At 64.3% G+C, this 55,145-nt stretch carries 35 protein-coding genes; 15 read left to right on the top strand and 20 right to left on the bottom strand.

Features of this window, described 5'->3' with window-relative positions; genetic code table 11:
- From V6M87_RS25200 to V6M87_RS25155, 10 genes are all read right to left on the bottom strand, one after another.
- Positions 1-841: flagella basal body P-ring formation protein FlgA (locus V6M87_RS25200; protein ID WP_332879431.1), on the bottom strand; the 841-nt coding region annotated here is incomplete at its 3' end.
- 1 nt (position 842) lies between these two features.
- A complete protein-coding gene (gene flgG, locus V6M87_RS25195) occupies positions 843-1,601 on the bottom strand; it encodes a flagellar basal-body rod protein FlgG (RefSeq protein WP_332879430.1) in 759 nt (252 codons plus the stop codon).
- Positions 1,602-1,615: 14 nt separating this feature from the next.
- Positions 1,616-2,353, bottom strand: coding sequence for a flagellar hook-basal body protein (locus V6M87_RS25190; RefSeq protein WP_332879429.1), 738 nt, complete (start codon positions 2,351-2,353; stop codon positions 1,616-1,618).
- A 24-nt stretch (positions 2,354-2,377) separates the two neighbouring features.
- Positions 2,378-4,423: a flagellar biosynthesis protein FlhA gene (locus tag V6M87_RS25185; RefSeq protein ID WP_332879428.1), complete on the bottom strand. Its 2,046-nt coding sequence runs from the start codon at positions 4,421-4,423 to the stop codon at positions 2,378-2,380.
- On the bottom strand, positions 4,420-5,496 hold the full coding sequence (locus V6M87_RS25180) for an EscU/YscU/HrcU family type III secretion system export apparatus switch protein (RefSeq protein WP_332879427.1): 1,077 nt from the start codon (positions 5,494-5,496) through the stop codon (positions 4,420-4,422). The genes V6M87_RS25185 and V6M87_RS25180 overlap by 4 nt, the downstream gene beginning before the upstream one ends.
- The gene (locus tag V6M87_RS25175; RefSeq protein ID WP_332879426.1) at positions 5,496-6,257 is read right to left on the bottom strand and encodes a flagellar biosynthetic protein FliR; all 762 of its coding nucleotides are present in this window, start codon (positions 6,255-6,257) and stop codon (positions 5,496-5,498) included. The genes V6M87_RS25180 and V6M87_RS25175 overlap by 1 nt, the downstream gene beginning before the upstream one ends.
- Before the next feature lie 4 nt (positions 6,258-6,261).
- Positions 6,262-6,528 carry a flagellar biosynthetic protein FliQ gene (locus V6M87_RS25170; protein WP_332879425.1) on the bottom strand — a complete coding sequence of 89 codons (267 nt, stop codon included), beginning with the start codon at positions 6,526-6,528 and terminating at the stop codon, positions 6,262-6,264.
- 622 nt (positions 6,529-7,150) lie between these two features.
- On the bottom strand, positions 7,151-7,738 hold the full coding sequence (locus tag V6M87_RS25165) for a TadE/TadG family type IV pilus assembly protein (protein ID WP_332879424.1): 588 nt from the start codon (positions 7,736-7,738) through the stop codon (positions 7,151-7,153).
- Between the two features lies 1 nt (position 7,739).
- Complete coding sequence (locus V6M87_RS25160; RefSeq protein WP_332879423.1) at positions 7,740-8,246, bottom strand: TadE/TadG family type IV pilus assembly protein; 507 nt, start codon at positions 8,244-8,246, stop codon at positions 7,740-7,742.
- On the bottom strand, positions 8,243-9,682 hold the full coding sequence (locus tag V6M87_RS25155; RefSeq protein WP_332879422.1) for a pilus assembly protein TadG-related protein: 1,440 nt from the start codon (positions 9,680-9,682) through the stop codon (positions 8,243-8,245). Before V6M87_RS25155 ends, V6M87_RS25160 begins: the two co-directional genes overlap by 4 nt.
- Positions 9,683-10,232: 550 nt before the next feature.
- On the opposite strand from V6M87_RS25155, the gene V6M87_RS25150 reads away from it, so the two are divergent.
- The 7 genes from V6M87_RS25150 (at position 10,233) to V6M87_RS25115 (ending at position 17,039) form a co-directional block, all read left to right on the top strand.
- Positions 10,233-13,355, top strand: a complete 3,123-nt coding sequence (locus V6M87_RS25150) for a DUF2339 domain-containing protein (protein ID WP_332879421.1) — start codon at positions 10,233-10,235, stop codon at positions 13,353-13,355.
- Complete coding sequence (locus V6M87_RS25145; protein WP_332879420.1) at positions 13,352-14,881, top strand: DUF3999 family protein; 1,530 nt, start codon at positions 13,352-13,354, stop codon at positions 14,879-14,881. The genes V6M87_RS25150 and V6M87_RS25145 overlap by 4 nt, the downstream gene beginning before the upstream one ends.
- 53 nt (positions 14,882-14,934) lie before the next feature.
- On the top strand, positions 14,935-15,099 hold the full coding sequence (locus V6M87_RS25140) for a hypothetical protein (RefSeq protein ID WP_332879419.1): 165 nt from the start codon (positions 14,935-14,937) through the stop codon (positions 15,097-15,099).
- Between the two features lie 58 nt (positions 15,100-15,157).
- Positions 15,158-15,397 (top strand): hypothetical protein, encoded by a 240-nt coding sequence (locus V6M87_RS25135; RefSeq protein ID WP_332879418.1) that lies wholly within the window; start codon positions 15,158-15,160, stop codon positions 15,395-15,397.
- A 267-nt stretch (positions 15,398-15,664) separates the two neighbouring features.
- The gene (locus V6M87_RS25130; RefSeq protein WP_332879417.1) at positions 15,665-15,841 is read left to right on the top strand and encodes a hypothetical protein; all 177 of its coding nucleotides are present in this window, start codon (positions 15,665-15,667) and stop codon (positions 15,839-15,841) included.
- Positions 15,842-16,206: 365 nt separating this feature from the next.
- The gene (locus V6M87_RS25120) at positions 16,207-16,908 is read left to right on the top strand and encodes a hypothetical protein (protein ID WP_332879432.1); all 702 of its coding nucleotides are present in this window, start codon (positions 16,207-16,209) and stop codon (positions 16,906-16,908) included.
- Positions 16,794-17,039, top strand: coding sequence for a LuxR C-terminal-related transcriptional regulator (locus tag V6M87_RS25115; protein ID WP_332879416.1), 246 nt, complete (start codon positions 16,794-16,796; stop codon positions 17,037-17,039). The genes V6M87_RS25120 and V6M87_RS25115 overlap by 115 nt, the downstream gene beginning before the upstream one ends.
- 93 nt (positions 17,040-17,132) lie before the next feature.
- Here the strand turns inward: V6M87_RS25115 and V6M87_RS25110 are convergent, their stop codons facing one another.
- The 8 genes from V6M87_RS25110 to V6M87_RS25075 all read right to left on the bottom strand — a co-directional run bounded on the left by V6M87_RS25110 (position 17,133) and on the right by V6M87_RS25075 (position 31,866).
- The gene (locus V6M87_RS25110) at positions 17,133-20,132 is read right to left on the bottom strand and encodes a hypothetical protein (protein ID WP_332879415.1); all 3,000 of its coding nucleotides are present in this window, start codon (positions 20,130-20,132) and stop codon (positions 17,133-17,135) included.
- 247 nt (positions 20,133-20,379) lie between these two features.
- Positions 20,380-20,940, bottom strand: a complete 561-nt coding sequence (locus tag V6M87_RS25105) for a hypothetical protein (protein ID WP_332879414.1) — start codon at positions 20,938-20,940, stop codon at positions 20,380-20,382.
- Positions 20,903-26,293 carry a WD40 repeat domain-containing protein gene (locus V6M87_RS25100; RefSeq protein WP_332879413.1) on the bottom strand — a complete coding sequence of 1,797 codons (5,391 nt, stop codon included), beginning with the start codon at positions 26,291-26,293 and terminating at the stop codon, positions 20,903-20,905. The genes V6M87_RS25105 and V6M87_RS25100 overlap by 38 nt, the downstream gene beginning before the upstream one ends.
- Positions 26,290-27,474: an AAA family ATPase gene (locus V6M87_RS25095; RefSeq protein ID WP_332879412.1), complete on the bottom strand. Its 1,185-nt coding sequence runs from the start codon at positions 27,472-27,474 to the stop codon at positions 26,290-26,292. Before V6M87_RS25095 ends, V6M87_RS25100 begins: the two co-directional genes overlap by 4 nt.
- Before the next feature lie 40 nt (positions 27,475-27,514).
- Positions 27,515-28,066 carry a hypothetical protein gene (locus V6M87_RS25090; RefSeq protein WP_332879411.1) on the bottom strand — a complete coding sequence of 184 codons (552 nt, stop codon included), beginning with the start codon at positions 28,064-28,066 and terminating at the stop codon, positions 27,515-27,517.
- Between the two features lie 2 nt (positions 28,067-28,068).
- Complete coding sequence (locus tag V6M87_RS25085; protein WP_332879410.1) at positions 28,069-28,611, bottom strand: toll/interleukin-1 receptor domain-containing protein; 543 nt, start codon at positions 28,609-28,611, stop codon at positions 28,069-28,071.
- A 16-nt stretch (positions 28,612-28,627) separates the two neighbouring features.
- Entirely contained in the window at positions 28,628-30,589 is a 1,962-nt protein-coding gene (locus V6M87_RS25080) for a tetratricopeptide repeat-containing protein (protein WP_332879409.1), read from the bottom strand.
- 110 nt (positions 30,590-30,699) lie between these two features.
- Positions 30,700-31,866 (bottom strand): patatin-like phospholipase family protein, encoded by a 1,167-nt coding sequence (locus V6M87_RS25075; RefSeq protein WP_332879408.1) that lies wholly within the window; start codon positions 31,864-31,866, stop codon positions 30,700-30,702.
- 218 nt (positions 31,867-32,084) lie between these two features.
- On the opposite strand from V6M87_RS25075, the gene V6M87_RS25070 reads away from it, so the two are divergent.
- Positions 32,085-32,930: a hypothetical protein gene (locus tag V6M87_RS25070; RefSeq protein ID WP_332879406.1), complete on the top strand. Its 846-nt coding sequence runs from the start codon at positions 32,085-32,087 to the stop codon at positions 32,928-32,930.
- An 84-nt stretch (positions 32,931-33,014) separates the two neighbouring features.
- On the opposite strand, the gene V6M87_RS25065 is transcribed toward V6M87_RS25070, so the two are convergent.
- Positions 33,015-33,701, bottom strand: coding sequence for a response regulator (locus V6M87_RS25065; RefSeq protein ID WP_332879405.1), 687 nt, complete (start codon positions 33,699-33,701; stop codon positions 33,015-33,017).
- Entirely contained in the window at positions 33,698-35,089 is a 1,392-nt protein-coding gene (gene baeS / locus V6M87_RS25060; RefSeq protein ID WP_332879404.1) for a sensor histidine kinase efflux regulator BaeS, read from the bottom strand. The genes V6M87_RS25065 and baeS overlap by 4 nt, the downstream gene beginning before the upstream one ends.
- Positions 35,090-35,224: 135 nt before the next feature.
- Between baeS and V6M87_RS25055 the strand changes: the two genes are divergently transcribed.
- The 7 genes from V6M87_RS25055 to V6M87_RS25025 form a co-directional block, all read left to right on the top strand.
- Complete coding sequence (locus V6M87_RS25055; protein ID WP_332879403.1) at positions 35,225-36,733, top strand: efflux transporter outer membrane subunit; 1,509 nt, start codon at positions 35,225-35,227, stop codon at positions 36,731-36,733.
- Between the two features lie 23 nt (positions 36,734-36,756).
- Positions 36,757-37,863, top strand: coding sequence for an efflux RND transporter periplasmic adaptor subunit (locus tag V6M87_RS25050; RefSeq protein ID WP_332879402.1), 1,107 nt, complete (start codon positions 36,757-36,759; stop codon positions 37,861-37,863).
- Positions 37,860-40,973, top strand: coding sequence for an efflux RND transporter permease subunit (locus tag V6M87_RS25045; RefSeq protein WP_332879401.1), 3,114 nt, complete (start codon positions 37,860-37,862; stop codon positions 40,971-40,973). Before V6M87_RS25050 ends, V6M87_RS25045 begins: the two co-directional genes overlap by 4 nt.
- Positions 40,970-41,611: a TIGR02466 family protein gene (locus V6M87_RS25040; protein ID WP_332879400.1), complete on the top strand. Its 642-nt coding sequence runs from the start codon at positions 40,970-40,972 to the stop codon at positions 41,609-41,611. The genes V6M87_RS25045 and V6M87_RS25040 overlap by 4 nt, the downstream gene beginning before the upstream one ends.
- A gap of 310 nt (positions 41,612-41,921) precedes the next feature.
- The gene (locus V6M87_RS25035) at positions 41,922-46,484 is read left to right on the top strand and encodes a CHASE domain-containing protein (RefSeq protein ID WP_332879399.1); all 4,563 of its coding nucleotides are present in this window, start codon (positions 41,922-41,924) and stop codon (positions 46,482-46,484) included.
- Positions 46,485-46,549: 65 nt separating this feature from the next.
- Positions 46,550-47,188: an ANTAR domain-containing response regulator gene (locus V6M87_RS25030; RefSeq protein ID WP_332879398.1), complete on the top strand. Its 639-nt coding sequence runs from the start codon at positions 46,550-46,552 to the stop codon at positions 47,186-47,188.
- Positions 47,189-47,562: 374 nt separating this feature from the next.
- The coding region (locus V6M87_RS25025; protein ID WP_332879397.1) for an Ig-like domain-containing protein at positions 47,563-55,145 on the top strand (7,583 nt) is incomplete at its 3' end.

Raw genomic sequence — 55,145 nt, 5'->3', positions numbered from 1 at the left:
CGGCCAGCGCAGTCGCACGCGACTCAAGCACGATGGCGCCGTCGGAAAAGGCCAGCGTCACCATGTCGCCCTGGGTGACGGCGGCCTGCTGCTTCAGTTGCCCGGCCAGCAGCGCTGCGCCGGCGGCCAGCGCGTGGCCGAGGCGCCCGCGCACGGCGTCGCAATGGTCGAGGGTGGCGCCGGCGAGCTCGGTCAGGTCGAGGTCGCGCACCTGCAGGTCGGCGCAGGCGGGAACGGTGCCGGCGTCGAGCGCCCGCGCCGCCACCAGGACGCCGTGCCAGGCATGCGCCTCAAAACCGACCGGCACCGTGCGCACGAAGGTGCCGTCCACCGTGATATCGACCCAGACAGTCGGACGGCGCTGGCGCAGGCTGTGCGGCGCGGGTGCGCGCACGCGCAGGGAGACGGCGCCGGCCGGCAGCGCCAGTTCCGGCAGCGGCGCGGCCAGTACCAGTTCCAGGCGCGTGCCATCCAGCGCGGCCAATGCTTGCAAGGCCTGTTCGGCCACCTGCGTCACACGGGCCGGATCGAAACCCTGGCTGCGCCGCTCGATTTGCACCGCCGCTGGTCCCTCGGGCGCCAGCACATAGGGCAGGGCACGGGCACGCAGGATGCGCGCGATCTCCGTGCGGGACAGGCGCAGCGTGTAGCCGGGCAGGGGGGCCGCGGCCAGGTCGACTGCGGCCAGGCCCGCCGCGTCGCCTGGTACGCGCACGGTTGCCACATCGGCCAGGCGCACGCGCGCGCCAGGCGCCAGTGCGGTCGGTTGCAGGTCGAGCGTGGCCGGTGCGGCGCTGGCCAGCAGCGGCGCCAACAGCAGGAGCGCGGGCGGCAGGCGCATATTAGCGGCGCAGGTTGTTGGTCAGCGACATCAGCTCGTCCGAGGCCTGGATGATTTTCGAGCTCATCTCGTACGCGCGCTGGGCCACGATCAAGGTCACCATCTCGTCGGTCAGGTTGACGTTCGAGTTTTCCAGCGACCCTTGCACCAGCTTGCCGAAGCCCGTGCTGCCGGCCTTGGCGACCAGCGCCTCACCCGACGCTTCGGTGGGGGTGTACAGGCCGCCGGCCAGCGCAGTCAGTGCAGCCGGATTGGTGAACGACGCCAGCTCCAGCTGGCCGACGTCGACCGGCGTACCCGTGACGCCACGCTGCACGCTGACTTTGCCGTCTGCTGCAATGTGAATGGCCGACACGCCCGCGGGAATATGAATCGACGGTTTCAGCACGTGCCCGTCGGCCGTGGCCAGGTAGGAGTCGGGGCTGACGGTGAGGGTGCCGCCACGCGTATAGGCGCGGCTGCCGTCGGCCAGTGCCACTTCGAGCATCCCGCTGCCGTCGATGGCGACATCCATCTGCGCGCCGGTCTGCGCCAGGGCGCCCGATGTGAAGTCGCGGGTGATGCTGGCCACCGCAATGCCCAGACCGGCGGATGCGGCCTGCGTCGTGGCCGCAGGGTCGGCCTGCATCATCTGCTGGAACGCGACGCGGCCTTTTTTAAAACCGGTGGTGCTGACATTGGCGAGGTTGTTCGCGATCGAGTCGATCGTCAGTTGCTGGGCTTGCATGCCGGTGGCGGCGATATACAGTGCGTCGTTCATGAATTGTCCTGGTGTCAGAATTGACCGAGTTTCTGGATGGCGTTGCCGAGCATCTCGTCATAGCCCTGGTACAGTTTTTGCGCCGCTTCGAAATGGCGCGTCGTCTGCATCAGCGCCACCATTTCGCGCATCGGAGCCACGTTCGACGCTTCCAGGTGGCCGGTGAGCAGCTGGGAGCGGGTGTCCTGCTCGCCGACGGCGCCCGCCAGCGGCTGCAGCGCCCCGGCCGCGCCCGGGTGCAGCGCTTTGGCATCGGCGAAGCGCACGATGCGCAGCTGCGCCACTTCGCGCCCGTCCTGGGTGATGCGGCCATCGCGGCCGACGGTGGCGGCGGGGCCGTCGAGGACGATGTCGCCCTGCACGCCCTGCACCGGAAAACCGGCTGTCGAGACCAGCCGCCCGCGTGCGTCGAGCGCGAAGTCGCCGGCCCGGGTGTAGGCCAGACCGTTGGGCGTGGCAAGCTCGAAATAGCCGTCGCCATCGATCGCCAGGTCCCAGTCACGGCCGGTCGGCTTGACGGCGCCGTGGGTCAGGTCGACGCTGGCCAGGGGCGGCGTTGGCACGGCTGATGACGTCAAGCGCGCTGCGGCACCGGGCTGCGCGGCGGCCAGCGCCTGCGCGAACGCGGGTGCGGCAGGCTGCACGCGCCGGTAGCCGGGCGTGCTGATGTTCACCATGTTCTGGCTCAGCGTTTCCATCAGTCGCATGTCGTTCTGCATGCTGTCGACGGCAGTGATCAGGGCGTTGCTCATGTCCGGTTCTCCAGTTGATACGACTTATAAAGTGAGCGTGGCAAACGCGCGCAATTCGACCGTGCCGGGCACCTCGGCCAGTGACAGCACGCGCAACTGCGGCACCATGCGCTCGGACAGCTGGCGCAGGTGGCGCCGCAGTTCGGGCGCGCACAGCAGCACCGGCACCACGCTGGCCTTGCTCATCTTGTCCGCCTGCAGCGCCAGGCCACTGACGACCTTCTCGGCGAACACCGGTTCGACCGCGATCATGCCGCCGTTTTCTGCGGCGCTGACGCTTTGCAGCAGCGTGTGCTCGATGGTCGGGTCGAGCGTCATCACGTGCAGCGCCTGCGCGCCGCCGGTGATGGCCTGGCAGATCAGTGGACCCAGGCGTTGGCGTACCAGCTCGGTCAGCCATGCCGGGTCCTTGCTGTGTTTGGCGTTATCGACCAGGCTTTCGACGATGGCGTCGAGGTGGCGGATCGACACTTTTTCCTTGAGCAGGTTCTGCAGCACGCGCTGCACGTCACCCACGCCGAGCAGCGTCGGCACGATTTCCTCGACCAGCCCGGGCTGGGTTTCGCGTACGCGCCGCAGCAATCGTTCGGTTTCAGGACGCGTCAGCAAACTGGCGCCGTGCTGGCGCAGTACTTCGCACAGGTGCGTCATCAGGGCCGTCTGCGGTTCGACCAGGGTGTACTTGCGCGCCTGCGCGGCGTCACGCTGGGACGGCTCGATCCAGACTGCCGGCAAATTGAAGGTGGGCTCGCGCGTTTCGATGCCGGGCAGCTTGGGTGCGTCCGGTCCCGGCTGGATGGCCAGCAGGCGGTCGGCGTGCAATTCGCCGCGCCCGGCGGCCGCGCCAAAAATCTGGATTTCGTACGCGCTGGCGGCGAGCCTGGCGCCGGCGCGGAAGCGTACACTCGGGATCACCAGACCGGTCTCCAGCGCAAACTGCTTGCGGAACGCGGCGATGCGCTCCATCAGCATCGGCTGGTCGGCTTCGACCATCGTGAGCAGGGCGGCGCCGAGTTGTACTTCCACCGGTTCGACCGGCGGCGCGGCCCAGTTTTCTTCGTCGCGTTTGGTCACCGCGCCCGGGGCGCCGTCGTCAGGCGGCGCATCCGCCTTGGGTGGGGCGCTGCGCCGCAGCAGCATCGCCACTGCAAACACGGTCGCCAGCACCACGCCGGGCAGGACTGGCATGCCGGGCAAAAACATCAGCCCGCACAGGGCCAGCGCGACCAGGCCCAGCGGCTTGGCGAAGCCGGTCATCTGGCGGAATGCCTCCTGGCCCAGGTTGTCGTCGGCCGCCGAGCGCGTCACGATCAGGCCGGTGCCAACCGAGATGACCAGCGCCGGCACCTGGGTGACGATGCCGTCGCCGATGGTGAGCAGCGTGTAGGTCTGCAACGCCTGGTCCCACGCCATGCCTTGCTGCATGACGCCGATGACAAGACCGCCGATGCTGTTGATCAGCATGATGATGATGCCGGCGATCGCGTCGCCCTTCACGAATTTGCTGGCGCCGTCCATGGCGCCGTAGAAGGCCGCTTCCTTGCTGATGTTGCGGCGTCGGCGCTGCGCTTCTTCCTGGTCGATGAAGCCCATGTTCAGGTCAGCGTCGATGCTCATCTGCTGGCCCGGCATGCTGTCCAGCGTGAAGCGCGCCGCCACTTCCGAGACGCGCTGGGCACCATTGGTCACCACCACGTACTGCACCACCACCAGAATCAGGAACACGATCAGGCCGATGACGAAATTGCCGCCCACCACGTAGGAACCGATGGCGCCGATCACCTGGCCGGCCTCGCCGTCGCGCAAAATGAGGCGCGTGGCCGACACGTTCAGGCCCAGGCGGAACAGCGTGGCCACCAGCAGCATCGACGGGAAGGTCGAAAACTCGACCGGTTTCGCCATATAAAAGGTCAGCAGCAGGATCAGGAGCGCGAAGCTGAAATTGGCCAGGATCAGGAAGTCCAGCATCCCCGACGGAATCGGCGCGAACAGCATGAACAGGATGCCCAGCACCATGAGCGCCATGGCGATGTCGCTCTGGCCTTGCAGGATTTTACGCAGTGCGTTCATGCGGCCTCCTGGCGTGCGCGGCGCATGGCATACACCCACAGCAAAATGCGGGCGATGTGCGGATACAGGTCTTCCGGCACGTACTGGTCGGTCTCGCCGCGCTTGAACAGGGCGCGCGCCAGCGGCCGGTTTTCGACGACGGGAATGGCGTGGGCGCGCGCCGCTTCGCGCATTTTTTGCGCCAGCTTGCCGCTGGCCTTGGCCAGGAGCTTGGGGGCCGGCATGTCGCCATGGCGGTACGAGATGGCAATTGCGATGTGGGTCGGATTGGTGATCAGGACGTCGGCCTCGGGCAGCTTGCGCGCGGCTCTGGCGTTTTTCAGCATCTCGGTGCGCAGCTGGCGCAGGCGGCTGCGGATGCGCGGGTCGCCTTCGCGCTGCTTGTGTTCGTCCGTGATGTCGCGCTGGCTCATGCGCATCTTGCGGCCGAAGTCCCAGCGCGTGTAGACCAGGTCGACCAGGCCAATCAGCAGCACGGCGAGAAACAGCTTGAACAGCAGTGAGCCGACGCCGCCCAGCGCCACCGCCGCATGGCCGTGCGCATCGATATAGGCCAGCCGCACCAGCCCGGGCATCAGCTGGCGCAGCGCCAGCCAGGCCACCAGCGACAACAGCACCAGTTTGACCAGGCTGCGCGCGGCGTCGTACATCGACTTCATGGAAAATAGCCGCGTCATGCCACTGGCGGGGTTGAGACGGTCGAAATCGGGGCTGATCGGGTCGAAGCTGAACACGCCGCCCACCTGGGCGACGTTGGCGACCACCACGGCGCACACCAGCGCCAGTAACAGCGGCGCGAGCGTGCCGAGTCCTTCGGCCAGCACGCCGATGAGCCAGCCGGCCACGTTGTCTCTAGCCCAGTCCAGGCGTGCGCCCTGTTCCATGGCGCGGCGCGCCACGGCCAGCACGCGCAGCGCCATGGCAGGACCGACCGCAAAGCAGACGCCGGCCAGCACGGCGAGGATGGCGGCGTAATTCGCTTCCACGCTCTTGGCGACCTGGCCGCGCTTGCGGGCTTCGCGCAGCTTGTGCGGCGTGGCCGCCTGGCTTTTGTCGCCGCTGTCGTCCGACATCAGAGCACCGCCTGCCAAAAAGTGAAAATCGCGTCGAAAATGCGGCGCGTGGTGTGGCCGAACTGGGGCGCCAGCGTGGCCAGCAGCATCAGGCCGAGGATGATCTTGATGGGCGTGCCCAGCACGAACACATTGAGTTGTTGCAGGTTGCGCGACAGGACCGCCATCGCCAGTTCGACCAGGAACAGGCAGAACATGACCGGGGCGGCGAGCGTCAGGCCGAGCGTGAAGACGATGCCAAACTGGCGGCCCAGCGCGGCGATGTCGGGCCGTGGCGCGGGACCACCGAGCGGAATGCGCTCGAGCGACCATGCAAAGCCGCGAATGACGGTGTGGTGCGCGTCAGCGGAAAAGAACAGCATGACCGCGGTCATGGCGAAAATCGAGGCCAGTAACGGGGACTGGCTGCGCGTGACGGGATCGAAGACGTTGGCGATATTGAAGCCGATCTGCAGGTCCAGTGCATTGCCGGCAAACGCGATGGCGGCAAATGCAGTGAACACGCCGAACGCCATCAGGGCACCCACCAACAATTCGGTCATTGCCGCCTGTATCAATGCGGGCAAGCTGTTCAGCAGTACCGGGGACGTCGCATGGGTGGCGGACACCAGCGTGGCCGAAAACGCGAGGATGATCATCAGGCGCACGCGCACAGGCAGGCCGAGCGGTTGCCAGAAAGGTGCCAGCAGCAGTAGCGCGGACAGGCGCAGCGCGCACAGCAGTACGGCCGTGATCCAGGCATTGGAAAAGTCGACGTGCATAGATTCAGAAGTAACCGGGAATGCCAGCAATCAGGTTGGTTGCGAGCAGCAGCAGTTTTCTCAGCATCCACGAACCGAACAACATCAGTGCCAGTACGGTGGCGACCAGTTTTGGGATGAAGGTGAGCGACATGTCCTGCACTTGCGTGACGACCTGCAGCACGCTCACGGCCACGCCCACGGCCAGAGTGCACGCAAGGACCGGGCCGCAAATGACGACTGCTCCCCACAATAACTGCGCCATCAAATTCAAGGCGATGTCTGAACTCATGTTGGTATCTGTTTCTGTCTGATAGAACGATGCACTCGGTGCCGACCCGCTTGCCGGCGCGTGACGACGTCTCCTGCTGTTGGATGATTGCCATCCGCCTGGCGGACGCAAAAACCTTCGCAAAGCCAAACTAATATTTATACAAAGCAACACATATTAATACATGCCACAGACAATCGGTTAGCAAATTACTGACAATTAGGACTAATTTTTATACGGTCTCGGTTCTGCAACATTCCGGTTCAGGTTGCCGATCGACGGTGTGTCGCAAGTTCGTTTCGGTCCATGATGACCAGTGCGTTCTGGTGGCAAGAATATGTCGACATGGTCAGCATGCGCGAAGCGTCGGCTGGTGCGTGGTATCCGACGTTTGGACGCAGCACACCAATAGGTGGCTGAAAAAGTCCGGCCCAGTGGGGACGTTGGATGCGAGCGTGTCGCAATTTGAGGGAGCAAGATAGCGGTGCGTTTCGTGTTGTCCCAAGAGGATGATCGGACTCCAGCTCAGGTAGGGAATAGCGCACCGGTTTTAGGTTCGATCCAGATGCCGTCGTACCGAAACTGCCCCGTCAAACCGCACAGTGCCGCCTGTCATCAAAAAGGATTGCTTCGTCGACGGCTGTCAGGGACATGGCATGGAACCGGGCTTTGCACCGAGGCTACCCGCTGGAACGATCGTCTCGGCAGACGGCAGCTTCATTCTGGAGAGGTTAAGGAACGGGAAAACCATCTGGTAGGGCATGAGTGAGCAATTGCTGTCGTCATCCACCGATGTGCAAATCCTCGCACGCACGAAGCGGATGCAGTTAGCGCCATGCGGGTCGGTCATGCAGTTTGATTGATTCCCTTCGGGGCATGTCGGAAGATTACTCATGTGTGTCATGTCCCAGGTCGCCTTCGAGACCGACAGGTAGTCAATCTTCACATTGTCCGCCGTAACGGGATCTCCCAGCAGCAGCGGGCCACGCGAAGTCCGGAAGACGGCGTTCGCCCGGACATTCTGCATCGCGACGTCGTCCCTGTAGTCGACGTTTGCCGCGGCAGAGGCGGCACGGCGGGTGACTTCTTCCAGCGTGTTGAGCAGGTACTCCACGCGCGCAAGCTCGAGTGTGCCGAACACAACCGTAAAAAAAAGAATCGCTACCAGCGAGAATTCAATGGCCACGCTGCCTGTCCGTTTTCTTCGTCCTTTCAGTGCAAGCCGTTTCATGTCAGTTCCCCACGTAGCGCGCCGTCACGGTGGTCGTCATATACATGGCGTCGACCTCTCTGCCGGTGACCGGGTTGATAAAAGGTACGCTGACCGTTACGTCGAATTGAAACAATGTGCGGGTATCGAGGTTGAAGATCTGCGGCGTACAAGGAATGTTCTTCAAAGTTGAGGCTACTGTGTAGTAGCATGTAATGGTAGGGTCGGCGGTGGTCACCGCCGGAACGATGCCGGCTAGCTCCTTCATAACGATGCGCTTTGCCAGAGTTAGGGCAGCAAAGTTGCCGTCCGGCCCTGCCATTGTCATTTCCAGTTTTGGCGCTGTTGAAAGGTAAATCGCCGCGTCGTGCGCGGCTTTTTGCACAGCCGTATACTGACGAAAATAAAAGGCGCAGAGAATCGATGGCAGCCCAAGAAATAGCACGAGAATAGGAAGCAGAATCGCCGCCTCGACCGCGATCGATCCGCGTGCATAATGCGGCCCAGTCATTTTGCGTGTTCGTTTCATCGGTAAAGCCTCACATTGCCGCCCAGGGCGCTCTCGGTGTCCATGCCGGCAAATTCCGCATATAAAGCGGACGGACTCGCAGGAATCATCATGAAAAACTTTGCGATCCCGACCACGGCGCCGGTGCCTGCGTTAATCGGGCAGTGCAACAGTGGAACGTGGAGCACCCGGGTATTGCGGCTACGCCTGTAGGTCGCGCTTCCGCCGGCGGCCTGGTATGGTGTACTCATATACGATTGCGGTTGAGGCAATCCCGGGTTGTAAAGCAGGCCCCAATCGGTATCGTTATAGGTGGAATAGCCGATTGGAGGTTCAACGCCGCCATTTGCGACATAGGCTGAATACGGGACTGCCTTCGCATATGTCCACAAAATGCCGTACGACGTCGCAGCCGCGCCGCTTGGCTTTTCCGCTACCGTCAGCAGCGGATCCGGGGCTGCTAAAGCGTTGGCGGAGATATTGTCCGGCTTAAATTTCATCCAGCTTGCGTTAGCAAGATCGAAGTTCTTAACCACGGGATCGGCCGGTGCCGTCGATGACGTGCATGGTGCGACACTGCCGAACCGGGAATTGAGCTGCACGTAAAGCGATTCGATTGGAAAGCCCGGCTCAATTGTGATGTCGCCCCCCTGCAACGTGGGTATCGCCATCTTTCCAGTGCAGACGAACGGTCCAACGACATCCAGCCTGTTCTTCATTGGCGTGCCAACCGTGCCGGGCGGTGCGATCGGATTTACCAGAAAATTTTCGGGCGAGCGCCCACCGGGGTTGAGATGCATCAGGTCGTAACTAACCCCTCGCCGGAAACCGTATTCGACGAGTTCGCCTGATGAGCGCGCGGCCGCAGGGGTAGTCGAGTTCGCGCAGATTGCAAGCGGCAAAGCGTTCAGTGAATCGCGGCCAGCCACCGCCGTGGATGCCACAGTTGTCTGCGCCAAGTCCGGTGACACGACAGGGATGAAGATGTTCTGGATTTTTCCGGGATTGGGGACGAGGGCCGAGGTATCGATCCGGGTAAAAAAGATCTGCGAGGCCTTGGCCTTTGCCGCTGTCGCATCCAGCCAGCTATCCGGGCCACCATCCGCGCTTGTTCCAAACTTCAGCGCAGCCTCGGACCAGGTCACATTTTGGGTGTCATAAGCGAAGGTAGCGTAACCTGCAGCTGACTGCGCCGCCGTGACCGCTCTGTCGATTCCAGCCGGCGTGCCATCCAGCGCAGCGGCCGCCGCCAGGGCTGTGGTATCTGCGGCAATTTGCAGTTCCGCTTTCCTGTTGTAACTGCGGCTGAGGTCAAGCGCCATCCCGAACATGGCAAACATGACGATCAGAATAAAGGGCGTCATGACAGCAATGGCGCCGTCTTCCGATCCCTTGCGGCGAAAGCAAGCACGGCGCCGCGAGGAAGGCAAGACATGCTTTGTTGTTTCGGTAGGCACGGATCCTCCTGCTGGTTCAGGCATGTGTAGAAGCAACTTTGCAGATAGGAATCGTAGATGGTTACGTGGCCCGTAGGTTGAGGCGCCGCAACACGGAGGTGACTGCCTGGTCAGAGCGATTGCGAGAGCTGGGTTGCCAAAATTTGATGAGGGCCAGGGTATTGCTACTCTCAAGTTGCCATGAGGAAATGGGAGCTTTGGCGTCAGCGTCGCGCCAAATCGTCTCGGCGCGGTGGCGACCGGGGGCGCAAGGCGAACCTGGAGCAGGACGCTGCTTGCGCAGAACCGCGACACGGTTCGACCACCGCCAGGCACTGCACATGAAGGATGTCGCAATCGTGGCCGGGCCGGTGCAGGCTGGCGTAGACCGCAGCCTCCGATGGCGATTCCCTTCACGAATGCAGCCAACATGTTCCAGTTAGAAAGGGGCGTGAATCGACATGGGAATCGACATCACGTAGACTTTCAGTTAAATAATGATATGTACTTCGACCACCGCGCGGCCTCGCACGTTGAGCAGGTAGCGCCGATAGCGACCGGGAGAATAGGCATGGAACTGCTGCTGCTCTTTAGTTTGCTTTTATTGCTGGGGTATCCAATCATCGTTGCCAAAATCGTTGGCCGTGGGGCCCGCGTCAAATTGGAGGATGCCGCCGCGCGCGTTTGGGAACAGGACCGGTTAATCGTGCAGATCCAGCAGCGCCTGGCCAAGCTCGAAGAGAACCGGGGGACGGTGCAGGAACGGCCGGTGGCGCCGACAGCCCAAGGCGTCGACAGCGCGGCGCAAGCGCTTCGGCAGCCAGCCGATCCCGGCTTGGCGGACGCGCCCACGCCTGCGTCTGCGTCTGAGCCGATGGTCCCGGTTGCTGCGGCGCTGCCCGCCGTGACAGACCAGATCGCGGCGGCGCAGACGACGGCGGCGCCCGCCGACAACGAGGCCGCGCCGCGCGCTGCCGCCGGCCGCAACGCTGCACCGGCACGGCCTGGCGCCGCAGTACCGGAACGCGCCACGCCAACACCACGCCATCCGGCCATCGCGTGGCTGCTGACCGGCAACCTGGTGACCAAATTCGGCCTGCTGATCCTCATCATCGGGGTGGGGTTTCTGCTCACGTACACGGCGCAACACGTGTTCATTCCGATTGAACTGCGCCTGGCCGGCGTGGTCGTGTTTGCCCTTGCACTGCTGCGTTGGGGCTGGAAAATCCGCTTGCCGCGGCGCGACCTTTCACTCTCGGTGCAGGGCGCCGCAACGGGCATCCTGATGCTGGTGGTCTACGCGGCCTTCGCCCGCTTCGGCCTTATTCCTGCAGCGCTCGCTTTCCCGCTGCTGGTTGTGTTGACCGCCTGCACCTGCCTGCTGGCGGCCGCGCAGGACGCGCTGTGGCTGGCCGTGTTCGGGATCGCCGCGGGATTCGCGGCGCCGATTCTGGTGGCGACCGGCAGCGGCAACCACGTCGCGCTGTTCAGCTACTACGCTTTGCTCGACGCCGGCATCCTCTGGCTGGCGCTGCGGCGCCGCTGGCGCGTCCTGAATCTGATCGGCTTCTGGTCCACATTCCTCATCGGCGGCGCCTGGGGCGTGACGCGTTACGTCGATGAAAACTATGTCTCGGCGCAACCCTTCGTGATCCTGTTTTTTCTGTTCTACGTCGGCATTGCGCTGGCCTGGGCCGGTCACAGCAGCACGCGACTCAAGGACCCGATCGACGCGACGCTGGTATTCGGCACCCCGGCGGCAGTCATTGCGCTCCAGTACGGCATGGTCGGAGGGACGCCCTTTGGGATGGCGTTTTCCGCGCTGGCCATGGCGGCGTTTTACGCCGTGTTGGCCGCAGCGCTGTTGCGGCGGCGTCAACGCAGCGCTGCCGGGCAGGCGGGGTTGATCGACGCGTTCACGGCCATCGCCACGGTATTTGCCACCCTGACCATCCCGTTTGCCGCTAACGACGCGTGGACATCGGCCGCGTGGGCATTCGAAGGCGTCGGACTGATCTGGGCCGGCTTGCGCCAGAACCGGAAACGCACCTGGGCCTTCGGCCTGCTGGTGCAGTACGGCGCCTGGTTCTACTACTTGAACGATGTGAACGACTTCACCGCCAATCCGATCAGGCAACTCGACATCCTCCTGCTGGTCGTCGCCTCAGCCTGGTCGGGCACATCGGTGGGGCAGCTGTCGGCGCGCCAGTGCCGGGCCTGTTCGCTTCAGTTCCTGGCGGCCGCCGCCTTGCTTGTGCCGATACCCGGGTGGACCGTCCTGCGCATGTATGGACCTGCCGACGCGCCCTTGCTGATCGCCCCGATTCTGCTGGCCGCCTGCGCGGGCGCTGCCAGCTGGCTGTTCAGGCAAGACCAGCGTCCCGTGGCCAGCAACGGGATGTTGATCTGGGCCGGGGTCTGGTGGTTCTGGCCGGCCCTGACCATTGGCGCAGGCATCATCAGGGGCACCTACGCGTTCGCGAGGCAGCCGCAGGAAACGTTTTGGGGCGGCGAAACCGACTTCCTGGCCGACCCGGGTTCGATTCAAACGAGCATCTATTTTGCCCTGGTCAGCGTCTGCGCCCTGGCAGCGCTGCCGGCAACGCGCCGGCTTGCGTGGCCGACGCTGCGCTGGTTCAGCGTACCGGCCTGGGTGGCGCTGTCGGTATCGACCGCAGCCATGCTGTTCGTCCTGAACTTGAGCCGCGCAGGGGCAACCTGGCAACAGACGCTCGGCTGGGCCGTGACGTGGCTGTGCGGCGACCTCCTGTTGCGCCGCTGGGACAAGGCGGGCTGGCCGATGCAGAACGCCTGGCGCAAGTACCTGCACCTGGTGCGCGTCGGTGGCCCCTGGCTGATGCTGTGGCCGTATCTGTCGCGCCTGGTCACCGACTGGCTGGAGATCGACCCTTCCCAGCAGGCACTGCTGAACCTGTCGGGCTGGCGTGTCAGCGGCAGCTGGGCGCATTTCATACCGGCATGGGCCATGATCGGGCTCGCATTCTGGCTCGCCGGGCGCAGCCGCGCCGGGGGCTGGCCCACCGCGCCGCTGGCGCGCTGGTACCGCAAGGTGGTGGTGCCGGTCATCACCGGCGCGCTGCTGCTGCTGGTGGCGTACTGGAATCTGCAACAGGACGGCTCGATGGCGCCGTTGCCCTTCATGCCCTTGCTCAATCCGCTCGACATCACGACGCTGTGTGCCCTGCTGCTCGCGATCGCCAGCCTCCACCTGTGGCGCCAGGACGCGAACGGCGCCACCGCCCCCGCGGCGCGCATGCCGCGCTTGATCGCGTTGGCGGCATGGGCCTGGCTCAACGCCTGCCTGCTGCGCACCGCCGCGCACCTGGCCGGCATTCCCTACGAACTACAGGCACTGGCGGCATCAACCTTGATCCAGGCCATGCTGTCGATCGTATGGAGCGTATCGGCGCTGGCCATTATGCGTTACGCGGGAACCGCGGCGCCACGCAGGCGCGGCACCGGCAAGCAGCTGTGGTTGTTCGGCGCGGTGCTGCTCGGCGTCGTGGTGCTCAAGCTGTTCATTTTCGACCTGGACAACAAAGGCACGGTGGAGCGCATCGTCTCGTTCGTCGGGGTCGGGTTGATGATGGTCCTGATCGGCTACGTGGCACCCTACGTCCCGACCGGCGCGCAAGAACCTGCCACCACACCCGGCCCGAGGGGGGAACCATGACCCGTGCAGCGACCCTGATCAGACGAACCGGCCGTGCCATTGCCCTGGCCCTGAGCCTGGCGAGCGGCGCCGCCAGCGCCGCGCCGAACCTTGCCAAGGGCGCACTGCCGGCCGCGCCTCGCGCCCGGGCGGACGGCCCCGCGTTCTACAGCCATACGATGAGCGTCAGCTTTGCCACAACGGGCGTGCTGGTGCAGTTGCAAGTGCCGAAAGACGTCTACCTGCACGCAAGGTCGGCGCAACTGGATGATCTGCGCCTGTACGACAGGCAGGGAAGGCCGGTGGCATTCGCAGTGCGCCCACCCGCCAGCGGCAAGAGCGGCAAACGCCTTGCGACGCCGGTGAAGCTGTTTGCGCTCGCTGGCGGGTCCGACCCTGCGGCGCCGCTGCTGTCGATTCGTACCCGGCCGGACGGCTCTTTGCAATCGGTCGAAACCGGGCCGGGCAAACCGGGCCAGGATTTGATCGGGGGCGTGCTGGTCGACCTTGGGCCGCCCAGGCCAGGCAGCGGCGCGGTCAGTGCGCTGGTGTTCGCGGCACCTGCCGACCAGGCCAATTACAGCGCGCAGCTGGGCATCGAGGCGAGCGACGATCTGCAGGAGTGGACGCAAATCGCGTACGGCCAGGTGGACTGGCTCAGCAACGCCAACAGCGACACCGTGTCCAACAACAGGATCGCGTTCGAGCCAACTGCGTCGCGCTACCTGCGGGTGCGCTGGCGTGGGGGGAATCCGAGTATGTTCGCCGGCGCCGACGCCGAACGCGAAGACATGCAAGCGCCTGCGGCGCCGCCCGAATCGATACTCGTCGACGCGCGCCCCGGCTTGTTTCCGGGCGACCTGGCTTACCCGATCGGCCCGGCCGTACCGCTCGAGGCGGTGGGTTTTAAAATCGCCGAACCGGGCCTGGTCATGCCCAGCGTGGTGGGGCGCTACGAGGAAGTGGCCCAGGTTGCAACCGTGCCAGGCGCGGCCAAACAGCGCCGCTGGCATTTCGTGCCGGTGCTGCGCACGACCTTCTACAGCATCTTGCAGAACGGAAAGGTGCGCGTTCCCCAGGACCTGTCCCTCGCCGGGATGTCGCTGGAACAGATCGTGATCCGCCCGACCACGCCGATCGATGTGCGGCCGCAACTGCGCATAGGCTGGACCCCGGGGACGCTGATTTTTTCGACCCGGCAACCGGGACCGTACGTGCTGGCGGTGGGACGTCAGGAGGTAGCGGGGGCGCAAGCGCCGCTGGCCGACGTCGCCCCGGGCTACGGCAACGCCGACCTGCTAGCGCTTGAAGCGGCCAGCGTGGGACCGGCGTCGCTGCAACGCGTCGCCGACGACGGCCCGTCGGCAGCCCAGCGCGCGGGGATGTCGGCGGGCCAGCGCTCGGCCATCCTGTGGGGCTTCCTGGTGCTGGGCGTGGGCGTGGTCGCGCTGCTGTGCTGGAAAATGGCCGGCCAGCTGCGCAGCGAAAATGCCAGGGCCGCAGGCAGCGACCGTGGCGCCGCGGGGCAGGATGCCAGCCCGGACTAGGCAACGGGCCGGCTGTCGAGATCGCTCCAGCCATTGCAGGCCAGCGGCGTGGCATGCTGGATCAATATGGCATGGCAGCCGTTGCGAATGATAAACCGGCCCTCGTGGCGAAGTTCCCAGAATTCGACGGCAGCATCGGTGTGGTCACCGATTCAACGCAGATCGACACCGACGGCACAGGAAAGATCGTCATCCATCGCATCTGTCCTGCGCGTTAGCACCCTTGCCACCGGCTGAGCCAGCACCGTTCCGATCGTCTACACCAAGGGCGTCGACATGCAGGATTACGCCGTGGATCTGATACTACTGCTGGCCTTATCCGGCACCCAAGCGCTTGCCAGGGACCGTCCGATTCCGCCCGCTGCGGCGGCGGTGGTCAAGCGTGTTCACGATGCGGCATCAGCGAAGAACGACGCCATGCTGAGGTGCACAATGGACGACGAGTCAGATTGGAGCTTCGGCGGCGATGCAGGCATCGACTCGGCCTTTGACACATGGCGCCACGATCCAGGCTAACTGCGAAATCTTTGTCGTATCACTGGCGGGCGTTGCGGCATGCGCCAGGACACGGTGCAGTGTCCGGTCAAGGACGGCTACGGCTATCGAACGGGATTTAGCAAAACAGAAGCGGGTTGGCGGGGGATTTACTTCGTCGCCGGATACTGACCAGGTGCGGAAACGGCGCTAGGACGGCCGGGCGCCGCCGCGCGCTGCGTGCCAGCGATGTGTGCGACCTGCGCGAGCGTTTGCCAGCAAAAAATATAACGAGGTGGCTGAGACCTGATGCGAACACCGAGCGAACGATTAACCGAGCTGCCAGGCGAGATACCGGTCCAGGTCGCGACGAACAACTACGTCGCATTCGTGGGCGACCTGGTGCCGCAGTTCGACCTGATTGGGCCCGAGGGAAATGCATTGTCTCAAACCGTCGAGTTGTTGAACTCGTCGACCAGCACATAAGCATCCCGATGCGAATCGCTCCATCCGCTAAGAATGCAGTCACCGGGTCGTCGTCGACCTTCATTGCAACGGCGGCACCACTAGCCCGCTTCGGCGCGCTCAAGCTCCAACCGCTGCCGCGGTTGTTCAGCTCGTGGCCGCTTGCATCTTGTCGATAATCTGCGCTTTGTTCACCTTGGGTTTTTCCTCGGCCTGCGCGGCCACAGTCGCAGGTGGTTTTATCAAGCATTTTGCAGGGATGCCCAGTCCTTCATGTCGGCGCCAGATTATTGCAAGTGTCAGCGGACGGGTACCGATCAAAATCTCGTACACCCAGGTTTGTATGTTGGTAAAGCAACGGCACTTGGGAGCGCGTGCGGAAGGTTATGCAAGAAGCCGCAGAGGCATCTGGCCGCATCGATTTGGATGATGCTGCGCTCGATGCAACGCATGTGAAGGCGCAGCGAAGTGCCACCGGTGCACGAAAATCGCTCCCTGCAGCGGAAAAGGGGGCAATAACGAATGAGTGGCTGGAATACTCACGCATTGAGCAGTCGTTCCGGGTCAATGTCGGACAATGCAGTGATGTAACCAATAGCAAGCGCCCCCGTTGTTCGTTCCCTTGGCGGGGCGGCGTGGCCATGCACGCATCGCCTCATCCCAGGCGGGTCGACCTGCACATGCCGGGGACTCGAAACGCTGCATTTGCCGCTGCAGGACAGTCCGGACAGCGCCGTGGTGATGCGGACGACGCTCTAGACCTGCCGGTCGCGCTGATCGCTGGCGCCGCCGGCTACTTGCCCAAGAATATCGACACCGATTACCTGACCCGTGCAATACGCCGCGCCGCCGCCGACGCAACGGTCGTGGCCGAGACGATGACCGCCAAGCTCGTGGCGCCACTGCTCGGTGGCACGCCGGCCGCCGCGTCGGAACTGGAAAAATTGGCGCCGCGCGAGCGCCAGATCACTGCTTGCCCGGCTCGCGGAGAGAGCAACAATGCCATCGCCCGCCCGCCCGCGCGCTCGACCTGGCCGAAAGCACGGTCAAGATTCATGTCCGGAATGTGCTCAAAAAACGCAAGCTGACAAGTCGCGTGCAGGCGGCCGTGTTCGCGGTGGAACACTGCATGCTGGGTCGGCACGCGTGCAAAGTCATCTCTTCGGTGCTCCGTTCCTTATGTGCACTATCCGAATGGGTGCGCAGCCTTTCCAAATGACCCTCATGATCATCATTCTCGCGAAAGCACGCCAGGCAGATGCCTTAACTTGAAACGCCCCGAACCCCGCGGCAGTTGACGTCGTGTGCGCCGCTAACCAGGGCCAGCCTCGAGCAGGCCGGGCAGTCGGTCGAGTTCGCGACCCGATATGACGTGCGCAAACCCGCGCTCAAATAACAATGTACGGGCATGTATGATCTCTTCCGCCGATGTTTTCTGGCTGTCGTCAAGCACGATGACCGTGCGCGGCTGCGCGCCCAGTCGCATCAGGGCAGACAGCTCCTCGCTGGCCCCTTGCGCCATTGTTTCCAGATCGGCTGGCAGGGCGAAAACAATTTTGTTCGCATGAGCACTGAGCGAAAATGCCAGTTTTTTCCATTCGGCGTTGTCAACGTAAAATCTGGCAACCTCGTCTGATGCGAACCAGTCGAACATGTTTGAAATGGCGACCACGTCGCCCCTGCCTGCAAGATGTTCCTCAATCGAACGTATCAAATTCTCGGGATGGATTTCGAGCATGCGCCAGCCGATGCGCGTGTCGGCGCCAATCGCCTCCTTGGTGGCAGGATCGGCCAGCGGGTTGCCCGGCAGCCTGGTCACCCTCACCTCGATGTCAAATGCGCGCAACAGCAAGATGAAATGACCGTTTCCGGACAGCGCAGCTTGCACGAGTCGCTTGGCTGCTTGCGTGGTGCCCGTGTCCCGCTCAGCGGCGACGATGGACTGCATGCTGTCTTCTGCCATTGCGCGCAGGGTGTCCTTGTACTGCTGCGCGCCTTCTTTCCCCAGCATGGCCTCGTGTTCTTTTGTCCACGCTCTCCAGTCCTTGATGTCGAAGTCCATTTTGATCATCTCGTAAATTGCTTCCAGCCGGTCATGGCTGAAATCAGGCGCGGATGCGATAAAGGCCCGCAGATACGCCGCGCATTGCGCCGTGTCTGCGGCGACCGAGAACGCCTCCTCGAACGATTCCTGCTGCTCCGTCGAGCGCGCTGCATGCGCTTCCCACGGCGCCATAGCGGCGTCGATACCTTTTTGTTGTAGTGTCGAAAAGAAGGCATGCAACACCGTTGCCAGCGATGCGGGGGCCGCCGGACCGGTACCGGCCAGGGCAATGGTCGCAATGATGTCTTTCATGAGTGCGTTGACGTCATCGGGCGCCAGCGTAAGGAATGCGCTGGCCGCATCCGGATGCGCGGCCAACACTGCCCGGACGGCCGTGACATTGCCTGTCAGGAGGCAACTGGCAACCTGCATCATTGCGGCTTGCACTTTGAGGTCGAGGATGGCGTTCATCGTCATCGATCCCATTACAAGAATGGCTTCCGCAGGCACGGTATGCTCGATCGCGTGCACATTGGCGCCGGTGAACGCAGCGTGCAGGACCGCAGCAAGCATGAGTTGTAATTTTGCACTATCGGTTTTTTGCTCAATCCAGGCGGACGGATAAATCACGACCGGATGGGACGAGAAACTTGCCGCTTGCGCCGAGTATGCAAACTGCACTTGGTTGCGTGACCCGCAATGCGCGCAAGGCAGTCCGTCTTCCTCCATGCGTCGAATCGTTGCCAATGAAACCGGGTCGTCGTCAGAATTGACGACCAGCGGCATCGTCAATGCAGCGGCAACCCCGCACCGCGCGCAGGGAACACTGAAGCGCACCTCCACTGTCGTGCCGTGCCGCGCCACCGCCATCACCCCTTCTCTGTCCTGCCCGTCAAGGCCCAGCAGCAGCGTGCGTATATTGCAGCTTGCACCCCCGGCCACGGTCGCTTCATGCACCTGTTCCGTTTTGAAATAGAGTACCTCAGGCGCCCCGAACCGGGCATCGAGATGCCCGTCGGGGTGAATCACACCGGACAGCATGTCACGCATGCTGTCCGGTGTGATGAAGCGCTGATAGCCCGCCGCCATTTCCATGCACGCGACCTTTACTTCCTCCTGCCCGAAATCGGCCGCCAATTGTGCCGCCTTTGCAATCGCTGCACGCACCGCGCCATCCGATCCGCCCCATCCCCTGACAAACTGTTGCAGCAGTGCGCTCGCCAGGTTGCATGCTGCAACGGCCCGTTCCGCGCCCTCGAACAGCGACACTGTCCTGTGCAGGGCGTCGAACATGACATCCATGCGCTGCCGTTCGTCGCGGCCGAACACGAGCTGCACGAGAACCGCACTTAGCTTGTGTGCCGCCTTGCCAGCCAGTGTAGCGTTGTGCGCCGCGTCGGCATGGGCTAACGCGTCAGCAAATTGCGCCGTCATGAACGTGAGGGGATCGACCTCGCGAAACCGGGCACCCAGCACGCCGGCGGCGATGAGTTCTGGATGGCTGGACAGGTCGAGCCAGAAATGGCCGATCGTGATTTTCGCCTGCGCGGCGCCAGCGTCGTCATGGTCGGCCCGCGCAGCCTGGTAGGCCTGCTCCGCGCATTGGTAACCGCGTTCCAGCCCGTCCGGCGCTTCCGTTTTCGCCCAGGCCCTGGACATGGCTTCCCAACTGTCGGCCTTGTGTTCGATAGCGCTTCCGGCTGCATCGACCAGGCCAAGGTAAAAGGCAAAGGGTATATCGGACGCCGAATACGGCACTGCTCTCGTTGCGCGCAGAACCTCGAGCGCGACCTCGGCGCACCGTACAACGTCACCGACAAGCTGGTAGGCAGAAATCGCTCGATTAAGGAATTTGACACTCTCCGACAGGTTCGCCGAGCTGGCCGGGCCAGGGCGCAGCATAAGCAGCGCTGAGGCGGTACGGTTCAGTTCAGCGAATGCGGCGCCATGCGCGATGCGGTCGGATTCGGCGAGCGCTTTTGTCATGACGCGCCAGGCCGTGTCATAAGCACGTTGACGCGCGCGCGCGCCGAGCATATCGGTACGCAGATTTTCGATAGTCAGGCGCGCGAAAACGAGCGCGGACCGGGTGGCCTTGTCCATGCAATGCTGGTCTCGGAACGCTTCGTACGCACGCTTTGCGCAAGCGCCGATGACGGCCATCTTCATGCTCGCCAGCAACGACAGCCTGGCCTGCGCATCCGCAGCGACAATCCGTTCGAGGTCCAATTCTGCAGCTTTCAGCCAGGTATCGTTGTCGCGCGCCATGGTCGCCTCCAGCGTATCGTGCACTTGTGCAAACGTAAGGCCAGCGGGACCTGCCAGTCTCGATCGCCCTGATTCCATCGTAGCGGACAATCCACTGGTGATGCGGTTTTTTATGCGTCGGCCGGCTGCTCGATATGCCCGACAGGTAAGCCAAACCAAACCATGTGCGCGCAGCATGAACGCGGCGCCGCCCGGCGCCACGACTGAGACAAGACATTATCGGCCGGCGAGAACGGACTGGACGTGATCACCTTTTCCCAGATGTCCCCGGGCTTGCCGTCCCGGTTGCTGGCGCCGGCGGCATCGCAGGCGCCGGCTCAAGGTCGCCGCGGTGCCAGACGACCAGGTCGTCGGCATGACGGAAACGCTGTTTCCAGGCCTCCACCGGCTCGACCGTGCTCGACAACAGAATCACCAGATCGGCGGCGCCGGCAAAGCGCGCCAGCGCCGGCAGCATGAGGTGAGGTGGTAGATGCAGTTCGCGCACCGGCGATGCCTGCCACCGCCCGGCTGGCGGTAGCAGCATGCCCCAGTCTGCCAGCTCCACCTCGAGGCGGGGAAACATGGCGCGCTCCCGGCCCAGTGACAAGGCGGCATGCAGCTGCTCGCCGCCGATATCGAGTACGGCGTCGACCACCACGGTCATCGGTCCCTGCAGCAAAGTATGCGCCAGCTGGTCGGCCTGGCGCAGGACCGCCTGGACAGCGCCGCGGCCGGCAGCGGCGGGATCGAGGTGGACGATCCACACGCCGCGCGCAGGCACGGCTTGTTCACGCCATAGCAGTTGCGGCACTGCGTAGCCGGTCAAGGCGGCAAGCGTTATCAGTGGAAATAACAACAGTGACGGCGCTGTTTCGCGGCCGGTAGCGTAGCCGATTGCATAGGTTCCCAATATCAGAATCAATGCGTCGGCCCCGAACTGCAGGATCCGCATCGCGGCAAGCGCGTCCACTTGCCCTTCGATGCGCCATGTTGCGGCAAGCCGGGGGACTGCCACCAGCACCAGGATTGCGCACGATCCGGACAGTATGCCCAGCACCGCACCGAGCACCGCCGTGACGCCCTCGGATGGCGTGTCGAACAGCCAGGGGAACAGCGCCTGCTGGGCGCTCCCGGCAACCATGACGCCCAGCGCCACGCCTGCCAGGCAGCCATGGACGCGAAACGCTGCATCGCGCAGAGGTGCCGTCCTGCGCAGGTAGCCTGAGCGCAGGCCCAAGGCACTGCCGGCCGGGTGCACCCAGCGGAAGGTATGGGCAATCCATACCAACAGCCGTTGTTTGGCAGTGGGAGCGAGGTGCAGGGGAAGCCAGCCGGGCAGCACCGCCAGCAACACGACGAGTACCGTCGGCGGTGCCATGCCAGCGTAGAGCGGACCGGTCCAGGCGCGCGACTCCCACTCGGCAAAGCCGGGTGCCAATGTTGCACACGTGGCGCAGATGGTTGCCAGCACGGATGCGAGCAGCGCGCGCGGATGCCATGCTGGCCGTTGCGTCGGTATGGCCGCGGACGCGGCGGCGTTCGTCGCCTCGACGGGTTTCATGTCGCGTCCTGCCCGCGCAGGGCCGCAATCCGGCGGGTCTGGCGCGCTGTGACGTATCCTCCTGACGCGGCAGCGAGCAGCAGCAAGCCAAACGTGATGGCGGTATTGGCGGAAGATGCCGATGCGGCGACTTGGCGCAGGCGATCGACGCTCCCCGGGACCACGCCTGCCTGCGCCGCCGTTTGCGGAGCGCGCACGATATACGCTGCATTGTAAGGCGAAAGCAGTGCCGGATCTGTATTGGGCGACCAGTTCGACGCCGCAACATTGCCAGAAACCGCGCCACGCGGGGCTTGCTTGCTTTGTCGGGAAGTGGCGGGGCCGGCTTTGCGTTGCTGAAGCGACTGTTGCTGGGAGCGGTTATTTCGCAGTATCGGTAATGCGTCACGGACGGCGATGGCCAAACGCCGGCCGTCGCCGCGCCAATCCACGGCGCCGCTTCACCGCTTGCCGCAATGGGTACGCCGAGCAACGCGCTGGTGGCGACGTCCCATACCCGTACGGTGCCGTCCAGCGCAGCAGTGACGACGCGCGAGCCATCCGGACTGAAGCGGGCGACAGTAATTGCGCCGGGACCATGCTGCATGGATGCGCCTGCCTGCTTGCCCGAGCCTGTGTCCCAAAGGCGCGCCACCGCATCTCTCCTGACCGTGACGACGAGCTTGCCATCCGGGCTGAAGCGGGCGTCGTCGAGCGCAACGCCTGTCGCCATCGGGGCACCGGCAGGGCGCCCGGTGGAAGTCAGCCAGACACGGACGCCATCGTTCCATACTTCGAGGGCGCGGGTGCGGTCGGCGCTCACATCATTGATCTTCCCCTGGGACATTTTCATTGGCAGGCCCACCGGTGCGCGGGTCGACAGGTCCCATATGCGCGTCTGACCATCGGCCTCCACGGTGGTGAAGCAGGAGGCGTTCTCCAACAGAAGGGCGTGCGACTGGCCTGAATCGTATTGCTCTGTGTAGGTTTGCAGTGCGGCGTCGGGCTGGATCGGACCTGCGCGCCAGACTCGCAAGCTACCGTTGGAAACTGTCGTCACGCTGGTGGAATCGGCAAGGAAGCGCGCCACCTGGACCGGCTCCTGATAATGCGACATCAGCTCGCTGCGCGGCGCGCCGTTGCTGGCGTCCCAGACACGCGCGGTTCCGTCCGCCGAGGCGGTGACCACAAGCCTGCCATCCGGACTGAACGCCGCCGAGAAAACCTTGTCCTCGTGGAGCATTGGCTGTCCTACGGGAAGGCCACTGGCGGCATCCCAGACGCGCGCTGCGTTGCCAATCGATGCCGTGACGATGCGGGTTCCGTCAGGACTGAACTTGATCGAATAGATCAGCCCGGCGTGTTTCATCGGCCCGGCCAGGAATTTCTTGACCGAGCCATCCCATACGCGTGCCACGCCGTCCCCGGCGGCGGTGATCACGCGCCTGCCGTCGGGACTGAAACTGGCCGACACCACAGCGCTTGCATGCCGCATCGGTTCGCCCAGCGGCGTGCCTGTCCCGGCATCCCAGGCACGCGCCGTCGCGTCGACGGAAGCGGTCACCACGCGCTGTCCGTCCGCACTGAAGCTGGCGGCCGTGACGGCGCCGCTGTGGGCCATCGGTGCACCGATTATCTTGCCGCTGTCCGCATCCCAGACCCGCGCCATGCGGTCGCGCGATGCGGTGACGATGCGCCGGCCATCCTGGCTGAAGCGGGCCGCGAGTACCGCGTCGCCATGCGGCATGACGACGGAGACGTTTTTGCGGCTGAAAACAGCTGTCTGCGCGCGCGCCGTCCTGTCTTCCGACGCCGTGAGCAAAAGGCTGCTGTCAGGGCTGAAGATCGCCGACCAGATTCTGCCCCGGTGGACGAACTGCCCACCCTGGTCGCCGGTATCGGCATACCAGACCGTGGCGGTCATGTCGTCCGATACCGTCACCACCTTCGTGTCATCCGGGCTGAAGCTGGCAGATAACACGGCTGCCGGGAGCCGCATGGTTTGCCCAACGGCCAGGCCAGTCGCGCTATCCCACATCCGGGCCGTCTTGTCCGCAGATGCCGTCACCACGCGCCTGCCATCGGCACTGAAACGGGCGGTGTGCACGACGCCGTCATGGCGCAATGGCGCGTTCACTGGTGCGCCGCTGCGCGCGTCCCAGATGCGGGCGGTGTTGTCGTCCGACGCCGTGACAACGTGGCGGCCGTCGGTGCTGAAGCTTGCTGTACGGACCGCGCCGGCATGCGGCATCGGCGCGCTCACGGGCCGGCCTGTCGCGGCATCCCAGACGCGGGCGGTGTGATCGCGGCTGGCGGTCACGAAACGGCTGCCGTCGGCGCTGTACGCGACCGTGGTCAGCGCGCCCTGGTGCTGCGCCGCCAGCGGCCGCAGCACCTCCGCATACAGCCACGGCTGTAGATCTGCGGGCCATGCTGACGGCCTGGTGCCGGCAATCAGGGCCCAGCCGAGCGCGGAAAGGACCACCGTGCCGATCGCAAACGCCATTGCCAGTCGGCTGGTGCCGCGCCCGCCAATGCCGTCGCGCAGCGTCAGGCGCAGGATGGCGGCGCCGAAACGGCGCCACCATGGCGGGCGTTGGAGCAGGGCGGGAAGCCATTGATTCCACGCGCCTGGAATGCGCAGCAGCAGTTGCTCGGCGGTGAGACCGGCGCGCACGAATCCGACAGACAGGCAATAGCGCTGGTCGCCGTTCGGGGCTGGCGGAAGTGGCGGAAGTTGCGGCGGTTCCTGGTGCGGTAGCGGCAGGCCGGGATGGTCGAACTGGAGCGCGAATCCCGCGCCCTGGCCGGCGCTGGTGCGTGGCGTCAGCGCTCCACGCACCACGTCGCGCAATTCATCCTGGATGGCTTGCGGCAAGCGGGCCAGCAGGGCAAGCCGCAACCACTGCGGCATCTGCGCGGCGTCACGCAGCCACGGCAGCCGCACCAGGCGGCGCCAGTTGCGCGCCATGTAGCGCCGGGTTTCGCGCTCTCCCGTGCCACAGCGCAGGAAGTACTGTTCGCCCAGCAGGAGCGCCAGGCGCTGCTCCAGCAGTGGCGGCACGGCGCACGCGCACAGCCAGTAAAAACCGTTCTCGCCGAGATAAACCTGCAATTCGCTCACCAGCCGCGACGCAAGTTCCCCCGTGACCTGCGGCGGCGTACCCGGCTCGCCGACAAAATGCTTTTGCGCTTGCGGACGGGCATCATCTTTCAGCAGCAGGCGCGGATAGCGTTGCGGTTCGGAGAGCACGATGGGCGGCATGCGGCCTTGCACCAGCCACTCGCTCCAGGCGGCAAGGGCGTTATCGTCCAGCGGCAGCACGAGCATGCCGCAGTCGGCGCCGCCGGTCTGCTCCAGCACTTCCACGTGCGCCATGTTCCAGTCACGCGGATCATCCTGCGTGAACAGGGCGCGCTGCTCCCAGCGCGACAGTTGCGCGGCACGGGCCCAGTCATGCAATTGACGCGTGGCGCCCACCAGTGCGGTGGTCGGTCCCAGGACCAAGAGGCGCTGGCCCGCCTCCGGCCTGGGCAGTACGTGAAAGCCGAAGCGCCGGCCAGTGCCGCCCACTTCGGTGCAGATGGGCACAGCGGCGCCGTCGGGCAAGGGAAAGCGAAACACGTCGACCCGAATGTCGAGGTCGCGCAGCCGCTGCGCCCACAAGATGCCAAATGCATCGTCGCGCTCGGCCGCCACCAGCACCAGGTAGGCGGGTCGCAGGCGCGCGCGGCGATAGCGCAGCGTCGGTATGCCAAGCTTACCGATGGTGGCGGCAACCGTGCGGCGCGGGTCCACTTGCGGCCGGCGCGCATAGGCGTGGCGGTGCTCCACTGCGCCGGGCACATGACGCTGCAGCCTGGCCTCGACGGCTGGTGCAATGGGGGCCACCAGATCGCGCCGATACTTGCTGGCGGGCCAGTCCTGCAGCATCACCTGGCCGCCGCCGCGCGCGCGCGAAATACGCGCTGATGGCAGCGCGGACAGCATGGCCGGACCGCCAGCGAGCAACGGCAGCAGCACCAGCACCCACCACCATGCCGGCCGGATTTCCTCGTTGACACGCACTGCGGGGAAATATCCGTACGTTTTTGCCGGGCCGCTCGATACCGCCGCGGCGCGCGCGGCGGGTGCGGCGGGTGCTGCCCCCGTGGCGCGGGGCGCTGGCGTTGCGGCGGGGACAGACTGCGTGGGCGCGCTGGCGCCGCTGCCACCGCTGTCCTGAGGCGGCCAAAACCTGACAGCGGCAAGGAGCGCCAGCAGCGCCAGCAGCGCCATGATCAACACCGCGCCCACCAGGAGGTAGGGTGGTTTTTTGGTTTCTGCGGGGACTTTTTCCTCGGTAGTGCCTGTGTCGTCGACATGCTTGCCGGGCTTCGCTACACGATTGCACCACCGGTCGAACACATCGTCGTAGGACGCGCAGGCCGTGGTGCTCTTGCAGAGCACGGGCCGCAGATGCGATTTCAGCCGGGAACGTGTCTGTTCGCCCGGCGGCACGCTGCCAGCCAGATAGCGCATGACCAGCGCCGCATCGATTGCTTCGGAAGGTCCGATCTGCAGGCCCGCCTTGCACAGCATCTCGATCAGTTCATCCAGGCCCGCAGGATCAACCTCGGCAGTGCCGGTCGCTGTCACTTTGGTACCGTCATCGGAACAGCGAGCGACTGCAGCTGGCTCGTGATGTACGCGCGATCGTCGGCGTGCTTGATGAGCGCGCCGGCGGAATTGATGAGCGGCTCAACCGTCGATACAACCGCCTCCTTGCCGTCAAGGCCGCGCCGCAGCACCGCAGTGGTGAAGTCGAGTAGTTCGGAGGTCCCGATCGGGTAGCGCAATTCGCCCGTGTCGCGCAGATTGAGGAATACATCGAGCAGGCGTGCATACAGCGCAGGCAAACCGTCCTGCCCGGCGGGTGCGGCGTCCAGGTTGCCGAATACGCGCTTGCGCACGATCGCAGCCAACTGGTCCCGGTCCGGGTCCTGGATGTGCACGAACACGCAGCGCCGCATGAACGGATGCGGCAGGTCGCGCTCCGAATTGCTCGTGACAATGACAATTGGATGGAATGGTGAATCCCTGCCCGCGCCCCGGACCACGCGGGAATTGCATTCGCGCAGGCGAAATTCCATGCGATCGATACCGTTCAACAAGTCGTTGGGAAAGTCCCTGCTGGCTTTGTCGATCTCGTCGATCAGCACCACGCTGCGCCTGGGTGCAGCCAGTTCCGGTGGCGCAGCGCTGGCCTGCGCAGCCATCTCCGCGCTCATGGGACGCAACTTGAGATACCTTGGCGGACGCGTGGGTGGCGCCGCTTCCAGGGCATGGCGCTGCATGGGTGCCGAACGCAGTATCGCGTGGCCGAGCGGCCCCCACTGGACGAAATTCATCACGCCGGCATCTTCCGGCTTCGCCTGGCCGCTCTCGACCAGCTTCGACGCGACCAATTGCGCGATATAGTCGAAGCGATAGAACAGGTCATTCGCCTCGCTCAGCGACTGGGCTTCGAAGCGCAGCACCGCGCCCAGGTCGAACTCGTAGGCAACACGTTCGGCGAGCTCCGTCTTGCCGGTACCGGGCCGGCCGGTGATGATCAAAGGCTTGCGCAGCAGCAGGGCGGTGTTGACCGCATCGATCAGGTCGCTCCCTGCTTCGTAAGCGCCTGGGTGGCCCAGTGGTAGCAGGCCCGATTCGGAGCCGGACGGGAGCGGCGCGAGACAGGGCAGTTCGTCACTCTCGCTGCGCCACCAGGAGCGCCCTGGAATAATGCCACGTCCGATAAATTGCAGATCGGTGGGCGGGTTGGACGATGTCGACATGGCGGCTCCTGGCGGTCGATAGGCAATGCGTGCGAAACAGTCAGACCTGCTTGTCGTGGAGGGCTGCGAGGCATACCCGACAATCTGGCTGATGCTCGCTGATGCAATTGACGCACTTCTCCGTCATCGGCTTGCTGATGTCTTCGGCGTGAATATTGAAGTTGTCCTCGAAACTGGGCAGGAAATGCCAGCGCGACTCCTCTTGCCAAGGCGCAAACTTGTTTTTGCCGACCGTCCATTTTTGCGGCTTTCCCGGGTCCAGCCGTACTGCCCAGAAGCAGATGGGCGAGACACCGTCCCGCAGCGCAGGCAGGCATCTTATAAGTTCGTGATCCTCTTCTTGCATACAGGCAAACGCATAGTCGACGGTAACCAATGAAACAAAGTCGGTATAGTCGGCGTCGCGCTGGGCTGCCTTGTCCATGGCGGCCTGCTCGACATCGATAATCGTCGCAGTGCCGCATTCCAACGTCAGGTATTTAAGGAACCGCATGACCCAATTGCGCAGTTTTTCGTTACGCGGCTCGGGGCGCCACGACAGCAGTATCACCCGCGCCGGATCGTTAATTTGCACGAGGCTTGTGTATCCCATCTTCACAGATCCTTGATCGCGGCAACCAGCTGGGCAAGCTGCTCGTCCAGCTTCGATTCGTCGGTGAGCTGCAGGCTGGTGAGCATGCCGGCCGTATCGTACGGGCCCAGGAAATTGAACTGTCCGATGGCAGTCACCTTGTTGATACCACGCTGGGCCAAGGTGGCGTCGGCCGGCTGGTAATGCCGGGCGGCCCAGTCCGCGTCGAACTTCAGATCGTCTGGCGAGAGCCTGTCGGCGAGCACGAACAGCAATCTCGGCGCGCCTTCGCGCTCGTAGCGCTCGATGGCCATTTTCAGCTCGCGCATGCATTGGGGCGACAGCCAGAAATCGATCGAAATGAGTGCGACGAAATAGTTCGCCGCCGCGATGCAGGCGTCGATCTTTTCTTCCCACACGTCGCCTGCCTCAATCGACTTGCGATCGAAGAACGGCTCGATGCCGTCGCCTGACAGCTGTACCCGAATCCGGTTGTAGAAGCGTACGACGCCAGGCGTTGTGTGCACACCGCGTTTATACGAAATGAACAGGTTCGACGCAGGCATGCCGCTTCCTTTCTGGCTACAAAACAGACCCTGCTGGATCGGTTGATCGGTTCAGCAGTGCCGGTCCATCCAGTTCGACCGGCTTGAACCCATTATCCCTGGCTTCATCGAAGAACTCGGCCGCACCACCAGGCCCCTGGGGCGCATGGGCGCGATTGAGCAGTGCCAGCACCGATCTGGTGGCGGCGCCGGTACTCATCGCGCTATACATCATCCAGTGGTTGGCGCGGGTCCAGATGTAATTTTCCTGTTTGCCGGCCAGCCACGTCGGCGGCACCACAGACGCTTGCAGTACATCGAAAGGGAGGCGCTCCAGCAGGGCGTGAAAGCGCTCGACCCAATTCGCGCCTCCGTGCTGCACCGAGGTCACCTGGAATCGCTCTGGTGGCAGAGCGAGCAACAGCCTGGTCGGGACCCCGAGCTCCGCGCAGACTTCGTGGAACAGGATGTCGCCCCCGCATGCGCCCCCGGCGAAACCCAATACCTGCCCGTTGACCCCGGCCACTTCGTCCGCCACTGCCGAGCGAATCAATTCACGGGCGCGCGCCTGCGCGGGGGCGGTGCGCGGAAAGCGCCACAAGTGCTCCGGTTTATCCGCAGCGTCGATCATATGTCCCGTGAAGAGCAGTACTTTGGCGGGCCTGGGCGGCGGCTGGCCCCCGATTGCCATGGCGCTTTCGATCTCTTCCAGCGCGGCACTGACGCCGGGCTCGAACAAGCCCATATTCTTGTAGATTTCAAGGTTGCGCCGGGTCGCGTCCAGTGCGAACCAGTCGTCACCGGTCACGGCTTGCCGGTAGTACTGTGCCACGCGTTCCGTGCGCCCGGGCGCGGTCAGCAACTGTAAATCGGCTCGGCTGCTGGGCGCCCACGCATCTGGCATGCCCGGGCGCAGGCCAAGGACCGTGTCCAACTGGAGTGCCAGGTGCAGCGTCGCCACCAGCCGCGCGGCCAGCGTGTCGATTGCGGCCAGCGCAGCAGTCGCGCCGGCATCGGTATCATGCGACTGCTGCCAGGCGTCGGGCAGCGAAACGGCGCATGCTTGTTGTATTTTAAGTATCGCCAGCGCATTCATGGCAGAGTAATGCGCGTTCAGGTCCAGGTTGGTGGCAGCCAGATAATGACTGCGCATGCGCATAAAATGGACCGAACGCAGCGTTGCGGCTTGCTGTTCCAGCGGAGCACGGCCAGCGAGTTCGTCGATCCACCGTGATTTTTCGTTGCTGCCCAGCAGGCAGTGCGCTTCCACTAATTCGGCGTTCGCATGGCTGCCGTCGATGACCCGTTGAATGGCGCTTGCCGACTCTGCCATCAGCTCCAGCTTGCGTGCGGGTGCTTCCGTGGCCGCGAGGCGCTGGTAGATCGTCCCCAGCCGAAGGTTTGCCTCGACGTGCTCACCATCTGTTCCACGCAGCAGTTCGAAGGTCGTGCGCGCGCCGGCGTACGCGCGCAGCTTGAATTGCGCATTGCCGATCATGCGCAGTGCTTCCTGGTCCCATTCGTACGCGGCCGCCTCCTGTGCGAACAAGCGCAGCGTGCCGTAGTGCTTCCCGATGCGGGCGCGCTCGAGGTCTTCCTGGAAAGCGCGCGGCGCACTGACGAGCTTGCCCCGCCCGTGCGGCTTCAGTTGCGGCAGGAGCGTGAACACGGGACTGTCGGCCTGAGGCGAGTTGAGGCTGGCGCGCAATGCCTCGGCCAGAGCGGCGACGCTTGCGCCCGGATTGCTTGCTTCGTACGAAAAGTATCGGTCAGTCTGCAGGTCGAACGGATGTTGCTGCTCCGATTTGCAGCGGATCATGAATGTGTGGCGCGGCTTGAGTGCGTGCCGCATTCCCAGCTCGTAAAAGACATTCGCGTTGTGGATGGAGATATCCGCAATGACGAGATCGGCAACGGCAATGAGGCGAAACATATCTTCGCGAATATTGCCTTGTTTAATGATTCGCGCTGTCGTCGAGCCGAATACCTGCAGATCCATGTGACCCAGTTTCGCTAGCGCTGGCTGGATCAAATCGGCTTCCACCTTGTCGAAGTCGATGCCATCCTTGATCGCGAACGGACGAATGATGAATATGCGCATGTTCTTGTTCAGCCACGCATGAAGTGTTCGGGCTGAACGAAGCGGCTTGCCGCACGCTGTCCGATTTCCTCCAGCTGGTTCATGTTGCCTGGGCGGTCCATTTGTGCGAGGCTTTCGATCATCTCGGCGTTGAGCTCCTGACCCAGCTCATTGCTCAGCCAGGTCTGATCGAACTGCACGTTGTAACGGTGATAGCGCAGGCTGGGCCCTGCGCCGGGCCAGGCACCGGAAAGCGTACCCAATTCGCAGTCGATCGGGCGCGCAGTCGGGCTGTCGGACAACCACTGCAGCATTGTCTCCACCAGGTCCTCGCAGTCTTCCAGTACCGATTTGAGCGCCTTCACCGCATGCGTTGCAGCGAGCGCATTGAGACCGCTCGACATGCCGGGGGGCTGGCCATTGCGCCCGCTACCAACCGAGGTGATCGACAGCTTGTCCGCGCCCATCTGCCAGCCAAAACCGTAGCCCGGGACAGTTGCGGCCAGTACCAGTTGCAAGGCCGGGTTGTTCATCGTACTGACGCCGCCGTCGACAAACTCGCCCTCGACAGCGGCATGCCCCGCCGCCGCGTCGGCAGCCTTGACCACGATGTGCTCAGGCGCGAAGTAGGTCGGTGCCGCCGTGCTGGCCCGGATGACCGACCACAGTGGATAATCCTTGTTGGGAACGGTGTTTCCGCGTCCATCTGCATGGAAGTAGCGCGCATTCGCGTTGTTGCTGAGTACCCATTGGCTACCCGTATCAAGCCGTTTGCAGAGGATGACCAGGCCGGTTTTGTAGTCCGTCGACCCTAGCGTGCGTTCAGCGAAAACGCCTTTCAGTGCAGCAGTCACCTTGTTCGCGTCGTATCTTTGCTTAAGGTAACCATCTTTCCAGATGCTCGGTTGGAAAGCCGACTGCCCAAGCCGGAAATAGTGGTCCCGGATTTCCTTGACCGACATGCCAAGTGCCAGGCCGGCGGCGATGATGGCGCCGGTCGAGGTACCACCGATGAGGTCAAAATAATCGCTGAGGCGAAACGTTTCGTCCGCTCCGGCCTGGTCGCGCAAAACGTCTTCGATTTTTTGCAGAATGGCGATCGTCAGAATACCGCGCAGTCCACCGCCGTCGAGAGCGAGGATGCGTTTCGGTGCGAGTGCATGGTCAAGATGCTCGGCGAAGCTGCGTTTGGTCATGGCTGAATCATCCTTTGCTTCGTGGCGACAACGGATGGTGCTGCAGGCGGGCGGACCTTGTAGTGCTGATGCTGGATCACGGCAATTGCGGGTGTCATTACAGTATTGGTGTGCTTGATCAAAATGGCAAGCACTTCGCTGTTGTTTTTTTTGCACGCTTCTGACATGAAATGTTGAGGCGCACGCAGCTTGATTTGCCGCGTCGTGCAAGTCGGCCTATGCTTGCCGACGAGCTTGCAGAAGCGCGAATGGAGGAATTGACGATGGTTGCCCATTTCATGCATTACGTCTGCCGTACCATCAGGATGCGTTTCCCCATGGAGGTTGGGGAAGTGACGGCGTCCACGGGACACTTTGCGCGGCCGGCGTTTCACGTGACGCACGCCGTCAACGGCTGGGTCCGTGATGTGCGCGAGCACGATGTTATCTGGCTGGTGTCTCAGTTGAAAACACCCTGGGGCAGCCTGCCGCCGGGAATTGACGCGCGCATCGAAGTCGCATCGATCGAACATGGCTGCGCCGGCACCCGCTTTACCGCCGGGCCGCGATCCGCATGGATACCGATGCGTGACGCCACCGAACTGCTTGGGACTGCGCGCGGCGTATTGAAGTCGGGTGGCTCGGCGCGCTTGTGGACCAACCCCGAGCGCCACATTGGCCAGTATTTGCAGGGTATGCGCGCGCTGGAGGATGGCGCACTGGTCGACGCCTGGTTCCAGATGGCGCGTGAGGCGAAAATGGAGTTTGTAAGCTATCGGCAACTGGACGGCACGCGCGATGCATTTCATTATGTTGCCAAGCGGGTGTGCCTCGGTAAAACCGTCTTCTGGGACCGCTGGGGGCTGCCACGCGGCATTGCGGAGCGGCGCGAGGCATCACCACGCGCACAACTCGATCCGTACCTGACAAGCGCAATGGACCGTGCGGCCACAGTATGGGGCATCGCCAGCCCACGCTACGGCGAGCCCGGGAGCTACTCGGCCTACGAACAACAGTATGCCGGCGTCCGTTTGGTTCTGGTCCAGTGCCCTGTCGCCGTGCATGCGTGCACCCAAAAAGCGTGAGGCGCACGTCATGCTGGCCTACACATTTTTCATCAATCACCGCCGGCGTAACGCTGCCTTCGTGGTGGCAATCCACGCGTGGCCTCACTTCAGTTCCATGCGATAGCCGGCGCCATAAATGGATTTAATCCATTCTTCATGGCCGCCTGCTTCGACCAATTTTCTGCGCAAGTTCTTGACATGGCTATCGACCGTCCTGTCGGTCACCACGCGTCGATCATCGTAAAGGCGCTCCAGCAGATCGTTGCGCGAATACAGGCGCCCCTGCGCACCATGGAGCAGGCTGAGCAGGCGGAATTCCACCGGCGTCAGATTCAGGGCATGGCCGTTGACGCTGGCGCGGCATGCTACCGGGTCGATCGCCAGCGGGTCGGCGATGGCGGGTTGGGGCACATGGCGATGGCGGCGCAGCACCGCCGCCACCCGCGCCACCACTTCGCGCGGACTGAACGGCTTGCAGATGTAATCGTCGGCGCCGATCTCCATGCCCAGCAGGCGGTCGATTTCCTCGACTTTGGCCGTCACGATAATGACCGGGACCTGGCCATGCCGGCGCAGTTCGTGAAACAGATCGATGCCGTCGCGGCCGGGCAGCATCAGGTCCAGCAATACCAGGTCGGGCTGTTGTGCGAGAAAAGCCGACACCACCGCCGCGCCGTCGGCGACCCAATGGTGGCGGTAGCCCGCATTGGCAAGGTAGTCGCACAGAACCGCCGCGATTCTCGGTTCATCCTCGACGATCAGGACATGATCCTGGTGCGTGCCGGTCATGCTGCCGCCAGCGCCAGCGCCAGTACCACCGAGATGCGCAGGCCACCCAGGGGCGAGGTGCTGGCGCTGATGCGGCCTTCGTGGGCCTCGGCGATGTTGCGGCAGATCGCCAGCCCCAGCCCGCTGCCACCGCTGGCGCGGTTGCGCGACGACTCGACCCGGTAAAATCGCTCAAACAGGCGCGCCAGTTTATCTTCCGGCACGCCGGGCCCGCTGTCCTCGACGAGAATCGTGACCGCATCGGCGCTGCGCAGGCAGGCGACGTGCACCTGCGCGCCGTGGTCGGTATAGCGCAGCGTATTTTCAAACAAATTGGCAAACAGCTGATGCAGGCGCCGTTCGTCGCCCAGGATGATCAATGGAACGGCTGCAATCTGCACGACCAGTTGCAGGTCCTTCGCCTGGCGCCGTTCGTCGATGCCGTCGAGGGCCGAGCGCAGTATCGTCGCCAGGTCGACCGGCACCCTTTGACAGGCCAGCGCACCGATGTCAGTCAGGGCCAGGTCGTGCAAATCGTCGATCAGTTTTCCCAGCCGCGTCATCTCCTGGTGCAGTGCGTGCAAGGACTGCGGGCCGGGTTGTCGAATGCCGTCCTGGACTGCTTCGAGCTCGGCCAGCATCACCGTCAGCGGCGTGCGCAACTCGTGCGAGATGTCGGCCATGAGCGCGCGCCGTGCGCCCTCGTTGCGTTCCAGCGCCCCGGCCATGCGGTTGAAGTCCTGGGCCAGGGTGCCGAGCTCGTCGAGCGGACCGACTTCGATGCGCGAGGCGTAATTGCCGGCCGCGAGGCGGTGCGTGGCGCCGGCCAGCGTGCGCACGCGGCGCAACAATGGACGGGTCAGAAAAAAGGTCAGCAGGGCGATGATGGCAAGCGACGCGACGCCGATGATCGCCCAGACCCGGCGCTGTTTTTCAAGGAAGCGGGCGTCGTTGATCGACATCATTTCCTGGAACGGGAGCATGGCAAGCCAGCCAACGGTGCGGCCATCGACGATCACCGCTTGCCGCATCGAACTGGCGCTGACGCGAAAATTGCCGGCAATGCGCTGCAGGCGCGTGTCGAGCAATCCCGTGCGCATCAGCGCCCCGGTCTGGTCCGCGATCGAGAGATTCCGGGTGATTTCGTCGAAATCGCCTTGCGGGCGCATCAGCTCGACCCACGCCGTGCCATCGCTCTCCAAAAACGCCCAGCTGCCGCGCTGCTGGTAGGCTGCCGCCAGCCGCGGCATCAGCCGGGCCATGCTGGCGCTGCCCTGGTCATTCAGATAATCGAGGAAATCGCGCTGGAAACTGATCCGGAAGGTCAGGGTTTGGACCAGTAAGACAGTGGCGCATGCCGCGAGCACGGACAAAAACAATTTGGCGGTAATGCTGGTTCTGAGGTTCATCGGCGGCGCGATCGGATGTGATTGACGGAAACTATACAGCGCCAGACCGTCGCGATAAAGGCAAACCAGCGATCTTCATAATTCCTGCACATTGCTCACGCACAATGCGCGCATCTGACACTCCGCTGGCTAGCCATGTTCCGCTTGAATGCTTTTCGATCGCCGCAGCGCGCGTCGCCTGCGCTCCCCAGCTTGCGCTGGCCGGCGGCGCTGACCCTGACGGCCGCGGCGCTGGCGCTGACCGGTTGCGCGCTGCAGCAACCCTACCAGGCGCCACCGATGCCGGTGGCGGCGCAGTGGTATGCCCCGACGCCGCACCAGGGCAGCACCCAGGCGCTGGTGGACTGGTGGTCGGGTTTTGACGACCCGGTGCTGGCGCAACTGGTCGCACTGGCCGAGGCCGACAGCCCGACGCTGGCGCGGGCGCTTGCCCAAATCGACACGGCGCGCGCCACCGTTCTGGCCAGCGGCGGGGCGGCCTGGCCCGCCGTCACGGGGAGCGCGTCCGTTACGCGCAGCAACCAGACCGGCGCCGTCGACGTGAACAACGCCAGCAGCAGCGCCATCACGCGCAAGGGTGGACTCGACGCTTCCTGGGAAATCGACCTGTTCGGCAAGGCCCGTTCAAGCCGTGAATCGGCCCAGGCACAGCTGCAGGCGCGCGTTGACGACTGGCACGACGCGCGCGTGTCGCTGGGCGCCGAAGTGGCCGACGATTACGTTCAATATCGCGCCTGCCGCTTGCTGGTGAGCGCCTATCGCCGCGCCGCCGCGTCGCAGGAACAGACCGTGCTGTCGACCCGCGCGGCGGTACGGGCCGGGCTGTCGACCGGCGCCGACGGCTATCTGGCCGAAGCCAGTGTCGCGCGCGCCGCGACGACCGCGGCACAGCAGGAGGCTGCCTGCGATGACCTGGTGAAATCGCTCGTGGCCGTCACTGGCGTGGACGAAACGGCGCTGCGCGCCATGGTCGCGCGGCCGGGGGCGCCGGCGCTACCCGCGCCCGGCGGCTTTCAGGTCAGCAGCCTGCCGGCCGACCTGGTGCGCCAGCGGCCCGACCTGGCGGCCGCCGAACGCACCCTGGCAGCGAACTACGCCGCAATTGGACAGGCCCGCGCGGACCGCTTGCCCAGCCTCACGCTGTCTGGCGCGATCTCCGCGTCCGCAGCGCACACCGGTTCGCCCGGCACGCTCTGGTCGTTCGGCCCCAGTTTGTCGATTCCGCTGTTCGACGCCGGCACCAGGCGCGCCGCCGTGGACAGCGCCGTGGCGGCCTATGCGCTCCAGCTGGCGACCTACCGCAGCGCCGTGCGCAACGCCGTGCGGGATGTCGAGCAGGCCCTCGTTGCGCTCAATGGCGCGGCCTTGCAAAGTGAACAGGCCGCCCGTTCGGCCGACCAGTACCGGCGCTACGCCACGGCCATCGAAACCAGCTGGGGCGCCGGCCTCGACAGCTTGCTGACACTGGAAGACGCGCGCCGCACCGCAATTACCGCCGAGACCACGCTGATCGGCCTGCAACGCGACCGCGTCCGTTACTGGATCGCCTTGTACAAGGCCGTCGGCGGGGGCTGGCGCATCGGAATCAGCAGCGCGCCGCCGGCCAGCGCTACCACCACATCTTTACCAGGAGTGTCGCAGTGAGCCTCGTCCACCATCGAAAACCCATGCGCCTTGTGCTTGGCGCGCTGCTGCTCGGTCTACTGGCGTGGTGGTGCCTGCGCCCCGCCAGCAAGGTCGCCGCTGCCGTGCCGGCCAGCGCGCCGGCGGCGCTGAGCGTCAACTTGACCGAGCCCTTGCGCCAGAGCTGGCCGGACACCATCGAGGTCGATGGCAGTCTGGCGGCCTGGCAGGAAGCGGTGATCGGTGCCGAGACCGGCAGCCTGCGCATCACCGCCTTGTACGCCGACGTCGGCAGCAGCGTGAAACGCGGCCAGTTGCTGGCCCAGCTGGCCGACGCCAGTGCCACGGCCGAGGTGCGCAAGCAGGAAGGCGCCGTGGCCCAGGCCCGCGCCACTGAGGAAAAAGCGCGGGCCGACCTGCAGCGCGCGCGCATGGCGGCCGACAGCGGCGCCTTGTCGGGTCAAAAAATCGATGAATACCGGATTGGCGCGGCCAGCGGCCGGGCGGCGCTCGACTCGGCCCTGGCCGAGCTGCAAGGCAAGCGCATCACGCTGGCGCAGACCCGCATCGTGGCGGTCGACGACGGCGTCGTCTCGGCGCGCGCAGCGCTGCTCGGCAACGTGGTGAGTCCGGGCGCCGAGCTGTTTCGGCTGGTGCGGCAGGGCCGGGTCGAATGGCAGGCCGAACTCGACCCACAGCAACTGGCGCGGGTGCAGGCGGGACAGCAGGCACTGGTCAAGCTGCCCTCGGGTAGCGTGGTGCCCGGCGTGGTGCGCCTGGTGGCGCCCACCTTGTCGACCAGTACCGGCCGCGCGCTGGTGTACGTCAGCCTCGCGGCCGGCCATGGCGCGCGCAGCGGCATGTTCGCCAGCGGCAGGATAGAGCTGGGGCACACCACGGCCTTGTCGCTGCCGGAGTCGGCGCTGGTGGCGCGCGACGGCCGCGTGGACGTGTATGTGCTGGCGCCGGATGGCGCGAAAGTGGCGCGCCGCACGGTGCTGACGGGGCGGCGCAGGGATGGCCGGGTCGAAGTACTCTCCGGCCTCGATGCCACTGCGCGCGTGGTCGCGACTGGCGCCGCTTTCCTGTCCGACGGTGTCGCAGTCAAGGTGATCGCTGTCACGCCGCCGCTGCGCAAGGCCACATCATGAATATCTCGTCCTGGTCGATTCGCAACCCGGTGCCGGCGATCCTGTGTTTCGCGCTGTTGACGGTGTTTGGACTGGTCGGTTTCAGCAGGTTGCAGATCCAGGATTTCCCCGACATGGATTTGCCCATGATTACCATTTCCGCAGCACTGGAAGGGGCCGCGCCGTCGCAGCTGGAAAACGAGGTGGCGCGCAAGATCGAAGACAAGTTGACCTCCCTGACACTGCTCGACCATGTCACGACCACCATCAACGATGGCGGCGTGAATATCAGTGTCAGTTTCAAGCTGGAAAAGAATGCCCAGGCCGCATTGAGCGAAGTGCGCAATGCGGTCGACAGCGCGCGCGCCGACTTGCCGGCGGAAATGGCCGACCCGACGGTGTCGAAGAGCGAAGCGGCGCCGACCGCCTTGCTGACCTACACGGCGGCGTCCAGCGTGCTCGACGAGCAAGACCTGTCCTGGTTCGTCGACAACGACGTCAGCAAGGCGCTGCTGGCCGTGAAAGGCGTGGCCGCGGTCACGCGGGTGGGCGGCGTCAGCCGCGAAGTGCGCATCGAGCTCGACCCGGCCGCGATGGCCGGCCTGGGGCTGAACGCCAAAACCGTCTCGCTGCAAGTGAAGGCGATGCAGCGCGACCGCTCCGGCGGCCGCGCCGACATTGGCGGGCAGCGCCAGTCGGCACGCACGCTGGCAGGTGTCGAGTCGGTACAGGAACTGGCGGCATTGACCATCAACACTGGCGACGGCCGCCGCGTGCGGCTGGACCGTATCGCACGCATCAGCGACGGCGCGGCGGAACGCAGTTCTTACGCTTACCGCGATGGCAAGCCTGTCGTCGGCCTGCAGATCACGCGCGCCAAGGGAAACTCCGACGTGACCGTGCTGCGCGGGGTGCGCAGCGCAATGGGCAAATTCGTCGCGCTGCATCCGCAGGTGGCGCTCGCCGAAGCGAGCAATACGGTCGCCGCGATCGAAGACAATTACCGTGGCTCGATGGAGATGCTGATCGAAGGCGCACTGCTGGCCATTGCCGTGGTGTGGTGGTTCCTGCGCGACTGGCGCGCGACGCTGGTCTCGGCTGCGGCGCTGCCGCTGTCGATCATCCCGACCTTCGGCGTGATTTATCTGGCCGGCTATTCTCTCAACACCATCACATTGCTGTCGCTGTCGCTGGTGGTCGGCGTGCTGGTCGACGACGCCATCGTCGAAATTGAAAACATTGCGCGCCATCTGCGCATGGGCAAGACGCCGTATCAGGCCGCCATGGAAGCGGCCGACGAGATCGGCCTGGCGGTGATTGCCACGACCTTTACGCTGGTCGCCGTGTTCCTGCCGACCGCCTTCATGTCGGGCATTGCGGGCCTGGTGTTCCGCCAGTTCGGCATTACCACGTCGGTGGCGGTATTGATGTCGCTGCTGGTCGCGCGCCTGCTCACGCCGATGATGGCGGCCTACCTGTTGAAGGACATCGTGGGCCAACAGCACGACAGCAAGCTGATGACCCGCTACCTGGGCTGGGTGCGCAGCAGCATCGGTCAGCGCGGCCGGACGGCGTTCGCGGCCGGCGCTTTCCTGGTGCTGTCGGCCCTGATGGTGCTGTCCCTGAAGACGGCATTCTTTCCGGCGCAGGACAAGGCGCAGACGCAGATTGCCATCGAGCTGGCGCCGGGCAGCACGATCACGGAAACGCGCGCAGCCAGTTTGCAGGCGGCCCAACTGGTGCGGACACTGCCTGCGGTAAAAAGTGTGTTTGTCGCGGTGGGCAACGGCAGCAGCGAGAACAGCAATGGCCTGCGCAAGGCCAGCCTGATTGTGGACCTGGTGGCGCGCGGCGAGCGCCAGCAAAAGCAGGCCGGGGTCGAGGAGGACATCCGCCAGTTGCTGCGTCAGGTGCCCGGCGCCCGGGTGGCGGTCGGCGGCGGCAACAGCGGCGAAAAACTGCAGATTACGCTGGCCGGCAGCAACCCGGACGGACTCGAGGCGAGCGCGGCGGCGCTGGAAACCCAGTTGCGCACGCTGCAAGGGATCGGCAATGTCAGTTCCAGCGCCGCGCTCCAGCAACCCGAGATTGTGTTCAAGCCAGATCTCGCCCGCGCCGCCGCCATGGGCGTGACCACCGAAGCGCTGGCCGAAGCGATCCGGATCGGCACCTATGGCGACTATGCCAGTGCGCTGCCAAAACTGAACCTGCCGGAACGCCAGCTCACGGTGCGGGCCCAGATCGATCCCGCGGAGCGCAGGAATCTGGATGATATCGGACGCTTGCGCGTGGCCGGCAGCAAGGGCATGGTCAGTGTCGCGGCGCTGGGGACGCTGGCGATGGGTAGCGGCCCGGCGCAAATCGACCGCATCGATCGCGAGCGCAATATCACCCTGTCGATTGAACTCAATGGCCGCGCGCTGGGGGATGTCGATAGCGAGGTCAAACAATTGTCTGCCATGCAGCAATTGCCCGCGGGCGTACACCAGGTCGACCAGGGGGAGCTGCAAAGCATGGCTGAGCTGTTCCAGAGCTTCGGGCTGGCCATGGCAATCGGCATTCTGTGCGTGTATGCGGTGCTGGTGCTGCTGTTTCACGATTTCCTGCAACCGGCCACGATCCTGTGCGCGCTGCCGCTCTCCCTCGGTGGCGCGCTGTTCGCCTTGCTGATCGCGAAGATGCCTTTTTCGATGCCAGCGATCATCGGCTTGCTGATGTTGATGGGGATCGTCACAAAGAACTCGATTTTGCTGGTGGAGTATGCCGTCATGGCGCGCCGTGACCATGGCGTGGGCCGGCTCGACGCCCTGGTCGATGCCTGCCACAAGCGCGCCCGTCCGATCCTGATGACCACCATCGCGATGGCGGCCGGGATGCTGCCGAATGCGCTCGGCCTGGGCGCCGAGCCGAGCTTTCGCCAGCCGATGGCCATCGTCGTGATCGGCGGCCTGTTGACCTCAACCTTGCTCTGCCTGCTGGTGATACCGGTGGTATTTACCTACGTGGATGACGTGGAACAGTGGCTGCGGCGCTACTTTATCAACCGGGGTAACGGCACCGCGTCTGCGATCAGTACACCAATCTTGCTCGATAAAACTGATCGTGTTCCCATGGAAAATGAATTTTTATGACGACACCAGAAATTACGGTACGCAAACTATTCTGCACGCCTTTATTAATCAGCCATCTCGACGGCGCGGCAGACATGAATCACGCGCTGCTTGCACACTTCCTGGCGCAGCCTGCGCAGGAGCCTGGCCGTCGCCACAGCAATCTCGGCGGCTGGCAGTCGGACGATAACCTGCAGACGCTGGCGTTGCCGGCGGCGCAGAGCCTGTGCCGGATGGTGACCGCCGTGGTCGATGCAGCCACTGCCGTCCACGTGCCCGGCGGCTTGATCGAGGCAGCATTGGCGTGGCGCATGAACGCGTGGGTCAACATCAATTCCAGCGGCGCCAGCAATGCCGTCCATGGTCATGCAGGCGCGTTCTGGTCTGCCATCTATTACGTTGACGATGGCGGTGCGGGGCCGGCCTGTGGCGGAGAGTTGTTTTTCTACGACCCACGCGGCCTGTTGCCGGCCATGCATGACCCACTCTTGCGGTTTCGAATCGAGGGCTGTGTCACTGCCGGATACACAGAGAAAATCACGCCCGAAGCGGGCATGCTGCTGGTTTTCCCGTCATGGTTACTGCATTCGGTTGATCCATTTTTTGGTACGCGCCCGCGCGTATCGGTGGCATTTAACTTTGGGACGCCTGCTGGATAGACATTCCTACCTTTTCTCCGGCGCCATCATTTGCCGGAGAATGGCTTCCTTTTGTTCTAAGTACTCGCCGGGAAATAAATGTGAAATTTTGGCAAACAGAACCGGATGCGATGCAAGGCGGACGACGCGCCGCAATGCGAGCATTGCAAGCGGTGGCCAACGCAGGAGCGCGCCGGTTATGGCAGCCAAAAATCACATTTATTTACTGGCGAGTACTTAAGTGACGCGACATCTATCCTGACCGAGGGGGAGGCGAAATGAATGCTTGTCACCTTGCGCTGCTGTGTATATCGTTTCAGCATAATCGCATGTGAAAACCGAAAAAATTAACGTCCAGGGGAACCCGTTGCTGCATTCGCGTCTACCAGTTGCCTTCATCAAGATTGTTTTACTGGCGACGGTGTACTACTGCGCCGCCCGCGCAGGGCTCTTCATGGCGTTCCCGGGCACCAATGTTTCACCCGTGTGGCCGCCGTCGGGAATTGGACTTGCCGCCTTGTTGCTGATGGGGCGGCGTTTCTGGCCGGGAATTTTTCTGGGCGCCCTGATCGCCAATATCGCCGGTTTTACCGAAGCAGGCGCGATGAGCTTGCGGAGCGCCCTCGCGCCCTCGCTGGCGATCGCGTTCGGCAACACACTGGAAGCCCTGCTCGGTGCCTGGCTCATGCGCCACATGGTGCGCGCGCGCGCCCTGTTCCTCAGGCCTGAACGCGCTTACCAATTTGCCGCTGCTGCTGCTGTTGCTGCCTTGGTCAGCGCGCTGGTCGGTACAACGACGCTGATTTCGGCCGGCATCATCGCGCCGGCGATCTCGTCGACCATCGCCACCACCTGGTGGGTGGGCGACCTGGCCGGGATCCTGGTCGTCACGCCATTCTTGCTGTCGTGGCGCGGCGTACGCCGCCTTCGCACAAACGTACGCCTGCGCGAAGGTGGGCTGGCCCTTGCCGGATTGGTCATTTTGCTGTGGTGGCTGTTCGATGCACCGGCCGATGCGTCACGCCGCATCCTGGTGTTTGCCTTGTTGCCCTGCATTGCCCTGTGCGCTTACCGGTATCGCACGCGTGGCGTCACACTGGCACTGCTGCTTATCGACACGGCCGCAGTGCTGGCTACCGTCGTCGGAAAGGGGCCGTTTGCTGCAGCCGGCAGGCCGGAGGCATTGTTTGCGCTCGAGATATTTATCGGCATCTTCAGCATGGTGGGCCTGGTCCTTGCAGCCGATGCCGAGGGCGCCAGGAAGCGCGCCCGAGGGAGGGCGGCAGACTGGCTGCACTGGACCGTTTTCCTCGGCGCGATGGTTCTCACGATCGTGGCCTGGCAATACGTGACCAGGGCCACTGAGCAGCGCGCCGCCGAACAATTCAACCGCGAAATCGCCGACGTGCAGCGGCTGGTCGGCGATCGTATCGCCGCTTACAGCCAGATTCTGCACAGTGCGCGCTTTGCCTTGCACGGTACGGACGAGATCGATGCCCAGGATTGGCACGACTATGTCGGCGGGATCGGGCTGGCCGACAAGTATCCCGGCATTCAGTCGCTCGGCATCGCCCTGAAGGCCACGAACAAGGACGCTCTGGAACGGCGCATGCGCGCTGACGGCGTTGCCGGCTTCACCGTCTGGCCCGCCGGGCAGCGTGATGTCTACGTCCCGGTGGTGCGATTCGAACCGTCCACCGCGCTTAACGCACTGGCCCTTGGTTTCGACATCATGTCCGAACCGGTCAGGCGCGCTGCCCTACTGCGCGCGATGGACTTCGATACGCTGGCGCTGACCGGCAAGGTTACCCTGGTGCAGGAGCGCGGCGTGGCGCGCCAAAACGGCTTCCTGATGTTCTTGCCGGTGTATCGGCATGGCGCCGCCCACAGTACCACCACCGAGCGCCGGCAGGCACTGGAAGCGTACGTGTTCGGCGCATTTCGCATGGACGATCTGATGGCGGGTATTTTTGGCAGCACGCCGCCGGTGGCGATCGAGATTTTCGACGGTAACAGCAGCGCACCCGCGTCACGCCTTTATGCCAGCGCACTGAGCGCGCAGGATGCAGCGCACGCCGCCTATCGCGGCACCACCAGCATGGCCGTGGGTGACGCTGTCTGGACGCTGCGCCTGGTTTCGCTGCCGGTGTTCGATGCCGGTATCGACCGCGCCAAGGGCCTGATCGTGCTGTTCGCCGGCGCCCTGATCGCTTTGTTGATGTTCAGTATTACCCGAGCGCTGCGCGTCAGCAGCGACGATGCGCTGGCGCTGGCCTCGCAGATGACCGCCGCATTGCGCCGATCGGAGCGGCGCTTCGCCGTGCTGGTCGACTCGGCCGGTGAATTCGCCATCATCGCCACCGGGCTCGATGGCGTCATCGATGTGTTCAGCGTGGGTGCCGAGCGCATGCTGGGCTACCGCGCCGACGAGCTCATTGGCCTGCAGACGCCGGCGTTGCTGCACCTGCCGGCGGAGGTAGCGTTGCGCGCCGCCGAGTTGAGCGCGGCGACCGGCGTGCCAGTCGATGGCTTCGAGGTGTTTGTGAGCCAGGCCCGCACGGGGGCGGCGGAAACCCGGGAATGGACCTACCTGTGCAAGGACGGCAGCAGCGTGCCGGTGCAGCTGACCGTCAGCGCCATCCGCGACGGCGACGGCGCACTCACCGGTTTCCTGGGCATCGCACGCGACATCACCGAGCAAAAGATGGCCGACAAGGCGCTGCGCTGGGCCATGCTGCGCGCTGACCAGGCCAGCCAGGCGAAAAGCGAATTTTTGGCCAACATGAGCCACGAACTGCGCACGCCCCTCAACGCCGTATTGGGCATGGCGCAACTGCTTGACCACAGCGCCCTCGAGCAGACGCAGCAGCGCGATGTTGCCGCTATTCGCAGCGCCGGCGTCGCGCTGCTGGCCATTGTCAACGACATACTGGACTTTTCCAAGATCGAAGCGGGCAAATTGGAGATCGAGCAGGCGCCATTTCGACTCGACGCGCTGGCGGCGACCCTGGCTACCATGATGAGCCTGAACGCGCAGGAACGGCCCTTGATGCTGACGGTGGCGCTCGATCCGGCGCTGCCCGCACTGGTCACCGGTGACAGCTTGCGCCTGCAGCAGGTGCTGATCAACCTGGCCGGCAACGCCATCAAGTTTACCGAGCAAGGCGAAGTGGCCGTGCGCTTTGAAAGCGCTGCGCGCAGCGATGGCGGCCTGACCTTGCGGGTGATGGTCAGCGATACCGGTATCGGCATGAGTGCAGGCACCATCGACAAGCTGTTCGGCGCCTTCGAGCAAGCCGACAGTTCCACCACCCGGCGTTTTGGCGGGACCGGCCTGGGCCTGGCGATTTCGCGCCGGCTCGTGGAATTGATGGGTGGCAGCATCAGTGTGGAAAGCGTGCCCTCGCACGGCAGCGTGTTTACCTTGTTGTTGCCGCTTGGCGTGCCGGCGCAGCAGCCGGCGCCGTCACGGGTGCCACCATTGCGGGTGGTGCTGTGGGGCACGGTCGGGCGCGCGGCCGCAGTCCTGCTCGATGCCCTCGATGCGCTCGGCTGCGAGGCCGCTGTGGCCGATGCCGGCAACATCACCTTGCCCGCGGGCGCTCTCGCCGACGTGGTGCTCATTGGCACAGACGTGGATGGCGCCTTGCTCGACCATGTCCGCCGTGCGCGCCTGGCGCATTCTGGCATTGCGATGGTGAAAATGCTCGATTCCTACGAACGCACCCACAAGCTGAACGACACTGCCAGCTTCGGCGCGGACGCCATCCTCGACAAGCCGGTCACGCCGGTTCCCTTGCAGGCATGCCTGCTGGCGCTGGCCGGGGGCGCTGTGCCGCGCAGAGCGCAGCCGGGCAGGCCTTTGCTGGCATGCCGGGTGTTGCTGGTCGAGGACAACCAGCTCAACCAGATTGTCGCCAGGCGCATGCTCGAAGCGGCCGGTGCGCAGCTTGCCATCGCTGGCGATGGTCAACAAGCCATCGATATCCTGCGCGCAGCGCCGGACGGATTCGACCTGGTGCTGCTCGACATCCAGATGCCGGTCATGGACGGGTTCGAGACGATCGCCGTGATCCGCGGTGCGCTGGGTCTGCGCTTGCCCGTGCTGGCCATGACGGCGGGCGTGATGGAACACGAACGCAGTCGCTGCATTGCTGCCGGCATGGATGGCTTCATCGCCAAGCCCATCGATTTCGACCAACTGATCGAGGCCGTCAGCCAGCACGTGCCGGTGGCGCGCCGGTCCGGACCTGCGCAGGCTGAGCGGCTGGTTCCGGCGGGCGCAGCGGCGCCGGGCGAAGGCGTCTTCGATCTCTCCCAGCTCGATGGCCTGGCCGACGACGACGGCGCCACGGTGGCCGGCCTGCTGGGCATCTTGCTCAGTGCCGGCACGAGCGAGCTCGACCAGTTGGGGCAGGACTGGGGCGAGGCGGCGCGCGTGGCCGCCGCACGCAGCCTTCACACGCTGCGTGGCACGGTGGGCACGTTTGGTGCGCGCCGCTTTGTTGCCGCCGCGCGCGTGCTCGAACAGGCCTTGCAGGGCGCTGCCGGGCCAGCGCTGCTGGACGATCTGCTGGCCGCGGTGCGGGTCGAGCTGGTGGCAACGCTGGCAGCGGCGAGCGCCTGGCGCCAGCGCTGGCAACAAACCTGGCAGCCCGGTATGGCCGCGGTCGACGCGGCGCAGCTGGCACAGTTGCGTCAGCTGCTGCAGGGGAAGAACCTGGCTGCCGGCACCTTGTTCGCAAAAATCGAGGCCGGCTTGCCGCACCTGATCGGGGCGCACACGACACAGCAAGTACGCGCTGCGATCGATCGTCTCGACTATAGCGCCGCCTTGTGGCTGCTCGATCAGAGCGGGCAGGGCGGTGCGTCGGCTGGAGCGGGCAGTGACTGAGGGTTGCGCGCCGATTCGGTACAATAAGGTTTGCCAGCCGGCGCATTTCCCCGGGATTCCCGATCATGACCTTGCCGCCCGCCGCCCGCTCCCGCCGCCTGATCCTGGTGGTCGATGACGATCTGATCATGCTTGGGCTGCTCAGCAAATTCCTGGCAGCCGAGTACGAGGTGCGCATCGCCAGCTCGGCGCCGATGGCGCTGGGCTTGATCGCCGATGGCGGCCGTGAGCCGGACCTGGCCATTTTCGACATCAGCATGCCCGGCATGTCGGGACTGGAACTGGCAGGCCATGTGCGCGCTAATACCACGATACCGTTTCTGTTCCTGACCGCCAGCGAAAGCGGCCACACGGTCGATCTTGCCGCCGCCCACGGCGCGCTTGGCTACCTGCTCAAGCCGCTGGACCTGGCGCAACTGGGCGCCGCCATTGTGGCGGCGCTGGCGCGCGCCGACGAAATCCGCGGCCTGCGCGACAGCGAGACCCGCCTCAGTCAGGCGCTGCGGCAGGGCCGCGACACCGGCATGGCGGTCGGTGTGCTGATGGAACGCTACAAGACCGACCGCGAGTCGGCGTTCAAGGTGATGCGCGACCATGCCCGCGCGCAGCGGCGCAAGCTGGCCGATGTGGCAGCCGAGGTGCTGGCGTCTGCCGAGTCCTTCGACATTCTGGCGACACGTTTTGGCGCCGGACCGCGCAACTGAACACAAGGTTTTTCACCCGCTGTTGTCGTTCGCCTGCGCCTGCGGGCTTTGTGGCCCTTTGGCGTAGGTAAGCATTCCCGCAGCTTACATGTTCATTGCGTCAGCCCGGTCGGGCTTTTTAGTGGGTCGCATTTATGCAACGCACTGACTATTTCCCCGTTTATATAATGTGAGTACAGTCAAATTGGATGATAGTATTTCCGTGCGGGTATTTTAATTTGAAATAAAAATTTGCGCATTCGATTCAATTATTAGAAAAGAATTGAATTAGCCAACAATAATGTTTATTAAATATGAAGCATATTCTGATGGGCCGATACAGCAGCCACTCGTTCCCAATTGCGGGTGAGCGGTTGGCGTTGGAACCACGGATCATGTTTGACGCCGCGCTGGCGCTCGAATTGGCCGGCAGCACGGCAGCAAAGGCAGAGGCGGAAGGTCAGCCGGATGGTGCAGACGACAAGGATGGCAGCGCCGATTTACCCTTGCCGGCATTGGGCGCCGATGCGCCAACACAGACAGCTGACATTGGCAACGTGAAGGAATGGCTGTTTGTCGACAGCAGCTTGCCGCAATTGTCCGAGCTGCTTGCCAACGTTCCGCCTGATTGCCGCATTGTGCTGCTCGATCCATTGCGCGATGGTTTCGCCCAGATCGACGCAGCGCTCGCCGGCCAGACGGACGTGAAGACCGTGCACCTGGTCACGCATGGTGATCAGGGCGCAATTATGCTTGGCAGTTCGCTGCTGGATCTTGCAACCGCTTCGACCGCTTATGCGGACCAATTCGCCGCACTCGGCGCACATCTCGCTTCCGGCGCCGACGTGCTGGTGTATGGTTGTAACGCGGCCGGCACGGCCAACGCCGTCGCCGGCATGGAGCGCCTGGCCTCCTTGCTCGACGCCGACTTTGCCGCTTCGATCGATACGACGGGAACAGGTGAAGCTGGCGCGAACTGGCAGCTTGAACAGCAAACCGGCACCATCGAGTCGATGGTCCTCGACGGTGGTGCCTGGCAGCATACATTACCGCTGCTGTCGGTTGGCATCAGCCTGAACGTCAACACGCCGCTGGGTGTCGCCGAAGATTCCACCTTGGCCTTTACCGGCGGGAATTTGCTGACATTGAGCTTGACCAACATGCTGGCGACCAGCACGAGCGTGCAGTTGTCGGTGCAGCACGGTTCGGTCAGCTTCACCCCGTTGGCCGGTGTCTCCCTCAGTGGCGGTGACGGCAGCCAGGACAGCGCCGTGACACTCACCGGTAGCGCGACCGCCATCAACCAGGCGTTGGCGACAGTCGTCTATAACGGCGATCCTGACTACTACGGCAACGATACACTGCGCCTGGCGGTCAGCCAGACCGTGCTGGGCATTTTGAGCGTTGCAACGCCGATTGACCTGGGCATCGTGATTGCGCCGGTTGCCGACATTGTTGCTGACAGCGCGAGCACCCAGCGTGATCAGGCGGTGTCGATTGCGCTGATGGCAAACGACAATTTTGAGCGAAATACTGCTGCCGTCAGCGGCGTCACCCAACCCGCTCACGGCACTGTCAGCCTGTCGGGGAATCTGGCGACCTATACGCCAGCTGCAGGCTATAGCGGCAGCGACAGTTTCAGTTACACCGTTACCAGTGGTAGCACCACGGAGACCACCACGGTGGCAATCAGCGTGCTGGTGCCGAACGCGCCACCGACGCTCAGCACCCCGGCCACAGTCAGTGGCCTTGAAGACCAGAACGTCGTTTTTTCGGTGGCGAACGGCAACGCGGTCAGCGTGGCCGACGCCGACGGTGGCGTGTTGACCGTGACGCTGGCGGCCACGCATGGTGCCTTGACACTGGCCGGCACCGCGGGACTGAGCTTTAGCAGCGGCGACGGCAACGCCGACCCCGTACTGGTTTTCAGTGGCGACCAGGCCGCCATAAACCAGGGACTCGCGGGTTTGCTGTTCAAACCCGATGCAGACTATAACGGTAGCGCCACCCTCAGCGTGGAAGTGGGTGACGGACAGGCAAGCAGATCGTCGAGCGTGGCCATGTCGTTTGGTGCGGTGAGCGACGCCTTCGGCGATAGTGTCATCACCGACGTGTTCACGCCTGTGCTGTTTTATCCGCTCCAAAATGATCAGTTCGAGGGCGTGGCGGCGATCGTCTCTGCCAGCGCCCCGGCCCATGGCACCGTGCTGGTCGGCGTGGGCGGCGCACTGACCTACACGCCCGATGCGGGATATCGGGGCAGCGACAGCATCATCGTCACTGTCAGTGCAGGCGGCGTGACAGAGACCGAAGTGGTGTCGATTACCGTCGGGATCAATCACGCTCCTGTGCTCACCGGGTCCATCGGTGCGATCAGCACGCAGGACAGTGCGCTCGTCACTGCATCGCTTGCAGCGACATTCCAGGATGCCGATCTTGGCGACGTGTTGCACTATTCGGCCAGTGGCCTGCCAGCCGGCTTATCGATCAATCCGCTTACCGGTGTGCTCAGCGGACAAGTTGGCGGCCACGCCTCGCAAGGCAATGGCGGTGTCTATAGTGTCGCCGTCACCGCTACCGACAGCGCTGGCTTGAGCGCGACTGCGACGTTGACGATCACGGTGGCCAATCCAGGCCCGCTCGTGATGGCCGGGGTCGCGCTCGGGCAGGAGGACAGCAATCTGCGTGTCGAGGCGCTGCTCAACGTCAGCGATCCGGATGGCGACGCGCTCAGCGTCACCGCTGCCACTGCGTTGCACGGCACGGTTGCGATCGGGGCCGACGGCGCGCTCACCTACACCCCTTTCTTGAATTACAACGGATTCGATACCATCAGCTACACCGTGCGTGACGCCGATGGCGCCAGCGCGGCCGGCACCATCGTCGTGACGGTCGCCGCAGTAGCCGATTTGCCCACCTTGAGGTTGCCAAGCATTCCCGTATTCAGCGAAGACACGCCTTTGATTTTTGCCGCGCTGCTCGGCACCCAGATCGAGATCGGCGATGTTGACGGCGAAGTGCTGGAGATCGAATTGTCCGTGCCCGGCGGCCTTCTAACGCTGCAGCAACACGCCGGTGTGAATATCAGCCAGGGCGATGGGATTGACGATAGCATCATTCGCCTGTCAGGTACGGCGATCAATTTGCAGGCGGCACTGGAGCAGTTGCAACTCTTGCCAGGCGCCGACTACAACGGCCCTTTGACGCTCACTGTTTCGCTGGGCTCGATCGGGCAAGTCCTGGGCCTGAGTGTCGCGCTGCCCCTATCGATTGGCGCCGTGGCCGACATTGTCGACGATCAGGTCGCCGCTGTGTCTGGTCAGGCGGTTGCCTTCAATGTGCTTGCAAATGACAGTTTCGAGCACGCGGGCCGCGTCGTGAGCGCGTTCCAGACCCCCGCGCACGGCAGTCTGAACTTGAACGCGCAAGGCCAGGCGATCTACACGCCAGTGGCCGGCTTCACCGGGACCGATGTGTTCACCTATACCGTTACCAGTAACGGTACGGTGGAGACAGCAACGGTAACGGTCAGCGTGACCGCTGCGCCGAATCAAGCACCGTTATCGATTCCGCTGGCTGACGTACAGCGCTTCGATGGCGTGGCGATCCTGCTCGACTTGTCGGCCGCTTTCAGCGACGCCGACGGCGACACCCTCAGCTACAGCGCCAGCGGGCTGCCGGCCGGCGTCAGCATCGATGCGGTCACCGGCGTCATCGCCGGCACACTGACTTCTGGCGCGTCCAGCGCCGTTGCCGGTGGCGTATACACAATCGTCGTGAGCGCAAGCGATGGACGCGGCGGCATCGCCAGCCAGGCCTTTACGCTCACAGCCAGCAATATCGGCCCGGTCGGCGCCACCGATGCGGTCAGCCTGGCCGAAGACGCCAGCGTGTCGGGCAATCTGCTGACGAACGACAGCGATGCCGACGGCGACGCGCTGCGCGTTGACACCACCCCGGTCACGGGACCGGCACACGGCACGCTGGTGCTTGCTGCCGACGGTAGTTTTACCTACACACCCGACGCCAACTATCACGGCGCCGACAGTTTTACTTACCGCGTCATCGACGCCGATGGCGGCGTGTCCACGGCCACGGTCAGCTTGACGATTGCTGCGGTCAACGACGCGCCGGTTGCGGCCCCGTTGGCCGATCACAGCGACACCACCGGAGTGGCGGTATCGTTCAATGCCAGCGCGGCCTTCAGCGACGTCGACGGCGACACACTCAGCTACAGTGCCACCGGCTTGCCACCCGGGCTGACCATCGACGCGGCCAGCGGGATCATCAGCGGTACACTTAGCGTACCGGGCAATTACAGCGTCACCGTCAGCGCAGCCGATGGGCAGGGCGATGTGGCCAGCGCGGGCTTTATGTGGAATGTGCAGGCGTCAGCCAACAACGGTCCAGCGCCGGTGGGCACTTTGAACGCCCTGGCGACCAGTGACGCCGCTGTCCTCAGCATTGCGACAGCTGCCGCTTTCAGCGATGCCGATGGCGATACCCTGACCTACAGCGCCAGTGGCCTGCCGGCCGGGATCAGCATCGATGCCGTCACCGGCGTGATTGCCGGAACGCTGACATCAAGCGCCTCCAGCGCGGTGTTCGGCGGCGTGTACACCATTGTTGTGAGCGCAAGCGATGGACGCGGCGGCATTGCCAGCCAGGCTTTTACGCTCACAGCCAGCAATATCGGCCCGGTCGGCGTGGCCGATGCGGCCAGCCTGGCTGAAGACGCCAGCGTGTCGGGCAATCTGCTGACCAACGACAGCGATGCCGACGGTGACGCCCTGCGCGTTGACACCACCCCGGTCACGGGACCGGCACACGGGACGCTGGTGCTCGCCGCCGACGGCAGTTTTACCTACACACCCGACGCCAACTATCACGGCGCCGACAGTTTTACTTACCGCGTCATCGACGCCGATGGCGGCGTGTCCACGGCCACGGTCAGCTTGACCATTGCTGCGGTCAACGACGCGCCGGTTGCGGCCCCGTTGGCCGATCACAGCGACACCACCGGAGTGGCGGTATCGTTCAATGCCGGCGCGGCCTTCAGCGACGTCGACGGCGACACACTCAGCTACAGTGCCACCGGCCTGCCACCGGGGCTGACCATCGACGCAGCCAGCGGCATCATCAGCGGTACACCTACCGTGCCGGGCAATTACAGCGTCACCGTCAGCGCAGCCGACGGACAGGGAGGCGTGGCCAGCGCCGGCTTCATGTGGGGCGTACAGGCGCCAGCCAACAATGGCCCAGCGCCTGTAGGCAGCCTGAGTGCGATGGCTGTGAACGACGCCGCCGTTCTCAGCATTGCCACAGCCGCCGCTTTCAGCGACGCCGATGGCGACACCCTGAGCTACAGCGCCAGTGGCCTGCCGGACGGCGTCAGCATCGATGCCGTCACCGGCGTCATCGCCGGCACACTGACTGCAAGCGCCTCCAGCACCGTCGCCGGCGGCGTGTACACCATTGTGGTCAGCGCAAGCGACGGGCGCGGCGGTGTTGCCAGCCAGGCCTTTACGCTCACGGCCAGCAATATCGGCCCGGTCGGCGTGGCCGATGCGGCCAGCCTGGCTGAAGACGCCAGCGTGTCGGGCAATCTGCTGACCAACGACAGCGATGCCGACGGTGACGCCCTGCGCGTTGACACCACCCCGGTCACGGGACCTGCACACGGGACCGTGCAGATCGCTGCCGACGGCAGTTTTACCTACACCCCTGACGCCAACTATAACGGCGCCGACAGTTTTACTTACCGCGTCGTCGATGCCGATGGCGGCGTGTCCACAGCCACGGTCAGCTTGACCATTGCTGCCGCCAACGACGCGCCGCAGGCGTCTCCCCTCTCCGATCACAGCGACACCACCGGGGTGGCGGTGTTGTTCAACGCCGGCGCCGCCTTCAGCGACGTCGATGGCGACACACTCAGCTACAGCGCCACTGGCCTGCCACCGGGGCTGACCATCGACGCAGCCAGCGGGGTCATCAGCGGAATACCTAGCGTACCGGGCAACTACAGCGTCACGGTCAGCGCAGCCGATGGACAGGGCGGTGTGGCTAGTGCGGGCTTCATGTGGGGTGTGCAGGCGCCAGCCAATAATGGCCCGGCGCCGGTGGGCACTTTGAACGCCCTGTCGACCAATGACGCCGCCGTCCTCAGCATTGCCACGGCCGCCGCTTTCAGCGACGCCGACGGCGATACCCTGAGCTACAGCGCCAGCGGGCTGCCAGCCGGAGTCAGCATCGATGCCGTCACCGGCGTCATCGCCGGCACACTGACATCAAGCGCCTCGAGTGTCGTCGCTGGTGGCGTGTACACCATCGTGGTCAGCGCAAATGACGGGCGCGGCGGCATCGCCAGCCAGGCCTTTACGCTCACAGCCAGCAATATCGGCCCGGTCGGCGCGGCCGATGCCGCCAGCCTGGCTGAAGACGCCAGCGTATCGGGCAATCTGCTGACCAACGACAGCGATGCCGACGGCGATGCCCTGCGCGTCGACACCACTCCGGTCACGGGACCTGCACACGGGACGTTGGTGCTCGCTGCCGACGGCAGTTTTACCTATACCTCTGACGCCAACTATAACGGCGCCGACAGTTTTACTTACCGCGTCGTCGATGCCGACGGCGGTGTCGCCACGGCCACAGTCAGCTTGACCATTGCTGCTGTCAACGACGCGCCGCAGGCCGCACCGCTGGCTGATCACAGCGACACCACCGGAGTGGCGGTATCGTTCAATGCCGGCGCGGCCTTCAGCGACGTCGACGGCGACACACTCAGCTACAGTGCCACCGGCCTGCCACCGGGGCTGACCATCGACGCGGCGAGCGGGATCATCAGCGGTACACCTGCCGTGCCGGGCAACTACAGCGTCACGGTCAGCGCAGCCGATGGGCAGGGCGGTGTGGCTAGTGCGGGCTTCATGTGGAACGTACAGGCACCAACCAACAATGGCCCAGCGCCTGTAGGCAGCCTGAGTGCGATGGCTGCGAACGACGCCGCCGTCCTCAGCATTGCCACGGCCGCCGCTTTCAGCGACGCCGACGGCGACACCCTGACCTACAGCGCCAGTGGCCTGCCGGCCGGGATCAGCATCGATGCTGTCACCGGCGTGATTGCCGGAACGCTGACTTCTGGCGCCTCCAGCGCTGTTACCGGCGGCGTGTACACCATCGTCGTGAGCGCAAGCGACGGGCGCGGTGGGATTGCCAGCCAGGCTTTTACGCTCACTGCCAGCAATATCGGCCCAGTTGGCGCCGCCGATGCCGCCAACCTGGTTGAAGACGCCAGCGTGTCGGGCAATCTGCTGACCAACGACAGCGATGCCGACGGCGACGCGCTGCTGGTCGACACCACCCCGGTCACTGGACCGGCGCATGGTACGGTGCTGATTGCTGCCGACGGTAGTTTTACCTATACCCCTGACGCCAACTATAACGGCGCCGACAGTTTTACTTACCGCGTCGTCGACGCCGATGGCGGTGTCTCCACGGCCACGGTCAGTTTGACCATTGCTGCTGTCAACGACGTGCCGCTTGCTGCGCCGCTGGCTAATCACAGCGATACCACTGGGGTGGCCGTGTCGTTCAACGCCGGGACGGTCTTTACAGATGCTGACGGCGACACACTCAGCTACAGTGCCACAGGCCTGCCGCCCGGGCTGACCATCGACACGGCCAGCGGGATCATCAGTGGTACACCTAGCGTACCGGGCAATTACAGCGTCACCGTCAGCGCAGCCGATGGACAGGGCGGTGTGGTCAGCGCCGGTTTCATGTGGAGTGTGCAGGCGCCAGTCAACAATGGCCCAGCTCCGGTGGGCAGTTTGAACGCCATGGCCACCAGTGACGCCGCTGTTCTCAGCATTGCGACAGCCGCCGCTTTCGGCGACGCGGACGGCGACACCCTGACCTACAGCGCCAGTGGCCTGCCGGCCGGGATCAGCATCGATGCTGTCACCGGCGTGATTGC

The sequence above is a fragment of the Massilia sp. S19_KUP03_FR1 genome (genome assembly GCF_036688685.1).
Classification (GTDB): domain Bacteria; phylum Pseudomonadota; class Gammaproteobacteria; order Burkholderiales; family Burkholderiaceae_D; genus JALYUM01.
This window is presented reverse-complemented; position numbering and strand designations above follow the sequence as displayed.

Bases quoted from the DNA above. Each gene is read 5' to 3' on its own strand.
- flgG (WP_332879430.1), bottom strand. From the start codon at position 1,601: ATGAACGACGCACTGTATATCGCCGCCACCGGCATGCAAGCCCAGCAA.
- V6M87_RS25190 (WP_332879429.1), bottom strand. From the start codon at position 2,353: ATGAGCAACGCCCTGATCACTGCCGTCGACAGCATGCAGAACGACATG.
- V6M87_RS25185 (WP_332879428.1), bottom strand. From the start codon at position 4,423: ATGAACGCACTGCGTAAAATCCTGCAAGGCCAGAGCGACATCGCCATG.
- V6M87_RS25180 (WP_332879427.1), bottom strand. From the start codon at position 5,496: ATGTCGGACGACAGCGGCGACAAAAGCCAGGCGGCCACGCCGCACAAG.
- V6M87_RS25175 (WP_332879426.1), bottom strand. From the start codon at position 6,257: ATGCACGTCGACTTTTCCAATGCCTGGATCACGGCCGTACTGCTGTGC.
- V6M87_RS25170 (WP_332879425.1), bottom strand. From the start codon at position 6,528: ATGAGTTCAGACATCGCCTTGAATTTGATGGCGCAGTTATTGTGGGGA.
- V6M87_RS25165 (WP_332879424.1), bottom strand. From the start codon at position 7,738: ATGAAACGGCTTGCACTGAAAGGACGAAGAAAACGGACAGGCAGCGTG.
- V6M87_RS25160 (WP_332879423.1), bottom strand. From the start codon at position 8,246: ATGAAACGAACACGCAAAATGACTGGGCCGCATTATGCACGCGGATCG.
- V6M87_RS25150 (WP_332879421.1), top strand. From the start codon at position 10,233: ATGGAACTGCTGCTGCTCTTTAGTTTGCTTTTATTGCTGGGGTATCCA.
- V6M87_RS25145 (WP_332879420.1), top strand. From the start codon at position 13,352: ATGACCCGTGCAGCGACCCTGATCAGACGAACCGGCCGTGCCATTGCC.
- V6M87_RS25140 (WP_332879419.1), top strand. From the start codon at position 14,935: ATGCTGGATCAATATGGCATGGCAGCCGTTGCGAATGATAAACCGGCC.
- V6M87_RS25135 (WP_332879418.1), top strand. From the start codon at position 15,158: ATGCAGGATTACGCCGTGGATCTGATACTACTGCTGGCCTTATCCGGC.
- V6M87_RS25130 (WP_332879417.1), top strand. From the start codon at position 15,665: ATGCGAACACCGAGCGAACGATTAACCGAGCTGCCAGGCGAGATACCG.
- V6M87_RS25120 (WP_332879432.1), top strand. From the start codon at position 16,207: ATGCAAGAAGCCGCAGAGGCATCTGGCCGCATCGATTTGGATGATGCT.
- V6M87_RS25110 (WP_332879415.1), bottom strand. From the start codon at position 20,132: ATGGCGCGCGACAACGATACCTGGCTGAAAGCTGCAGAATTGGACCTC.
- V6M87_RS25095 (WP_332879412.1), bottom strand. From the start codon at position 27,474: ATGTCGACATCGTCCAACCCGCCCACCGATCTGCAATTTATCGGACGT.
- V6M87_RS25090 (WP_332879411.1), bottom strand. From the start codon at position 28,066: ATGGGATACACAAGCCTCGTGCAAATTAACGATCCGGCGCGGGTGATA.
- V6M87_RS25085 (WP_332879410.1), bottom strand. From the start codon at position 28,611: ATGCCTGCGTCGAACCTGTTCATTTCGTATAAACGCGGTGTGCACACA.
- V6M87_RS25080 (WP_332879409.1), bottom strand. From the start codon at position 30,589: ATGGATCTGCAGGTATTCGGCTCGACGACAGCGCGAATCATTAAACAA.
- V6M87_RS25075 (WP_332879408.1), bottom strand. From the start codon at position 31,866: ATGACCAAACGCAGCTTCGCCGAGCATCTTGACCATGCACTCGCACCG.
- V6M87_RS25070 (WP_332879406.1), top strand. From the start codon at position 32,085: ATGCTTGCCGACGAGCTTGCAGAAGCGCGAATGGAGGAATTGACGATG.
- V6M87_RS25065 (WP_332879405.1), bottom strand. From the start codon at position 33,701: ATGACCGGCACGCACCAGGATCATGTCCTGATCGTCGAGGATGAACCG.
- baeS (WP_332879404.1), bottom strand. From the start codon at position 35,089: ATGAACCTCAGAACCAGCATTACCGCCAAATTGTTTTTGTCCGTGCTC.
- V6M87_RS25055 (WP_332879403.1), top strand. From the start codon at position 35,225: ATGTTCCGCTTGAATGCTTTTCGATCGCCGCAGCGCGCGTCGCCTGCG.
- V6M87_RS25050 (WP_332879402.1), top strand. From the start codon at position 36,757: ATGCGCCTTGTGCTTGGCGCGCTGCTGCTCGGTCTACTGGCGTGGTGG.
- V6M87_RS25045 (WP_332879401.1), top strand. From the start codon at position 37,860: ATGAATATCTCGTCCTGGTCGATTCGCAACCCGGTGCCGGCGATCCTG.
- V6M87_RS25040 (WP_332879400.1), top strand. From the start codon at position 40,970: ATGACGACACCAGAAATTACGGTACGCAAACTATTCTGCACGCCTTTA.
- V6M87_RS25030 (WP_332879398.1), top strand. From the start codon at position 46,550: ATGACCTTGCCGCCCGCCGCCCGCTCCCGCCGCCTGATCCTGGTGGTC.